Raw genomic sequence first — 45,084 nt, forward strand, 5'->3', positions numbered from 1 at the left:
TCGGAAAATGCCCCTAATGCTTCATTTTTCTCTCCGGTGAGCACACCACATACCTGCTCATAATATGCCGGAATGTTCGCATGCGGATTATTATCCCAGCTTGTTAGGACACCCCATCCGCTTTGTGATAACACTCGGTAGTCCGCATTCAGTGCTTCGGCTGTTATGGCTGTATAATTGCGTAGTGCCGTGAACAGCATGGGGACCCAGTCTGTCTCCTCCTTCGCTCCAATTGTTCCTTCTCCCGAGGTAATGCTGTCACCGATAAATTCCACCTTGTGGGGCTTATCGGTGACCGGCAGTAATTCTCCGTCAACCCTCAGGGCATGAATTTGCAACAAGCAGCGCGAGTCCGAACTCATAGGCTGGACATCCTTGACCACCCGGACATTTTTAACCATGTCAGGATTCATTCCTCTCAAAAGACAAATCCAATGCCGTCCTGCGCTCACCATCAGGCGGCTCATCGGGGCACCATTGATGACAATACTGATCCAGGACTCATACACTTGGTAATCGGCCTCCATTTCAATCCACAGCTCCGAGCCTTTGATATTTAATTCAATGCCGCTGCCTGTCCAAAACAGAGTTAGTGGTGCAAGTGTTTGCATAGTTCGACCATGAATCTTTACATGCTTAGCTTTGGTAAGTGGATATGTCTTCAATTTCTTGTTAGGTGTCATTTCCAATATCCTCCTCATGATCTCCAATTTAATGCTAGTTTCTATAATATTGTAAAATAAGTGACGGGAAATCTCAAAGTCTATTTTTAAGCAAATAAGATTTCAAGGCTTTATATGGATATTCCATGCGACCACGGACTTTAGGACGGTTTGTGATAGCCAAAAGCACCAGCAAAATCTTGAATTTGCTGGTGCTTTTTTGATATGAGAAGCAGAGGCTATCCATTAATTCGCTTTGCCGAACATTACGATATTAATTGCCTTGCCGAAGTCTATACCTACTTTGCCAGTTAGTTCTGCCGTTTTTTGCGCCAGTACGACCGCATTGACCCCGCAGGAGAATAGCGCAATATCAAAGTCATCTTTATGCGCTGCGATCCACTGGAGCGTTTTATCCATTTGTTCATATTGATGAAATGCAAGCGTGTGCGGGATATGCAGCTGATACGGCTCGGCTTCAAGGACGGGCTTCACTTCGGCGGCTGTACGGGTGACGAGCAGGATGCGCCGATTTTTAAGCATGTCCCAGAAAGCGGGTGTCTCAGCCAAATACCGGTTCAGGCAGGCATGGCAGGTCAGCGCAGGAGAGAGGCCGTAATGGTTAAAAACCTGGTCGGTCAGCTCCCGCTTCATATAGGAAGGTGCTTTGATAGATTCGTCATCATAAGGCAGGATACCAGCAATGTCGGCTTTGCGTACCGCCTCGGCCACCGCATCTCGCAATTCCGTATTCGGTAGAAACAATCCTTTTTGCCCGAGATTGGCTTTGACTGCCCAACGTTCCTGCAACACCTTTTCCATCGGCCAGACGGTATCCTGAGACAAAATCAAATTTTCACCATCCCCAATCCGAATGAACGAGAAGGGCTGCTGTTGATCCAGTGCCAACTTCAAATGATTCAGTACCTCGTCAATCTCCAGATACTTTGGCTTAGTCATATCATGCTTCCTCCCTGTCTATCCTTCTTCTTCAGCTTTTAGAATGGCGAAAAAAACTCTGTATTCTATCATATGTCGAAAGCGGCAAGGTTTTTGTATGATCGGCTATTCTTTTTGGATTCTACCTATTTATTGAAAGAGTTGATGCATTTGTACATGCCGTTTCCCCGGCGGTTTCATAACTTGTGAGGAGAAGGTTGAAAAGGAGGAAGATAAATGAATCGCAAGATTGTGATTGAAATTAATTTTAATAACTACGGGATGAATCCCAATCGGCTGACACGTGAGTGGATCAGCGAGCGGCTGGATGTATTCAGAACCTTTACGTTGCGCAGCTTGCTCAGTCAGACGAATGCGGATTTCTTGTCTGTCGTCAAGCTGGCGGGCGGATGCAGTGACATCGTGGAGGATGAATTAGCCAAGCGTGAGCCGCTTCCCGACCATATCCGCTTTGGCACGAGCATCGAAAGCAAGCGCCGCATTAATGCGTATATCGAAGCTGCGGACGAACTGCTTATTGCGCGAATTGATTCCGACGATTTGTATCATCAATCGTTTGTACAACAGTTGCATGATTACGAATTTCAGCCGGATACGGTCGCGTTGGTGAACCAGATGGGTTACCTGTGGGATGCCGTAGAAGGTCAGATGGCACCGGTATTTCACCGTTCGCCCTCCTTTTATGTGTTCCGCTATCAAGCAAATGATTTTCTGGATGATTATCGTATTGTCATTCCCGGCAAGGGCACCCATGGATATGTAACGGAGCTGCCGCATGAGGTGATTCCGCATCGCAACTACGTGAATGTCATACACGCCGCTAATACCTCGGTAAAAAAAGTGCCAGTGAAGGATCGGCTGACAGAGGATGACATGAAGGCTGTGCTGGCTGAATTTCTGGGAACGGGTACTGCCAATTTGTAACGGTCAGGAGGAGATTATATTGTTCAAAGGAAAAAAACTGCTGGTGACCGGTGGGACGGGATCTTGGGGGCAACGTCTGACGGAGGAATTGCTCAAGGAAGGGCCAGCGGAAATTCGTGTTTTTTCACGTGGTGAATTTGCACAGATTGCAATGCAGCGTCAATTCCAGTCTGATCCCCGGTTGAATTTCATTATTGGTGATATTCGGGATCTACAAGCATTGCAAGAGGCATGTCGCGGGGTGGACTATGTGTTCCATCTGGCGGCGTTGAAGCATGTACCTGTATGCGAGAGACAGCCGGAAGAGGCTTTCAAGACGAATGTACACGGTACGAAAAATGTAATTCGGGCCAGTATTGAGCAGGGAGTCACCAAGGTTATTGACGTCTCTACCGACAAGGCAGTAGACCCGGTGAATGTATATGGCATGACGAAGGCGATTGGCGAAAGACTGATGATTCGTGCCAACGATCTGAGCGAGCGCACCCGTTTTGTGTGTATTCGCGGCGGCAATGTGCTGGGTACAAGCGGAAGTGTTGTGCCGCTGTTCAAGCGCCAGATCGCGGAAGGGCAGGATTTGACGCTGACCAGTCCTGATATGACCCGTTTTTTCCTCACGCTTGGTGAGGCTATTGGCTTGCTGTTGAAGGCTTCTGTGACAGCGATTGGTGGAGAGACGCTGGTTATGAAAATGAAGGGCTGCAACATTGCCGATCTGGCGGAAGTGATGAAGGAGCAGGCGGGCCAGCCAGCCTTGAAAGTAAAAGAAATCGGCATACGCGGTGGGGAAAAGCTGCATGAGGTGCTGATTTCTCCTTATGAGGTGCCGCACACGTACCGCTATGATGATCGTTATTTTGTCATCCTCCCACAGCAGGCAAACAAGCGATTACTGAGCCAGTATGGCGGGCTGGAGCGGGTGAGCTTTGATCAATACCGCTCGGACGATGAGCTAATGGACCGCGCAGTCATTGCTAAGCTATTGCGAGGCATGGAGTAACGATGAAAGAGGTGGGTATTTTGCAACTTATAGAAAAAATAAGTAAAGGCACGGTAAAGGTTGCGGTGATCGGCCTCGGTTACGTGGGACTGCCGATGGCTGTGGAAATGGCACGAGCCGGTTACGACGTGTACGGTGTGGATTCTGATCCGGTCAAAGTAGCCAAGCTGCTTCAAGGACAATCGTACATCATAGATATTGGCGATGATGCGTTGGAGGGTCTGATCGGGCAGAGGCTGCATCCGGTTACGGATATCAAAGTGCTGGAGCATTCGGATATCGTCGTCATCTGCGTGCCTACGCCACTGACGGATGAGCATCAGCCGGATACGTCCTATATTGAAACGGCTATCGACCAGGCTATCCCCCATTTGCGTAAACAAACGCTGCTGATTTTGGAAAGTACCACGTATCCGGGAACAACGGAGGAACTGATCCGCCCGGTGATTGAACAGCGCAGGGGCTGGACGGTAGGTCAGGATTTTTACGTGTGTTTTTCACCGGAGCGCGTCGATCCGGGTAGTGTTTATTTTAACATTCGGAACACGCCCAAGGTGATTGGCGGCTGTACGCCGGATTGCCTGGCAGCAGGAGTAGCCTTTTACGGCTCCTTTCTGGAGCAAATGGTTCCGGTCAGCTCGACAACAGTCGCGGAAGCTGCGAAGCTGTTCGAGAATACGTTTCGCAGTGTCAACATCGGGATGGTCAATGAGCTCACAGCGGCCTGTGAGAAAATCGGCATCAATATATGGGAGGTGCTGGATGCGGCAGCAACGAAGCCCTTCGGCTATATGCCGTTCTATCCGGGGCCTGGCATCGGGGGTCACTGTATTCCGGTCGATCCGCTGTATTTGTCATGGAAATCCGAGCAGCATGGGTTTCCGCTGGAATTTGTGGACTTGGCAGACCGTATGAATCGGCGTATGCCGCTGTATATTGCAGAGCGCATTGAATCCCTGCTTGCCCAGGAAGGTAAAGCCGTGAACCAATCCGAGATCGTTCTGGCGGGCGTAGCCTACAAAAAAGACATTGATGATGTCCGGGAATCACCCGCCCTTGTTCTGTTTGAGCGCTTAAAGGAAATGGGTGCCTCGGTGAGCTTCACCGACCCGTATGTAAAGAGCTTTAAGCTGAACGGCAAGGTCATTCCATCTCGTGTGGCGGATACCCATCTGTGGAAAAGTGCAGATATCGTCGTGATCACGACGGATCATTCGGTGCTGGACTACCAGCAGTTGGTGGACCATGCCCCGCTGGTGTTCGATACACGCAACGCGACGGTGCATTGCACAGGCGGTCATGTCGTGATACTGGGGAATCCCGGTACTGGAGGGGGCGCCGCTGGTGGCTAACCGTGATCAGGTAAATGAGCGCTATTACGGGCAGATTAACTCGGAGGAATCTCATGAGGCTACCCGTAACAGAATCCACTGGATTTGCCGCCATGTGCAGGGTCATACCGTGCTGGATGCTGGATGTAGTCAGGGGATCACGTCCATTTTGCTCGGGCGGGAAGGTTTTGAGGTAACGGCCATTGATTTGGAAGAGGGCAGCATTTCATATGCAAAAAAAGAACTTCGTCAGGAATCTGCACCTGTTCGTGAAAGAGTTCATTTTCAGTTAAAAGATATTTCTCAATTCGAACGTCCACCCGGCGGATTTGATACGATTATTTTAGGCGAGATTTTGGAGCATTACGCACACCCTCATACATTGCTTGCACAAGCCTACCGTTTGCTTCATAAAAAAGGGACGCTCGTCCTTTCTGTACCCTACGGATACCATCCGTTTCACGATCACAAGCGGACCTACTATGCCGGGAGCCTGTCCCGTGTGCTGTTTCCTTATGTTGATGAACAAGCGCTGGAGGTGCATCACAAATATTTGTGCTTCGCAGGCCGCAAAAAATCGAAAGATATGCGCGAAGTCAATCCGGGGGCAGAGCATTTGGCCCGCTGGATGGCGCTAGACGAGGAACAATTCCGGCTGGTGGAGCAGCAACATGTTCGCAAAATGAATCAGCGCAAGGCAGCGCTCGACAAGGCGGTACAGCGAATCCGGCATATGGAGGGACGGGCATTGCCAGCGGAGAGGACTGCACGTCCTGAACAGGCAGGCAAGGCGCAGGATGAAGGGAAAGGTGCATATACTGATGGCGGGCCTATCGGGAAATAAACCGGGAATACAGCCAAAGGTAAAGGGGATGGCGTGAAGTCATGACGACGGAAATGCCCAAGACGCATAGCTGTAGCGCGGAGGGCTCCATAACTAAACCTCCCGTCACCATCAGCTTGTGTATGATTGTGAAAAACGAGGAGCAAACGCTTGCCCGCTGTCTTGATTCGGTGGCGGATCTGATGGATGAAATCATCATCGTGGACACAGGTTCCACGGATCAGACGAAGACGATTGCAGCCCGTTATACGGATCGGCTGTATACATTCGATTGGAACGACGATTTTGCCTCCGCCCGCAACGAATCGTTCGACAAGGCGACCTGTTCCTATATCTTGTGGCTGGATGCGGACGATGTACTGCTGGAGCCGGATCGGGAGCGTATGCGTTCCTTGAAGCGGCGTTTGTCTGCGGACATCGACGCGGTGGTGATGCCACTCCATCTGGCGGAAGGTGAGCAGGGTGAGCCGTTGTTTACCTCGTGCCGTATCCGTCTCGTGAAGCGGGAGCGGCTATACCGCTGGGAAGGGCGTCTGCATGAGGATCTGGTGATACCAGAAGGGCAAATCGTTCATTCCGATGTGGCTGTAACACACCGCCGCATGGAAGATCACACGCTCCGCAATCAACATATTCTTGCCCGCTGGATCAGAGAAAGCGGCAAGGTGGAGGGGCGTCTACTGTATTTTCACGCGAACGAGTGCTTTGATCGTAAGGAATATGCCGAGGCGGCAGAGGCGTTCAATCGCCTGCTGGGGGAGCCGAGTGGCTACCGGGAGGACCGCATTACCGCTTGCGTAAGGTTGGCGGAATGCTATCTTCATCTCGGGGAGCCGGAGCAACAGCTGGATAGTCTGCTGCGCTCCTTCCGATATGATGTGCCGCAAGCGGACCTGTGCTGCATGATTGGTGACTGGTTTTTCACACGAAAAGAGTGGAGCACAGCCACCTACTGGTACGAAAAAGCACTGGAGCAGCAGGGCGTATCTGGTTTGAGAGCTGTTCCCGTGCCCTGCTACTCCTGGCTGCCGCATGTACGACTTAGCCATTGCTGTGCCAATCTGGGCAAGCTGGACGCTTCATATGAGCATAACCAAAAAGCTTTGCAATACTTGCCTGAGGACCCGCATTTGTTGGATAACGAACGCAAGCTCAGGAGTGCTATTCAAAACCTTTCATCCTCAGCCCGTCCTTCAAAATAGTTCAAGCTGTTCCGGTCCGCTGTCCTCTTCCGGTGGCTTGCGGGGTGGAAAAGGCTTAGGCTCCATGCCGAGCATGTTCATGAGCTGCTTGGCGTTAGCGGCGGCATCTCCACCTGAGTTGTTGTTGAAAATAACGCACACCTCGCGGCTATGCTGCTCCAACTCCAGCAAACGGTCCTTCCATTCGGCCAGTTCACTCTCATTATACCGATACAGATAACGAACCTCTCGCCAGTTGGGCGCGGAGCTTTGATTCCAGCCGGATACATTTCGTCCGTGGAGACGTACCACCGTCAGGTTGCTGTCTGTAGCCTGCGGTACAATCGGCACGGACCCCAATCCCGCCTGCGGCTCGTCGCATACGCTGTGTATCCAGCCTTCCTCACGCATAAATGCCAGTGTTTGCTTTCGAAATTCGGGTGTGAACCAGCTTTGATTTCTGAATTCAAGTACAGATGGGACATCTCCCATCCTTTTTTTCGTGTCGCGCAGCACGGCGACGTTCTCACGTGTACAGTCGAACCAGGGTGGGTACTGGAACAGCACAGCCTTGAGCTTGCCTGCTTCGCGGAGAGGCTGTATGGATGTATGCAATGCTTCGTACATGGCATCAGTTGTTTTGAAATAAGGCTGTTTGCCTCGCGTATGCCCGGTCATGCCCTGATAGGCTTTGACGAGAAATGAAAATGAGTCAGGGGTTTCGGTCGCCCAGCGTGCCATACGATCCGTGGGCTGTACGGCATAAAAAGAACTATCCATCTCCACCACTGAAAAATGGCTTCCATAAACGCTTAATTTTTGATTGGCTTTGGTGCCGACCGGATACAGATCATTGTGATCGCCCCAACCCGTCAGTCCGATTTGAATCATAGTTGCCGCTCCTTTCCTTCATAAATACCGTCAAAAGGCGTTCCCATGATTCATTTTAATGATAAAATGGGATGAATCGCATGAAGCTGGTATGAAGTTCCTATGAATATTTAAGCTTAAATATGGTTATTGTAACATGTTGCTTAATCGTAATGTTTTTGAGTTTCCAGTTTGAAAAAGCTAATATAGTATGTAATAGAGCGAAATGAGTTCATGGAGGAGAAACAATATGGCAGAATGGTATGAGCAGAGCTTTGGGGAAGATTACTTATTAGTATACAAGCATCGCGACTTTCAGGGAGCCTATCATGAAGTACAGAAAATGATCTCTTGGCTCAAATTGCCGCAGGGAGCTAGCGTATTGGACTTGTGCTGTGGTATGGGACGCCATTCTCTTGCGCTCGCGGATGCGGGCTATAAGGTAACGGGTGTGGATTTGTCCGGTGTGCTGCTGCGTGAGGCACATGCTGCCGATCCCGAAGGACGGGTTAGCTGGCATCAGGGCGATATGAGAGAGGTGCCTCTTGAGGACAGTTTTGATGCGGTGGTGAATTTGTTTACTTCCTTTGGTTACTTTGAGGAGGATGCGGAGCAGCTTAAAGTATTAAAAGAAATTTATCGGCTGTTGAAGCCGGGCGGACGTTTTATTATAGATTATTTGAATCCTGCGTACGTAGCTGCTCATTTGGTGCCGCATTCGTCACGGGAGGATGAAGGAAATCAGATTGAGGAGCATCGGGTTATCGAGGACGGATTTGTGAAAAAACAGATTGCCATTCGTTCCATCGCTTCTGTTTCGGCTTCTGATGGCGGTGCTGCTGGTCAGGATACAACTGTAGCGGGTGAAGAGCCTGTACGTGTGTATCATGAACGCGTCAAGCTGTATCCGTATGAAAAATTCCGTGCTTTGCTGGAGGAAGCGGGACTGTCTGTAGAGCAGGTACATGGAAGCTATAATGAAGATAAATATATGGAAAATGTATCGCCCCGAATGATTTTTGTCGGCGTGCGTGCTTGATACAGAAAGGCGGTTGGGAAGTCATGAAGATGCCGGAGCTGACCCCGTGTGAACGGATCGACGGAGGCTTTCAGGTCAAAATATCCATGTCCTTTCCGCTGCGCTGGGTGAACAGCTATGTGCTGAAGGGGCAAGACGGATTTACAATCGTAGACCCCGGCCCGCGCAGTACGGATACGGAGGAAGAATGGGCGCATGTCTTCCAGGAGCTGGGGATGTCCTTTGGTGATATCTCGGACATTGTCGTGACTCATCATCACCCGGATCATTACGGCTTGGCGGGCTGGATGCAGCAGCAAAGTCAGGCTCGTGTACATATGTCAGCGCGAAGCTATAAGGAAGCGATGATGATGTGGGGCCAGCCGGATTCACAAGCGGATATCTCTATGCCGATGGAGCAGAGGCTGCCAAGCTTTTTTGTCCGTCACGGCTTTCCTGTGGAGCAGGTATCGGCCTTGGAACTGCACATGCAGCAGGCTCATCTGCAAGTGAATCCACAGCCTGATATCACCGTTATTCCTGTCGGGGAGGATGCCCGTCTGGAATGGGGTGGGCGTGGCTGGTTGCCCATTGAGACAGGGGGGCATGCGCCCGGACATGTCTCTTTGTATGAGCCGAATAGCGGCGTTATTCTGTGCGGTGATGCGGTTTTGCCAAGGATTTCGCCTAATATCAGTCTGCTGCCGGGAAGTGACCCCCAGCCCTTGCAGTCTTTTTTGAATGGTTTGCAGCGGCTTGGCGAGCTAGAGGTAGCGTGGGCATATCCGGGGCACCGTAATCCGTTTGGTTATTTTCGTGAACGGACGCAGGCGCTGCTGGAGCACCATGAAGAACGGTTGGACAAGTTCCATGAGTTGATCCAGCCAGAGGGCAGTACAGCCTATGAGCTGTGTATCGCTGTATTTAGTGACAAACTGGGGATTCATCAGCTACGGTTTGCCATGTCCGAGACACTTGCCCATCTGGTGGAACTGGAGCGACGCGGTCGGGCCTCTATAAGCGAGACGAACCCTATCGCACGCTTCTACCCGCTTCGCGGAAAGTAATGGTGGAAAGTAATAGAAGGACAACGGCATCCATGCCGGGAAAGAGGCTTTTATGAATTTGCTGCTGCTGGGGGCTACCGGACGTGTGGGACGTTTTATCCTGGAATATGCGTTAGCGGACGGTCATGCTGTTACAGCTCTTGTTCGTTCACCGGACAAGCTGGAGGATTACATATTAAGATATGGGACGCTGCTCCAGATCGTACAAGGAGATGCCACCAACGCTGAGGATATAGCGCAAGCGCTGGAGGGTGGGACGACGGCTGTCATCAGCGCGCTGAATACGGATGGAACCACGACCTTATCCGTGAATATCCGTTTGCTGATCCGGCTTATGCAGGAGCAGTCCGTTCCCCGGCTCATTACAGTGGGGACGGCAGGGATTTTACAGAGCCGGACGGAGCCGGGTTTGTATCGGTATGAATCCTCCGAGCCCCGGCGGCGCAGCACCCGTGCGGCTGAGGAACACCGCCGGGTGTACGAACTGCTGCGCGATTCGGCGCTGGACTGGACGATAGTCTGCCCGACATGGCTACCGGACGGAGCGCGGACGGGCATATACCGCGTGGAAAAGGATCTGCTGCCCGAGGGCGGTACACAAATTACGACCGCTGATACGGCCGATTTTACGTATCGTCAATTGAGTAGCAGCGATTTTCTACACACACGGGTAGGCATTGCCTATTGATGCTGTAACGATTTTAGTGTTTGACAAAGATTCAGAATTAGAATACTATGATTCTTGTTGGTAACGTTGTTTCCGAAAAGATCACGCTCAAACTCTATGTTAAAAATAGTAAGGAAGTGCATTAAAATGTCCGAGCCATCGCATCCCTATAAAACCTATTCGGAAGTGAAGCTACAGCAGCAGCAATTGCTACGTAAAAATGTCATTGATGCAGCATGTATCCTTCTTGCGGAAGAAGGGCCAGAGGCTGTGACCGTGCGACGAGTTGCCCAGAAATTAAGCTGTTCCACCAAGATTATTTACAGTATTTTCGGCAGCAAGGATGGTCTCGCCAATGAGATGTACCTGGATGGATGTCGGCTATTGGCCGAAACCTTTCAACAAGTTCCAAGCACCGATAACGTACTCGCTGATCTGGAAGCCCTAAGTTGGGCGTATTGGCAATTTGCACAGCTTCATTCAGCCTATTACAAAATGATGTTTGGCGGGGCTTTATCTGATTTTAAACCGGATGAACAGAGTCTGGAGGGCACGACTACGGCCCTATCTCGAATTCTGGAAACCGTCATACACGCTATGGAGCAGGGTGAACTGGAAGAACATGATCCGCTGCTGGTTGTCCGGATGTTTTGGTCTGCTTTACATGGAGTCATACATCTTCAGTTTGCAGGTCATTTTGAAGTAGATATGGCTCAAGGGGTGTATGCATTTACACTGAGGAATACGCTCGCAGCATTTAAAACATCCTCATGCCAATCTTAAGATATAAGGTGTACTGAGGTCGTCATAATAGGTGACTTCAGTTCATTTTGGAACAATGGTAACAATGTTTCTGAAATAAAACAACGATACTATGGAGGTTTATAATCATGTTTATGTACGCAAACAAAACAGCTCTGATCACAGGTGCATCATCCGGTATTGGCGAAGCCTTTGCCTATTCGTTGGCAGCTCAAAAATGCAATCTCATTTTGGTGGCACGTAATGAAACGAAGTTGAAGGCGTTGGCTAAAGAGCTTTCTGCTAAATACAATGTAAAGACAACAGTCATCGCACTTGATCTTTCCGCGATAGGAGCACCGCAAACATTACATCAGGAGGTTCAAAAACATCAACTAAAGGTGGATCTCTTAATTAACAACGCCGGCTTTGCCACCTATGGATACTTTGAACAGGTTTCAGGAGAACGGCAGCATGAGGAAGTCATCCTCAATGTGGCTGCTTTAGTCGATATCACACATGCATTTATGCCTGATTTATTGCGTAACCGGGATGGCGGATTAATCAATGTTTCTTCCACAGCCGCATTTCAGCCCGATCCGTATATGGCGGTGTATGGAGCAACCAAAGCATTTGTGCTTTCTTTTAGTGAAGCGCTATGGGCCGAAAATCGGAAACGGGGGCTTAAAGTTCTGGCCCTTTGTCCAGGCTCAACAGAAACGCCATTTTTTGATATTGTTGGCGCAAGTGAAGCGTCAGTTGGAATTAGGGAAACTCCCCAAACCGTTGTGAAGAACGCGCTGAGAGCATTTGAAAAGGGGCGTAGTCACATCATTTCCGGTCGCCAAAACTATTGGGTAGCTCAGGTGTCCCGGTTCTTCTCTCGTCAATCCATGCTGGGAATTGTAGAACGTACACTGCGCCCAAAAAATTAAATCAGATTGTAACCATTACGTTAGTCTACCCTATGTTCCGGGTCTGATCGCTTCTCATTCGAATCAGACCCGGCATTTCTGCTTACATAGATCAAGCGCTCAGACGCTACTCCAGCCATGTCTTGTTCTCCTCTTACCCTGCATATATCTGCTCTATTCTAACCGTCGTTATCTAACGTGTCGTTAATTAACGAGTCGTATCCTGGGCGCTTTCTTCTCCAAGCTCCTGTTCGCGCTCTGCCTGTTTGCGATGGGCGATACGACTGCTGGCCGAAGCTGCGATAGCGCCGACAATATCGTCCAGAAACGTATGGATCGGCCCCAGACTTTTATCGTTCAGTCGTTCCAGCACACCCGGTTTAAGCTTGTCGACATAACCGTAATTCGTAAATCCAATGCTGCCGTATACATTCACAATGGAAAAAGCCAAAATTTCATCCACTCCGTACAGCCCTTCATCATTTTCAATCATATCCTGCAATGGGGGAAGAAGGGCGCCTTGCTCGGCAAGTATATCCAGTTGGATGCCTGTGAGCACCGCATTTTGGACTTCGCGCTTCATCAGCACCTTTTCCACATTCTCCATACATTCTTCCATCGTTAAATTCGGATAATATTTTTTTTGTAAAAGCATGACCAGCTCTGCGATCTCTGTAATGTTTACACCACGCTTGTGCAGCCATTCGCAGGTCGCATCGGCTACTTTTTTACTGTTCAGGCTATAAGGCACTTTTTTCTTGTCCATAAAGTTGAAGTTTCCCTCCTCGTATCGTTCCTGATTTCTACTTCAATTATGACCAGTGTGTCCAGTCGGATGAAAAAGTAGTTATTTTTTACGCGAGGCTTGTATACATATTAGTACAATCTGTACAAAATTGTTAGGGAGGAACTTCATTTATGAACATAAAACATCCATTGCGCGTAACGTCTGTAGTAGGGCTGCTGTCCCTGCCGTTGTTGTTGTCCGGATGCAGTCTTTTCGGCAATGAATCGGCATCTATTGATCCCCCGCCATCCACGACGGAGCAGTCCATGATTAAGGCGGTGACAGGAAAAGCTCCCGTCAGCACCGGACAGTTGAGAGCTGTATTTTTACAGGATCATAACGGTCTACTCGCTCCGGTATCTTTGCCGATTGCTACAGGTGATGTGCAGGCGGATGCCAAGTCGGCGCTGGAAACGCTGGTTGAGGGCGGACCGTATGCCGGGTTATTGCCAGAAGGCTTTAAGGGCGTGCTGCCACAAGGTACGGAAGTGAAGAGTGTAACGGTGGACAAGAACAACAAGCTGGCAGTCGTCGAATTCAACAAATCGTTCGGCAGCTATAAGCCACAGGAAGAGCGCAAATTGATGGAGAGCTTGACCTGGACCTTGACTGACCGTCCCGATATTCAAAGCGTACAAATCTGGGTGGATGGCAAAAAGCTGAATGAAATGCCTGTTGGCGGCACACCGCTGGATCATCCGTTGACCCGCGCAGTAGGCATTAATCTGGAGGTTGGTCATGGCGTAACGCCGCTGGATTCCAGTCCGGTCACAGTATATTTTTCATCATCTTCTCCTGCCGGAGTTCAATATTATGTGCCTGTAACACGGTTGGTCAGCCCGGAAAAAGATCGTGTTCAGTCCGCGCTGCATCAGTTGATCCAGGGTCCGCAGACCAAAGATGGTTTACAGGAAGTCATGACAGGGGAGACGGCTCTGAAATCTGTGGAACGCTCCAAAGATAACGTGATTACGGTATCGCTCTCGGATGACATGTTTGCCAAGGGAGAAGCGGTGCCTGCCGAGTTTCTGGAATCGGTCGTGCTGACGGCGGCAGATAATTCAGAGGATGCGGTTAAAACTAAAATTCGAATTGAACTGAACGGTGAAAAAAGCGTGATTGGACAAAATAATCAGAATTATGGAGAACCTGTAGCCAAGCCGCAGCATATTAACGAAATTCCTCTTTAAGGGCGGCGAATCGTCCTTGGGGTGCTTTTGCCTGCACACTTTGGTAGAATAAATGTATAAGAACAGGTTGCATACGACGTAGGAGGAAAAAGCATGAGTAGATCTAACGGACGAAACGGTGATGAGCTGCGCCCAATGAAATTGACAGCAGGAGTAAATAAGTATGCGGAGGGTTCTGTTTTTATAGAGGTTGGCGAGACGAAAGTCATCTGTACGGCTACCGTGGAAGAACGCGTTCCACCCTTTATGAAGGGACAAGGAAAGGGCTGGGTAACGGCAGAGTATTCCATGCTTCCGAGGGCGACCCATACGCGTAATCAGCGAGAAGCTGCACGTGGGAAGCTGACAGGCCGGACGATGGAAATTCAACGTCTGATCGGAAGAGCGCTGCGTTCGGTTGTGAATTTGCAGGCGCTGGGTGAGCGGACAATTACGCTCGACTGTGACGTGATTCAGGCGGATGGCGGCACACGCACGACCTCAATTACCGGTTCTTTCGTAGCGCTGGCGATTGCTGTAAATAAAATTGCAGTCCAGCACAAGCTGCCTGTTTTTCCAATTACCGATTTTCTGGCATCCGTCAGCGTGGGGGTTGTTGGTGGCAAGGCGCTGCTGGATCTGAACTATGAAGAGGATTCGAAGGCCAAGGTAGACATGAACCTCGTGATGACGGGTGGCGGCAAGTATGTCGAGCTGCAAGGTACGGGTGAAGAAAGTCCGTTCGACCGTCATGAGCTGGATCAACTGCTCAGCCTGGGTGAACAAGGAATTCTGCAAATGATCGAGCGTCAAAAAGAGGTGCTCGGACCGATTGCAGACAAGATCGGAGCAGGACGTGCGGGGGCTGGCGCCTGATGCTGTTGGAGGGTCCGGTTGTTATTGTCGCTACGAAGAATAAAGGGAAAGTGCGGGAGTTCGCACATGCCTTTGCTCCGTTTGGCAAGGAAGTCAAAAGCATGTACGACTACCCCGATATTCCTGATGTCGTTGAGGATGGTAAAACCTTTGCCGAGAATGCGCTGAAAAAGGCCAAAGCGGTCGGAGATGTGCTCGGATTGCCTGTGCTGGCTGATGATTCCGGCCTGTGCGTGGATTTGCTGGACGGAGCGCCGGGCGTATACTCGGCCCGTTATGCTGGGGAAGGCGCCAGCGATCACGAAAACAATATCAAGCTGCTCGACGTTCTGGAATCGAAGCAGCTTGGTGATGATACCGGACAGCCTTTGCTAAGCCCGGCTCAATTCGTCTGTACCTTGATTCTGTATAATCCGCAGACAGGGGAGACCTTGGAATCGACCGGCTCGGTGGATGGCTGGATTACAACGGAAACCGCAGGCAGCGGGGGATTTGGCTATGACCCGTTGTTTTATTTGCCGGAGTTTGAAAAGACGATGGCCGAGCTGACGCTGGAACAAAAGCAAGCCATCAGCCATCGTGGTGTAGCATTGCGGGACTTGGCGAACAAGCTGGGGAATCCGCAGGCATAGTTTGATATAAGTAACAGGCCAGACACATAACGATCAAAAGGCTATCCGCCAGCCATGAGCTGCGGATAGCCTTTTTGACATTCACATTGTTCCGTACACAACGAACCAATCGCCGTTCTTTGCCTCGAAGCCTGCTACTTTAGCTATTGGCTAATCATTACCGAATCGCTACCTTGTAAGTGCGCAGCCAGTTATCCACTTGAGCCAAATACGCGAACAATTGAGGCCCTGACATCAGTTGACCGAACCAGGGCAGGTTGGTAGATGCCTCCGGTGAGGCCGCGATATCCCGTACTTTTTGGGCATCAATCAGCTTGAGCAGCGGGGAGGAGGAATCATCCAATAGATCCAGCGCCTGCTTTTTCACAGCAGCAAGATAAGAAGGGTTATGCGTTTTGGGATACGGGCTTTTTTTGCGATACAGCACATCATCCGGCAGTACACCCTCCAGCGCCTTGCGCAAAATACCTTTTTCACGTCCGCCCGTCATTTTAATACTCCACGGGATGTTCCATACATACTGCACCAGTCGATGGTCGCAATACGGCACCCGCACTTCCAGTCCGGCCCCCATACTCATCCGATCCTTACGGTCCAGCAGAGTAGGCATAAAGCGGGTGATGTTCAGATAGGACATGACGCGCATTTGCGCAGCTTTACCTGTTTCCCCCGGCAGCTTCGGCACTTCTCCTACCGCTTCCGAGTATCGGTCGTTCAAATACTCCAAGGGCTTGATCCAGTCCCGCACCTCGGGAGACAGCAGACTGGCTCTCATGTCGGGAGCGACTGCCCACGGGAACGTACCCGAATTGAACATTTCTTCACGATGGAACCACGGATATCCGCCAAACACTTCATCCGCCGCTTCACCGGAAATGGCTACAGTGGCTCCTTTTTTAATCTCCCGGCAAAAGAGATACAGCGACGAATCCACATCCGCCATACCGGGCAAATCCCGCGTTAGCGTGGAGTTGTTCAGCGCTGCTACGACCTCGGGCGTATCGAATTCGATCCAGTGATGGTTCGTGCTTAACTCATCGACCATCCGCTGAATCCAGGGAGCATCGGCTCCGGGCTGGAACGCATGGGCTTTAAAATGCTTGTCGTTATCCACATAATCGACCGAATACGTATGAACTTGTCCCTGTCCGGTACGCTTGTAATAATCGACAGCCAGCGCTGACAGTGCGCTTGAATCCAGACCGCCCGACAGCAAAGTGCATACCGGAACGTCTGAAATCAGTTGCCGCTCCACCGTATCCAGCAACAGCTCGCGTACCTTGAGCGCTGTTTCTTCGGTGTTATCCTCATGCGCAAAGCTTTCCAGCTTCCAGTAGGCTTGAATGCGCACACCGTCGCGGCTGTACGTTAGCGTATGTCCGGGGCGTAACTCCTTCATGGACGAATAGACGCCGTGTCCGGGGGTGCGTGCAGGACCGATGATAAAAATTTCGGCCAAGCCCTCGGCGTCGACAGCGGCTTCTACCGCAGGGTGCTGAAGCAGCGCTTTGGGTTCCGAGCCAAATACGAATACATCTCCGGTTTGGCTGTAAAATAACGGCTTCACTCCCAGCCGATCGCGTGCCAGAAACACCTGCTCTCGCTCACTATCCCAGACCGCAAACGCAAAAATGCCGTTCAGCCGATCCACACAATCCGGGCCCCACTCAATGTAGGCTTCGAGCAATACCTCTGTGTCGCATTGTGTCCGGAAAAAATGCCCTCGCTGTTGCAGCTCTTTTTTCAGCTCAGGCGCGTTATATATTTCCCCGTTATATACAATCGTATAAGTGATATCCTCAAGCTGCCGGATCATGGGTTGGGCGCCGTTTTCCGGGTCCATGACGCTCAGTCTTCTGTGTCCAAAGGCACACGGGTTGGATATCCAGGTGCCTGCAGCATCCGGTCCGCGATCGGAGAGCGTTTGCGTCATATTGAGCAGCAGCTCCGATTGATGCATTAGGTCTCCGTTCCACTGTATGAAACCAGTAATTCCGCACATGTCTGTTCATCCTCTCTTTGTCGTGTTCATCCAGTGTTGGGATGAAACAAAAACTAAATCCCCAGTTCATCAGTATATATGCCGAAAAGGAGTATAAAATGTCTGTCCGTTCCGAAAACTACAAATGGGGCAACCCGTGTATTCGCAAGGAAGGAGGAAGGCAAATGTACTACATCAAGGATGCTAAAATACGCCGCTTCACCGAACTTGACGGAGTGCGCTGCGCTGAGGTAGAGGTGCGACCCGGTGCGGCAGATGACCCGGAACTGCTGGTCTACATCACCGCCACCAACCAGCAGGATCGTCAGGAAGGTTATGACGTGGTACGCATCATTCGTAATGACGCCGATTTGGCGCTGGATTGGTACGATAATAATCTGCATTCCGCGTTTGAGGAAGTGACGGACAAGGCTTTTACCGACTCCACACACATTACGGCTGGGGAAGAACGAGAAAAGTTTAAAAGGGAATTGCTTTCCTATGGGCAGCTCAGCACGGAATTTGCCAAGGAGTTCGGCGTATGAGAATAGGATGCGCCATGCCTCGGCTTCTGTTGATTTGGGCTCCGGCGCCATCGCCGAATCAGCGTGAAAGGAGGGGGAAATCATAGACAGCAAAGCGAAGTATAAAAAAAATAAAGGCAGCAGTTATATTCATAACAATGAGTTCGCGGAAGAAGTGCTGGAGAAAAACGTAAGACACGAGGTACGAAGAAGTCCTAAACGCTTTGGTAATAAATAAATTTGTATATTGAAAATTTTTAAAGAAGCCTCCGTTTCCCGCTTAACTCGCGGAATAAAAGGAGGCTTCTTCTTCAGATTTATGCGGCTTCACGGAGCGTCATGATACCTTTGTAGATGTTGTAGACAAATACCCCGAGATAGACCACAGCGAATAGCAGCACAAACCCGATTACAGAACCTGCATGATTCGCCGTTGCAATAAAATACAATAGCGGAATCGCCGCGATAATAGGGAAAATGTGCGATAAAATAGCCTTTTTTGCATGTCCCTGAACATACTCGTCCCGTACTGCAATCCACACAATGACAGGCAACAGAAAAGGGGCGAAAAAAATACTGAAATAACAAAGTGATGACAGTAGACGTCTCACGGATTTTATACCTCCTTCGTAGCATGGCCTTTTGTACATAATACCCCGTCAGCGTCCAAATGATTCCTTTTGCAGCCTGTTTACTTGTACGATAAAAAAATGCTTTTGACAGTTAGCAAAAATATGATATAATAATCAATGCGCTGAATACATAAGGTTCCAACGAATACCATTTTGTCCCAGTAGCTCAGCTGGATAGAGCAACGGCCTTCTAAGCCGTCGGTCGGGGGTTCGAATCCCTCCTGGGACGTACAGCAAAAAGCTTCCTACATGTTAGGAAGCTTTTTGTGTTCCAGTGGGATGAGAACAGCTACAAGAGTGTAAAAGTATACCAACTATGCTATTGAACGCTAAAAGGGGCGTTTGTGAAGGCAGAAATAGGGAAGCAATAAGGGCTGCCTAGAAGCAGAAGATCATCTGTACTAGTGCAGCCACTTATATGCTGGTGTTATTTTTTTTCACATACTGTGATGCAGTTATTTAAGAAATGATCATTAACAAGGAATCTTCAATAATAGGCCTGGGTTAATGAGATCAGGATTTTTGATATGATTTATCGCTGCAAGAGTTTGCCATGTCGTGCCGTAAAACGTAGCGATCTTATGGAGATCCTGTCCTTGCAGTACAACATGATGATGACATGTTCCCCCCTTAGGTGGTCCTCCTCCCGGAATGATCAAAACTTGGCCCGGGTAAATGTTGTAAGGCGACATAATCCCGTTAGCATTGGCAATGTCCCTCCAATCAACATGATACATTTGGGCAATCAAATACAGGGACTCGCCGGGTCGAACTGTGTGACTCATAGTTGCTTCCTCCTCGAAAATGTTTTTTACAAAATCAATGTATGTTTGCCAAGGGGGAAATGTCACAATAAGTTAAAAAATTAATATGCTGAGGGAGAAGAATAAAACACTAAGAGGCCACCGTCGGACGTCCGACGCGGCCTCTTTTTTGCTTGCAGGATTCAAAAACTTCGAACTTAGAACGTGATATACCACTAAAATGGTAGAAAAAAAGCTCTGCTTTTGTTTTATACCGTTGCCTTCGCCTTATGCGCAAAAAATTGTGGCAAATGCTCTTTATGCGCTTCTAGCAATTCATCCAGCACCGTTTGGGCGATGTCACCGCTTGGTACGAGCGGATTCAGGGTGAAGGCTTGCAGAGCTGTTGCGTAGTCACCCGTTACTGCCGCTTCAATCGTCAATTCTTCCATCGCCTTCATCACTTGCAGCAAGCCACGCTGTGCAGGCGGGAATTTGCCAAAGTTTACAGGTTCAGCACCATGTGCGCGAATCACACTGGTAATTTCAATCGCGCTGTCATAAGGAACATCATCAATTGCACCATTGTTACGTGTGCTAACCACCATCAATGTGCCTTTGTTGTTATAGATGGAATTAATAATTTCACAGGCTGCATCGCTGTAGTGCGCGCCGCCGCGTTTGGATAGTTCCTCCGGTTTGTAATCCAGATTCGGGTCTTTATACAGTTCAAACAGGCTTTCTTCCAGGCGTTTGACGACTTGACCCCGAGTTCCTTCATTTTTGGCTTCCTCTAGTTCTTCCTTCAGCATGTTATCGGTCATGTAGTAATAACGATGGTATGGACAAGGCAGCATTTTCAAATGACGCACTTGATCATACAGGAAGCGCATGTTCTTAATATTTTCAACGACCTTCTCCGGTTTTGCGCCAGGCGAGTACAGTCCTTCGATTACTTGCTCTGTTAGTTCGGTGCCTGTCTTGTCGTATACCTTGTGCCAGTGCAGATGGTTAATTCCTGCAAATTTAAAGAACAGTTCTTCTTCCGGTTTGTCCAGTACAGCGGATGCACTCTTGATCGCGCCGATTGGAACATTACATAATCCGATGACTTTGTCCCACTGACCATAACGAAGTACGGCTTCGGTGACCATACCCGCAGGGTTGGTGAAATTGATAAGCCACGCATTCGGACATAGTTCTTTCATATCTTCAACAATGCTCAGGATGACAGGAATAGTGCGGAAGGCTTTGAACATTCCTCCGGCACCGTTGGTTTCCTGACCGATCATACCGTGTTTTAACGGAATACTTTCATCTTTAATCCGGGCTTCGAGCAAGCCTACCCGAAATTGAGTCGTTACAAAATCGGCATCAACCAAGGCTTCCCGGCGATCCAGCGTCAAATGCACTTCACAATCAATGCCTGCTGCCTTCACCATCCGTTTAGCCATGGCTCCCACGATCTCCAGCTTTTCGCGTCCTGCCTCAATGTCTACCAGCCACAATTCCCGAATGGGAAGCTCTGCATAACGTTTGATGAAGCCTTCCACTAATTCCGGAGTATAGCTGGAGCCGCCACCGATGGTTGCTATCTTTAAGCCTTTTTTCATGATTGTTGCCTCCTGAGTACATTTTTTTAAACCGCTTTCTCAAGCTTCTATTTCACTGTAATCTCTGTAATGCATTACAGGTCAAGCGCTTTTAAAAAACTTATTTTGGGAAGGTGACAATTATAGGATCGGGCACCACGAACATGCTAAACACGAACATGCTAAAATAGAAAGAACGAGGTGAGGACTATGGCGAATATTCATGAAATTGCAAAGCTTGCGGGTGTATCCTCGGCAACGGTGTCCCGTGTCATTAATAACCATCCGTATGTGAGTGAACCGACAAGACAGCGTGTACAGGAGGTCATAGACCGACTGGATTACGTTCCTAATTTGAATGCGATTTCTTTAAAAACAGGCATGACAAAGCTCATAGGAATTATTTCAATTTCTTTTAATGATTCATTGAATTTATTTGTGCGTGGTTTTACGATGTATGCTCAGGAGCATGGTTTTAATATAGCGCTTTTTATTACGAATGGAGATAAGGAACGGGAGCTTGAAGCACTGGAAATGTTGCGGAGAAAGCAACTGGATGCCTTGGTTTGTATGATTCGCGTCAATGAGTGGAGTGTGATCGAGCATTATACCAAATATGGTCCGATTGTGACATGGCAGCGTGTGAGCATAGAGTCAATCCCGTCTGTATTTATGGATCAGTATCAGGGCTATATGCTGGCGCTGGAGCATTTGTATGCCAGAGGATACCGGAGAATTGTAAATGTGTATGGCAATATGCGGGGGCTTAATACGAAGGAACGCATTCGGGCTTACCGTGATTTTTGTGAAAAATATGATTTGGACGCTGAGGTATTCCCGCACTTTTATAATTTGAATACCATTGAAGCCGGTGAAAATATCGCCCATTGGTGGATAGAACAAACGGACAAACCGGATGCCTTCGCTTGTTCTACAGATTATTTGGCAGCAGGACTGCTGACCGAAGCACGCAGGCTCGACGTTTCTGTGCCGGATCAATTTGCGGTGGTCGGCTTTGATAACACAGAAATTTCGCATTTGCTTGATTTAACAACGATTCATTACCCGATTGATAAACAAGCTGAGAACGCATTCATTATGATTCGCAATACCCTTGAAGGGCTGGATGAATCGTTACATCATTTGGAGTTTAAATTAGTGGAGAGAGCGACCACCTGATTTGGGGAAAGGGCTTTGAGTTGATATGCCAATATTAAGAAAAAGTATATTGACACATGCCAATATTTGGACAATAATTTGAGGTGAGATTATAAAAATTGGATTTTTTGTATGAAGGGTGGTTATGACTTGGAACATACACCTACGATTTTAGCGGAGTTGGACAATTATTTAAGGGAAAACAACTTGACTTTAGCAGAATTTGCGGAGTGCTCAGGTGTTCATCAAAGAACGCTTAATAATTGGATTCTTAAGCATCGTCCTGTTGCTATACATCAGCTTGACCGAATGACGCTGGCTATGGGATTATCAGAAGGCTCTTTTTACGAACGATACATAGAACATTACATCATCGAACGTTCCCCGGATTGGCGGCGAATTGAGCCAGTATTGTATCGCTGTGCTGAACTGGATAAGCTGGAAGCGATTAAGCATGTAGTTGGTCATATCATGGACAAGCTGCTATATTCCCCGAAGCTATTTGATGCAGCGGAAATTTTATTCGCACAAGGTCGACACGCTGCTGCGTTGTTGCTCTATGAGGGGGTTGCGGAAGGAGAGAAGTACCAGCACTCTGAACGTCTGGCCATCTGTCAGTATCGTATGTTTACAATACAGGTTGGAGACGATCAGACCCGAAATCTCAGGGCAGCTACGATATTTGAAGCTTTTGTTGAGCGCCTGGATGAAATAGACCAGCTTGATGCATTGAAGGATTTGGCAAACGTGTATAGGTCTTTGCGTAAATGGGACAAGCTGGATGAAACAGCGAGAAAAATGAAGGGGAAAGCGGAAATCCAATATACTTTGAAACATCAGCAGAAGAAGCAAAAGCGTGTGGAGCCTGATAGAAGGCTGAGTCGTCCCATGTTTGTATACATCACCTATGCCGATTTACTGTGTGCAATTGTCTGTGACGCCCAAGGCGATTATCAACAAGCTCTAGATTATACATACGCCTACGCTAATTTAGATTGGGTCAAAGAGACGGACGAGGATACCCTGCATTGGATCAAACTGTATCAACATTGGGCAGAAGGTAATACCTATGTAAACAAACTCCTGTCTGGAGATACAAGTGTGCTTCTGGATTATGTTGAATATATTTGTACTTCACCTGATAAGTCGGAAAAGGAAATGGTTGCTAAGTTGATGAACGTTTTGATTGCGGCTAACCAATACCAGATAGATGTGAATGAAATACTCCAGCGGTTTGAAACGGAGATTGATTCTTTTGCTCAACAGCGATCGTCTGCTGACATGTATACCCAACAAGTTGTGCCAGACCAGTATGCACGTTTTGGTTATGAGTTAGCTTATTACTATTTACACAAAGAAATTTATTCTGTTGGCTTTAAACATTTGATGAATGCATCGCTAAAAGCGAATATACTAAATAATGAGACATATTTTATAAACTGTATGGGATTGTTCGTTCGTTTTCAAGCCCATGCGGTTCCTGAAACCAAAGCGGAGTATTTCAATCTTATTGAAAAGGTGTGGTTAAACAATGTTAAAAAAAATGGTTCTTTTGATCAGCGCAACTAGCTTTTTGTTTATCTTAGCTATACCTGTTCAGCCGCACAGCCATAATCAGAGAATACAACTTCAAGAACAAATTGGAGGTTCTTAAACGGATAGGAACAAAAAAATCCCCGCCAACCAATTAAGGTAACGGGGATTTATTTTATTATTTACTTTTTTCTGAATATGAATATACCAATAAGTGCAACAACTATTATAGCGAGAATTCGCCATGAATGCGGTAGAAATTTAGTTAACCATAGGGCAGCAAATACTGTGGCTATTGCCAAATAGCCTAATCGTTCATTAGGTTCAAATTTCTTCCTATTGAAGAATACATTCAAATAGCCTATCGGCGGGGTTATAATGATCATTAAAATTATGACCATTGGTCTTAAATACCACTTTCTTTTCATTCTTCCTCCGTTATTCGTCGTTGTTAATCACAGTTATTAAAGGAATATAGTACCGATAGCTCTAGCGATAATATCAGCTAACCACGCTGCTACACCTATATATACTGCATAGCATGCGGGATCAGTTTGATTTTAATCCTTACTTTTTATTATCATTTACTAATTTTAGTATCGGATTAAGGAAATCTTCAAAATAGAAGCTCCCTCCTTCACTGGGAGTAGACACTTTAGTGTGGTCAAAAGATTCGAAATCTTCTGGTGTTGAAATATGATAAAGTGAGCTATTTTCCATTAATTCTCCTAAATCCTTATATTCATAATTCGGACGGGCAAGCAAAGAACTCCAGGATATTCAAGTATATATAAGTGAGTATCAGTCAATCTATACTCCATACAATACCACCTCCAAAAATTATGTTATAAAATTCATGGCTCTACAGCAAGAGTTTCATGCATCATTTTGAAAGTGCCTAACGTTACGTAGGAAGTATTAGCGTTGTTTTTAGTAATATTATGAGCGCGACAAGTGGCCTAAGGCACTGTGTGCTAAAGGTGGCGCGGGTGCTGCTGATATCTGAAATATAACTCTAAAGGACAATCGAGAAAGCCGGATCGTGGGTAGGAAAAACAATTAGATATGTATGCTGATGGAACAAAGGTGAGATTTATTGTGAAATAAGGATAAGAGACTTTACTAGTATTTGACTGGCAAAGTCTATTTTTGTCGTATTTTTACATTTTTATAATATTTCATGTAGGTATAAAGTTGCAAATCTAGTCCTCAGCATAACTATGCAACTTTGCATCTAATTGCCCTTATAGTGCAGTTATTAAAGGTTTTACACTAGTGCTTTATTACTGATTTTTCCACTCCCTTAAATTCCCCTTACTTCGACATTCATTTTATTATATTATTTTGTTTTAAATACAAATTATTGGAGGAATATATAGATGAAATGGAAATTAGCCAAAAAAACTGCTTTAAGCTCAGTGGCAACCGCCTTATTATTCTCGGTCATAACCCCTTTCGCAGCATTTGCAGAAACTTCATCAGTTAATGCTACATATGGGACTTCGCCAACAGTTGGTGCTAACACCGTAGTTCCGCCTGCTCCTTCTGTACAGCCTAATGGGGAAGTTAGCCCTCAGGGGGTTAAAGTAAAAGCAGTTCAAATTGCAATTAAGGCACTTGAAAAAGTAATTGATAATCCAGTGTCACGATGGGCTTTAGAGGGTTTGTTTGATAAGGAAACAGTTGCGGTAGTTATAAAACAAAACAGAAAAATATTTTCAGTATTAGATGAATATCTTTATGCAGTTGATATGAGTGTAAATGAAATAGCGGCAGGAGCAAAATCTGCAATTATACAAGAGTTGAGAGGAGTAGTTGATAAAGGAATAGCTGAAGGAGTGGGGCAGGTTGTAGAATGGCTCATAAAGTATGGAAGTAAAATTGTGCTTTAGTAGAGGGGGTTAAAATGAACAACTTAGATGAGAAATACCTTAAAAAACGAATAGAAATTCTTCTGGAGTGGAAATCAGTGTTATTACGTCTTGCAGAAGATGAACTGTCACCATTTGTAAAATGGTGCGCTGAAAATGAACTTAGTCAGGAAGATCAGCATTTTATAACAAATTTATGCTTGTTATTTCAAATTCATTTACATCCTGATCAGGGAGACCCTGAAGTTAAAAACATAATGAGAAATATTAAAGGTCTTTTTAATGTTGATGTTGTTGAAATAAGCTTCGAATCCTTCCAAGATTTTATTGAAAAATATCAACAAGACAAACAACTAATCCATGAATGGGACGCTAGAGAAGTGCTTGAAAAGTTAGCTGAGAGTAATAGGAGTATTGAGCTGAAAGAAAAGCTTCTTGGTTAGCTATGGCTTGGAAAGTGTTGGCTCTTAAATGAATAGGAACAAAGGAAATGATCTACCGACCCATTCAGGTTAGCGGAGGCTTCTACTATTCGTTTTTTTATGAAAAGAGATCAAACTGCAAAAGGGTTGTTATCCAAACCAAAGGAACCTTTGTCCCCACTTTAGTAGTGGAGACGGAGGTTCTTTTGCGTAGAATTTGAGGCTTCCCGGTTTATGCGAACTTTTGGAACTGCTCTTTTTTTGCTAGGAGCATCATTCATAAATCCAAAAAACGTCTTTTTATTCTAAAATATGACATATAGGAGGGGATCATACTGATGAATCAAGGTGTGACTTTACTTCGTGTCGAAAGAGCTAGGAGGAAACTGTATCAAGTCCAGAAAAAGTACGGATTTTTAACACATCCCAAAGTAATTGAACAATCAAAGAAGCTGGATGATCTGTTGAATCATTACCAAACGGGCAGATCAGATCATTAAGTTAATGGGTGTATTACATGTTGCATCATACTATGATTTCAAAAAAACCAGGCTTGGAGGTAATGAAGTTGAATCGACGAAATGCTGTAACCCCTTTTGGGTGGGAGATCAAACAAAAACTGATCGAGAAAAGAATGGATCAAAAAACGTTTTGTACTACATATCAAATTCCGGCTTCCAGATTGTCCAATCTTATTCACGGTACACGTAGGGCTACGAGATATAGAAAACAAGTATCCGAATTGCTTGGAATTGAAGAATAACGTATCTTTATCTATTTCTGGAGAAAGTCAGTTCTATCTATACGTATGAATTCACACCAGAAGGGAAATGAGTACAGGCAGTGTAGCAAGAGAAATGACGGCACTAATGACGAAAGCAGAGGCCGTTTCCGATTCCAGACTTTCAAAACGTGTAGCAATCATGGCAGCGACAGCTGAGCCTGGGAAGGAAACGAGTAATACCGCCTTCACCGTATCGGCAGACGAAAGGCCGCACAGGTAGGCAATCAGCAGCATCAATAGAGGCTGTACAATCGTTTTTAACAGCGCGATGGCAATGGCGATTATACTGAAACTGATGTTGCGCACGCCAATGGTCACACCGACCGCGAATAAAGCGGCCCCGGACGTAATATCGCCAATTTGATTGAACGATTTGTTCAGCAAATCCGGGGAGTGGAAGCCGAACAAGGTCAAAATAACACCAATAAGCGGCACCAGCGCCAGCGGTTCTCTTAAGCCGTGGAGAATGGAGTCCCAAACAAGCTTCCCGAGAGGACCATTCCGCTCTTTGCCTGAGTTCCGGCTGGCGACGGTAGCTATAATGGTAGCCGCTGGATCAAGAACGGCATTGACTACGATCCCCGTAAGTGCAATTGGAATAGCTACAGCAGAGGAACCGTAGATGGCACCTAGTACCGGAATGCCCATAAAGGCAAATGTCGGCTGGGCCGAGTTCAAAGCAAACATGGATGCATCCTTTACCGATTGCTTCACCGCAAACCGACCCACCAGCAGGAGGACGACATAAAAGCCGACAATACCAATGAACAGAGCCAGCAAGAAAGGCCATTGCTCGATAAGGGATTTCCTGTTGGTGGTCGTAATGCCGATAAATAAATGCGCGGGCAGCGCAAATTTGGTAACCAGTGAATTTAGGGCTTTCGAGGAAGAGGCATCGAAGCTTTTGTAATGGCCTGCCAACCACCCTAAAATAATGACGAAGAAAATAGGCACCAAAATGTAAAAGATATGTCCGACACTCATGGATTGTTCCTCCTGAAAGCCCTATTAATGCGGGTGGTGTATTACGTTTTCCACTGCTTTTACCTTCGCATATTCCGGCTTCCACATCGCATCCCGAACGGCTTGCTCGATATCTGAAATGCGTGCCTGAGCCACCTGATCCTGAATTGCGGCTTTTCCTACTGCAACCGCAACAGCGTATGAAACATCCCGTAATTTTCGGATGTTGGGAAGCAATGCGCCTCCGGGTTGATCGGTGTCTACCCCATTGGCAACAGCGTCTGCCGCAGCGGTAAACATGGCGGGTGTAATTCTCTTGGCTCGGACCACAATTGCGCCCAGACCAAGCCCCGGGAAAACAAAGGCATTATTCGCCTGTCCAATTTCAAATTTCGTTCCGTTATAGCTGACAGGTTCAAAGGGACTTCCGGTAGCGATCAGTGCTTTGCCATCTGTCCATCGGATCAAATCCTCCGGAACAGCTTCCGCAAGGTTCGTAGGGTTAGACATCGGCATAATAATGGGACGCTCCACATGCTTGGCCATTTCTTTGATAATCTCTTCGGTAAAGGCACCCGCTACGCCGGAGGTTCCGATTAATATCGTAGGTTTTACCTGACGAATGACCTCCAGCAGCGGTATTTTGCCGTCATCAGACTGGGTCCATGAGCTGACTTCTTCTTTTTTGCGCACATACGGCTTCTGATAATCCAATACATCTTCCATATCGTCTGTGAGCAGACCTCGATAATCAAAGGCCCAGAACGACTTGAAGGAATCCTTCTCTGCAAGGCCGTCCACGATCATGGCTAACCGGATTTGGTCGGCGTTGCCGATTCCCGCTGCTCCCGGGCCGAAGACCAGTATTCGTTGCTCACGCAGCGGAACCTTGGTGACGCCTACCGCCGAAAGAATTGCAGCCAAGGTTACGGCTCCCGTACCCTGAATGTCATCGTTAAACGTGAGAATACTTTGACCGTATTTTCCGATAATATGGCGTGCATTCACACTACCCACGTCTTCCCAATGCAAAAGCGCCTTTGGGAATTGAGCTAACGTTTTGCTGATAAAGGTATCAATAAACTGGTTGTAAGCCTCTCCGCGAACCCGTTTATGGCGGTTTCCGATATACAGCGGATCATTCAGCAGTTTTTCATTGTTCGTACCCACATCCAGCACAATCGGCAGCACCCGCCCCGGGTGAATTCCTGCCGCAGCCGTGTATACAGCCAGCTTGCCAATGGCAATATTAATGCCTCCCACGCCCCAGTCACCGATCCCCAAAATACTTTCGGAATCCGTCACTACAATCAATTCTACATCCTCACCGCTCAAGCCAGAATTATAGAATGCTTGTCCGATGCCGTTCGGATTATCAATCGACAAATAGACACCGCCAGGGCGATTATACTCATGACTATATTCCTGAATCGCGGTCCCCACCGTAGGTGTGTAGACAACGGGCAGCATCTCGCTCAAATGGTCGGTTAGCAATCGATAATATAGCACGACATTTCGATTGTGAAGATCGTTCAGGGAAGCGTTTTTGCGTAGCATGGTCGGTTGTGCCAAAAATTGCTGGTATGCCCGGACGCTCTGTTTCTCCAGAGAAAGGATGGTTGGCGGAAGAATTCCTTCAAGACCCAGTTCTTTGCGTTCCTCATCGGTAAAAGCGACCCCTTTGTTCAAAAGAGGATTGGCTAATACATCCTTTCCCCGTAGCGGGGTGGATAATGATCCGTCCCTATTTATATAAAATGCTTCCATTGAAATAACCTTCTTTCTCTTCGTATTGATGACCATTCGTGACGAAAGATGACATATTGCCCATAGTATGGACGTGTGAATCTGTTTTATTCGTCTATTTTTCTATGACAAAATAACCATAATACATTCTGATTTTGATTAAAAAGAACTATATATGAAGAATGGAATACAAGGCCTTTTGACACTTATTTTTACAGGGGAAAGTAGGTCTAAATGCTTGTTTTCTGCTAAATGTGAAATATCAATCTCAATTCGACATTATCCATATGTATCATGGCATGTCAGATATTTTGTTAAAAAAATATGAAGGATTAGTAGCCATGTTTAATCCCTATAAACAAACATTTTTAATTACTTTTCAACAAAATAGAATTACCCGGAGGAAAAGGAGATGTTTGTGTGCAGGGACCTATAGCCATTTTTAGCGATAACCACAGGGCTATTGATTATCCCAACGTGATTTATTTTTACGAGCATATACAGTGCGAGGATCAGGAGGTCACTTCAGCCTATGAGGACGCATGCTGCTGCCTGATTGATTACAGGGAGCCTGGACAGGCTGTACGGGTAGCGAATCAGATCCGTAGTCGCTTTCCGCAGATGCCGCTGTTACTGGTGACGGATGTATCGCATCCGTTCAGTGATCAGCATATGGTGCAGATTACCGGAATAGGCCGTTTGCGCCTGCTGTTTTGGCAAGCCAATGACAACGAAGAGATGCTTTCCGAAATTCAAAGCTTGCTCTATCCCGAGTATTCGGCCAAAAGCCGGCATATTGCTTTCATCTTGTCTGTATATAACGAGGAGCAGCGTTTTGTTCATGTCAAGAAGTTTGCTGAACGGCTGCAAGCTTTTATCCGCAGTCATATTGTGGAGGGCTCTATTTATCTCATTGATGATGGCAGTCATGATGGCACGAATGCCTTGATCAAAGCGCTGGAGGCGGCGACAGACCTGTCCGTGAACCGGATTAATCAGAATCTGAGTCCGCTGCTTCAAACCAGGGAACTGGGACGCAATACCCGCAAAGCAGGAACGTATCTGGAAGGGATGCGCACCATCGGCGCGGATTACTACGTATTTGTGGACGCGGACGACTCCTTTTTTATTGAGGATATTGCCAGAATGATTAATGTCGTTCGGCAGGGCTACTATGATGTGGTGATTGGAACCAAAGACATGACCGCTGAAAACCGTTCCTTATTACGATCTGTAGTCAGCTTTGGCAAACGTGTCATTTCCCGGCCGTTTTTACCGACAGGCGTGGTGGATTCCCAGACAGGGCTTAAAGTGATGAGTTCCGTTGCTGTGAAGCGGATGTTCCCGCATTTGAAGGAACAGCTTGGACTGGCGCTGGATCTGGAAATGATGTTTATTGCCAAGCGACTCCAGCTTCGTGTGCTGCAATTACCCGTCAAGTGTATTGACCGGGACGGATCGCACATCCATGTCTGGAAGGATTCGATTCGTTTTTTGCGCTCCATTATTGATATTTGGCGGCTGGATCGGCGGGTGAGATAAGAACGTGACAAACCGCTTGCGAACGTTGATGTTTCCTCTATTTAATGTGCTGCTGAACGGATTTAATTTTTTCTTCCATATTGCAGCGAGCTGGTATCTTACCGGACAAGCTTATGGTCAGGCGAATGCGCTGCTGGCCCTCTTTGCACTTTTGTCCGTTTTGGGCCTGTCCATTCAGCTATTAACAGCCAAGCTGGTCTCCAAAGGAGACAAGAAGGTTCCGCTGCGTAGCCTGCCACTCGGTTCCCTATTGCTAAAAGCACCTCTGTTGCTAACCGTGCTTGCCATGGCGATATTACTGGCGCTTCATCCGCTGCTGCGTTCGTTATTAGGCGTGGATTCCGGCCCGCTATTTATGCTGTATGCCTTGGTGGGGCTGCATATTCTCGTCAGCTCGTGCCGTGGAGATTTACAGGGCAGAGAACGTATGCTGGCGCTGAATGTGAACTATTACTTGGAGGTTTTAGGAAAGCTGGGCCTGTTCTTTATACTGGCTGCATCAGGGCTCAAGCTGGAGGCTTTACTGCTGGCAAGCTGTGGGGGGATGCTGCTGTCGCTGCTTCACGGCTGGGCTGTTTCGGTGCGGGGCTTATCCTTACGCGGACGGACTGGAGAACGTATATCTTCCGGGCTATGGAAATCACTAGGTCAGGATTTTACGGATAGTCTCATTACGAATTTATTTATTTTGTTCTGTATCTCCATTGACATGCTCTATGTGCAGCATTATTTTCCCGAACAGGCCAGCGGTTATGCGATTGCGTTGAAATACAGCCAGTTGGTCTATTACGTGTCGTACAGCTTGATAGCTGCCTTTATTCCAAAGCTCGGTGCGCAGGGGCATGACCGCCAAGCCTTGCGCAAGCTGGTTGCCGTCTATGCCGGATTAATGGCTGTTGCAGCAATCTGTGTATATGTGGGCACTACCTTTGTGTTCCCACCTTCTATTCCCGTACTATTCGGGGCTTCATACCAGTCGGCAGAAGCTTATATTCCGTTGGGAGGATGGGTGTACTGGCTGTTTTCCATCGTGCTGTTCTTTGTTCATGTGCATGTATTGGTGGGCAGACGCAAATTTATGTTCGGGCTACTGGCTGGAGCTGCGATTTTATTGGCAGCCTTTCATGTGGCGCATCAAAACCCGTCTGACTTTCTGCTATCTGAATTGATTGTTTACGGTGCCATGTCTCTCTACTTTGTGGTAGATGCCTATGTATATTTGTTCAAAATAAAGATAAGAGGGGATTCAACCCGTGAATACAATACCTGAACAGGATGGTAAAACCGTAGTTCTGTTGCTCTCCTGGCGTGACATTCGTTCGCCTAAAAGCGGAGGAGCTGAAATTTTCACCCACGAAATGCTCAAACGCTCACAGCAAGACCGTTTTCAGTTTATTCATTTTTCGCCCAGGCTCGAGGGGATGCCCGAGGAAGAAATCATAGACGGAATTACGTATATCCGAAAAGGAAACATTTATAGCGTCATTTATTATGCCATGCGCTATTATCGCCATCATCGCGAGCATATTGATTATGTGATTAATCAGGCGAACACGCACCAGTTTTTCACCCGTTTCTGGGTGGAGGCACCTAAGCGAATTTTCTTTATACATCAGCTAACAAGGGAAATATGGTTTGAAAATGCCGGATTCCCGCTGAATCATATCGGATATCGCTTGGAGCCCTGGATGCTCAAGCTTGCTCGTAAGGATCGGACAATTACCGTATCCCCGTCTACCCGTTATGATCTGCTCAAGCTGGGCTTTCACCCGGATCGTGTTCATCTGTTGCCTGAAGGCATCGAGTTTGAACACTGGCCCCGGGAGCAATTTTTAACCAAGGAGTACAATCCGACCTTTATGTACGCCGGGCGCTTTGTGAAATATAAAGGCATTGATCTGGTGGTTGAAGCTTTTGGAGGGCTCAAGAAAAAATTCCCTCAGGCTATGTTATGGATCGCTGGAAAAACCGATAAAACCTATGTGGCAGAACAATTATTGCCGATTATGAAACGGTATGGATTGACCTACGGAGAACCGGACGAACAGGGACAATCCCAAGCGGATATTACCTTTTACGGATTTGTTTCAGCAGAGCATAAGCTGGAGCTGATGAGCCGCGCCCACGCGCTCGTATTCCCTTCCCTGCGTGAAGGCTGGGGCTTGACGATTACCGAAGCAGCGGCTGTGGGGACTCCCAGCATCGTCAGTAATTCACCCGGACTGGTGGACGCGACGGATTTTGGGAAAAGCGGATACCTATGCTTCCACGGCGACGTCCGGGGATTATCTGAACAAATGGAAAGAGCAGCAAACGGCGGCGAAGACTATATGGCCATGCGTGAGCGGGCGTATCAGTATGCGCTGGGATTTCATTTTGATCATACGGCGGCTGCATTTGAGCAGTTAATGGGAGATTGGGTAAAGGAGGCGGAACAGAGTGGACAAAGTGGTCATTCTCTTCTCCACGTACAACAATGAACGGACGATAGAGCCTTGTTTGCGGAGCTGTATGTGGCAAAATTACAAGGATCTGCATATCGTGATTGCCGATGACGGCTCGGAGGACCAGACCGTGGAGACGATTCGTACGCTAGCGGCAGGGAGCCCAGTACCCGTAACGGTGTTGGAGCTTCCTCATGGAGAGCGGGGAGTCGCAAGAGTCAAGGCGGTTGAGGAAGCCGGACGTTTGGGTGCCGAATACATACTTGTATTGGATTCCGATATGATTTTAGCCGAGCATTTGATTCAGCAGAGCATCGACTTTTTTGACCATCATCAGGATATCGGCGCATTGGTCGTTCCCGAGGAGGCCTATTCGGAAGCGGCCAACTTTTTTTCCAAAGTCAAAGTCTTTGAGCGGAATGTGATTAACAACGCGGGTGAGAGCTTGGGAAAACGTTCGATTGAAGCGGCACGCTTCTGGCGAATGAGCGCTTATGAATCGACAGGCGGATTTAACGCGGAGCAGATTGCTTTTGAAGAAATACAGCCGACCCTGCGTTATATAGAGTCTGGCGGAGTTATCCGGCGGGCGGTGTTTACACGTGTATATCATGATGAAAAACAGGTCTATTTGCGTGATGTATTACGTAAAAAAGCTTACTACTTCTCGGTGATGGATCGTACGTTGTCGTCTGAGGAGGGGGGATTGCGGAAGGCGCTGGAACGGTGGTACTTTTTCCGTCCGGTGCTGTATACATGGAGCAATCTGAAAAGCTATATCCGTCACCCGTTGCTAACGGCGGGGATGTTATGGATGTATGCATGCCTGACCGTGATTGGGGCAGCCGCCGTGTTGAAGGGCGGCGCCCGTCACTCAGGCGATCTCGCTAAGGCGGATAAGGCGTAAGGATGAACGGCCCAGAGTCAGCGTATCCAGCGTATACAGGTCGGGATCGGAAGATTCCGACTCCTCATACGGTATATACAGTGAATGCGCAGTTAACTGAATGCCTGCCTGTTTAGGGTGGCGAAGAGAGCTGCCTACAGGATACAGTTCAGCGAGTGCAACATGTACTGCAGTTACGATATCTTGCTCATTCATCAGCACATAGGGTCGGTATGGAGCATTCAGAATGCTGTCTATAAATACCGACAGGGCAGGAGCGATGCTCTGGTCTGTGTTCAGATGTGTTCGATTGAGTTTGGCTTCATCAAGCGCCTCGTACAGGATCCTTTTCAGTGTGTCATCATCCAGCTCCAGTGGTTTTGTCAAAAAGCGGAAGACGCCTACTTGATTAATCGCGGATAAAATGGTCTGCGTATGCAGGTGACCTGACAAAATGATCCGCACGATATGGGGATAATCCTCCTTGATCATGCGAAGGAAGGTAATCCCGTCCAGACCAGGCATAAGCAGATCGGAAACCACGACATCAATCGGGTGCTGCTTCAGCACCTGCAAGGCTTCTTTGGTAGTATGAGCGGTATGTAAGGTGAACCTTTCTTCCGACAATGTCCGTTCAAGCAGGGACAAAACCATAGGACTGTCGTCAACAAATAGAATGTTTTGGGGTGTCATAAGAACTGCGCAACTCCAATCAGGAAGTAAGAAATGAGGAACTACATGTATAATATCAGCGTTTTGGCATTTTTGAAAGATGTCAATACAGAACGGGCGCTGCGTCTTTTTTGTGAACGATTCGACTCGGCTGAACATGCGCTCTGGGAAAAAGGAATGCGTCTGCTTCACCAGTATCATGCTGCACGACATGCAGGAGTAACCCTGACCGTCTCCAACGCACTTCAGCATATGGACGATCGTCATGATATTTACATTGTTGATCTGCGCGAGTACAGCGAAGAAGAGCTGGATCGTTTATATATTGCAAAAACCTGCGAGTTGCTGCTGCTGACGGATGGGGCAACGAAAACCGCTGCAAGGTTTGCCGCACTCCAGCGCCGGACTCCCCGGTTGTTGTGTGCACGGCTGCCGCTGGTCAGCTACGAGCTGGAGTGTCTGATGCAGGCCATTCTGGGCCGAATTGAACCGAATGGAGGGGACAGGGAAGCATGAAGCGATGGGCGTTGTTGAAACCGGGTTGGCAAAAGCTGATCCTGTACCTGCTTGTTCTGGGCGCGACCGTGCTTCTGGCGATTGCGATTCAATGGTTTATCGTTCGGGAGTTCAGTGGTCAATTGGCGGACATTCAGGACGAGCAGCTCCGGTATGAGGTGCAGGATTGGTCCAGCCGTATATCCGAGCACTACGCGGCATGGCAGGCTGAACTGAATGAGCTGGCCTCCAGCCTCGGCAGAAATATACTGAATCAGAAGACGCGTCAGTATACCGAGGGCTTTAAGCGTGAAAGCGGGGCATTTTATGTGCTGGATGAACAGTATCGTGTGATTGCCGGACGTGATAACCGTGAGATGAAAAGCGCGGTACAGCAAATTAAATTGCTGCAAAATGGCTGTGCCGTAAGCTCCTTTGTGACAGAGGATCATCAGCCTGCGCAGTATACCGTGTGCAGGATCCAAGGGGCGCAGACGGGCGGCTTTATGGTGCGTACCATTGACTCCGGTATGCTCAGCGGTATCATCAAGAGTAAACCGGTCAATCCGCACGAGACTTTATTTTATAATGATCAATTCAAGGTCGTAGCTTCCCTCAACACATCGGATATCAATCGGACAGACATTACGGGTGTAACCCGCAGGTTGCTGGAGGGCAATACGGGTGTTGTTGAAGATCAGGGAGTGAAACACGGCATAGGGTTCAGCCGCGTTGGGGAAGAGGCTCTTTACATTTCAGTTGAGGATGTTGATCGGGACACTGCCCAGCGGATCAGCTCTTTTCGCAAAAAGGTATGGCTGGTCATGGCTCTGCTATTGTTGATACTATGGGCCATTCTCGTACAGTTTCGCAAACGGATCGTGAAGGATACGCTCGTGAATAATCAGGTGCGGGACCAACGGCGGGATGAGGATATGCGACAGCAGCAGGATACGTATTACTTGCCGTTAATGCAGACGATTGAGCAACGGCTTCAGGAGCTGCAAGAGCAGACTGCCCGTCTGACAGGCGGTGATGATTTGAAGTTGCTGGGCTTTTATCATGATCTGGCGAACCGCTTTGAAGCAGCTTCCAGTCAGGGAAAGGGAGCATCCCATGAGGAATTGGAATATTTCCGTGAGTTGAATGAAAATTTCATTCAGGGACGTCTCAAACAGGAATCCTCACTGGGAGGGCTGCTGACCGGAGTCCGCACCTTACGTGATGAGCTGGAAGAGAAGATGCACGACAATAGCGGAATCAGCTTTACGGATATGAATGAGGTATTATCTGAGTCGCTGAAATGGGCGAACCGTTCGTTGAACATGAAGGATATTCAGGTCATCTTGCGGCAAGAGCCTATTCCGTCCATTGCAGCCCAAACGCCGATGCTGTACAAGACGATTCAGGGATTGCTGGAGAACTCGGTACAGGCGATGGGCCAAACGAATAAGCTATCGGAGGATCAGGAGCGGGGACGTACGGGTCTGCTGCGTTCCAAGCGCCAGACTCAAGTCCTCAAGGTTAGCTCGCGGCTGGAAGAAGGAGAAATTGTTATTACCATTGAGGATACGGGCGGCGGCATTGATGACAAGATGCGCTGGAGCTATTTCCAGCCGGACTATTCCCAAAACTCGCAGGAGCATACGTTCAGCCTGTATCATATGGATGCCTATCTAAAGACAATCAGCGGCCGCTTAAAGCTGCGTAATACGGATCAGGGCTTGCAGGCGATCGTTCGTTTAAGAAGATAACGGAGAGATAAACCGAAAGATCATCCGAAATTTCAAGAGAGGGGGGCCAGGCATGGTAAGAAAATGGATATTTCGATACCGCTATGATATGGCAGCAATCTTGCTGATGCTGGCAGCGATTGGCGTATATCTTGCGCCTATCTATGGACCGGGGCAAATCGTATTTAGTGATATTGCCTTTGGAGCCACCTCTCATCGGTATCTGGAGGAAATTATGGGAGTATGGAACGAACGGTGGTCTACCTCTACCATGTTCAATGCTCCCCGTATCCTTTATATCTTGCCCTTCTACGGACTTTCGTTGCTATTCGGGGAAAGCGGCCCGGTTTTGCTCAAGTCGTTTATCACGGGTCTGCTGTTTGTTTCCGCATTTTCGATGTATGCCTTTGCCAAGCGGCTGGTCAGTGTATATTATTCACCGAGCTTTACGAAAACCCGTATTTTTGCCATCATGATCGGCGCACTGTTTTATGCACTGAATCCGTGGGTTATTTTCCGCATTCAGCATATTTATTTGCTCTGTGGGTATAGTTTGTTTCCGTTAATGCTGCGTTTCTTTTTCAGCGCGGTTGATCCCAAATTTCAAATTCAGCAAATTAAAAACTATAATCCTCACAAGCTGTACCAGCGGAACTGGATAGACTTGTTCCTGTTGGCGGCGGTATTTACCGTCAGCGCAGCTGCGATTCATTATTTTTTCTTCGGCATGATTTATTTGGGCTTGTTCACCGTGCTCTTACTGATCAAACTGACCTGGACGCACCGCAAGGCCGGTCGCACCTATTTACAGCCGTTATACGGCAATTTTTTGCGTAAAGGGATCATTTTTGGCGTGTTCTTCGGGCTACTCAGTTTTTACTGGTTGTCCCTGTATCTCGGCAGTATGGTGATGGATGCTCAGGCATCGCAGCATAATATCAACGTCGTCGATACTTTGTCCCTGTTCAGTCGTAACAGCAGCTTATATAATGTGGGCTACTTGCTGAGCTATTGGTGGCCTATGTTTTCTTTTTCCTCACTGCCTGCGATGTTTTATGTGGGCGGGGGATTTTTACTGCTCTTGATTGGTTATGCGATGGTGACGCGCTCACACAAAAATCCGATCATTCTGATCTTTTCGCTGCTTACGCTATTATTTCTCGTCGCAGCCACCGGGACAACCTTCCCGTCCATTGCCAAGTGGTTTGTCATTCTGGTGACGAAGACACCTGTGATTGGCTCGGTTTTCCGTGATCCCAACAAGTTTATCGGGCTGATTGCCCTTAATTTCGGGGTGCTGCTGACCTTCGGCGTGATTCAGATTATGGAATGGTTCGGCTCATCGCCGCTGCAACGAGTGTATAAAAGGCTGGCACTTGTCATTGTCGTCCTGTGCCTTGGCGTGTATTTTGCTCCCTTGCGTACCCAATTCATTGAGGGGTATTACAAGCCGGTTCAAGTGCCGGAGGCTTACAGCGAAATGGCTGAAAAGCTGACCGACCCGGATCGCTTCGACAGCAAGGCATTGTATTTTCCGATTGCCGACAATATGATTCAGAGCTTTAACGGCGTAGCCACGCCTAAATGGAATAAGGGTAAGACAGCAACCGAGAAGGCAACCGGGGATTTTCAGGTGTACTCATCTCCTAAAAATACGATTTTCCATCATGAAGGCAACGACCCCGGGATTACATACTATATGAACTTTCTGGAGTATTTGCTGGACAACGGGCTAAGCTCGCGGTTAGGCTGGTTGTTCTCCACCTTTGGGGTTAATCAGTTAGTGTACCATGACGAATATGAGGGACAGGAGAAGCGGCAGGATTTTCATCTGTCTCAACTGGAAGGTCAGACGGGGCTGAAACGCACATACAAGAACGGAATTTTTTCCATATTTAATCTGGATCAGGCTCCACCTTATATGAACATATTACCGAGCAAAATAGTGACACCTTACGGTTTTAGCCGACTGGAGAGCTACAGTCATCTGCCTGGATTTGATTTTAGTCGCTTCGGGGTACTATTCAGTGCGTTGAAGCCTGAGCTAAAAACCATTCAGACGGTCAACAAGGGGGATTATGTGGAAGCGGCCTCCTTTAACGATTTGCTGTTGTCACAGCTTCCGACAGAGGATTACTTGCGCCCGTTTGATGTCATTGAAGATGGCAATGCTTTTTTAAAATGGTCCAAAACCTTTGCCTCGACCAACGATTGGTTATGGTATTTATCGTCCCAAAATATACGAAATTTCCCGTTTGATATGGAAATGGACGCCGGGATTGCTGTCACCTTTGCCAGTAAGAAGCTGGATGTGGCCCCTTATCAGATGAGCAGCATTGAAGGGAAAACAGTCGTGGATTTTGATTCCATGCTGCGGACCGAAACCTTCTTCAAACCGGATAATCCGCAGTTGTTCAGCGTAGAGGCTAATCCGCGTGAGGAATTGAATGAGGTGCCGACCCTGCACGGCGAGATTATGAAGGGAGACCCGAGTAATATATGGCAGGTCGCCAGATCCGGTTTGCTGGAAGCCAAGGAAAATAACCCGTACCAGTTTCAGATTACCGTCTCTGGACGCGGCACGAACAAAATGCATGTTAAAATGAGATTTTATGATAAGCAGATGCGTGAGCTGGGGGTTAGCTATGTTGTGGCTCCTTCGGAGGGATACAATTTTGACGGTGTGAAATTTTACGGGGAATATGTGTCCCCGCCGGGCAGCTACTGGATGCGAATGGATTTGTTAACCCTGCAACGCCCGCAGCAAAAGAATTACTGGTGGATTCATGATATCCAGTTACGTGATTTGGGACAATATAGTAAGCCTAACGCATTTACGATGCACAAAAAGCTGGAACAGTCGCAAACCTCGCATGTATATGCGAGAGTGTTTATGAATAAAGCTGGCGGGAAGCTGCAAGTTACGCTGCCGGGTGGAGTGGTCGACATCAAGACCCATGATGAAGGCTTGAATCAGTTCCAATGGGTCGACCTGGGAGAACATGCTTTTCCCAAAGGGGATACCCCGATTACAGTTAATAACCTGCAAGGCTTTAACGCGATCAATCAATTTGCGATTGTACCTGTAGACCAGCTGGATGAGCTATCTTTTCCGGTGGAGCAGGCGTTGAAGCGGGGCAAGCTCTTTTTCACCCTGGAGGCCGAGAGCGATTTTAACGCCCAAGGAAATGTGCAGTCAGAGCGTGCTCTGCCGAGGCTCAGCATGGGACGGGGAATCAGCTATCAGAAAGGTACATTAAGCAGGGATGTGGAGATCGCCAAAACTGGCACCTATTCTACAGCTATTCTGGCTGATTTACCTGCCGGGTATCATGGGGCATTGACGATGAAGTGGACGAATGAAGAGACAGGAACGGTGCTGACAAGAACGATCCATACAGGTGAGTCGTATAAGCGGTTGCCCGTTACCTCTTCGTCCGAAAAACAGGTCATTGAAACGGTGCCGAATCAGGATGGCTTTGCCAAAAAAATCATTCAAATTCCCGGTTTACTGAACGATTATGGACGTGTAGAGTTCAAAAATCTGTTTTTAACCAAAGGGAAGTATCGCTTAACGCTGGTGTTGGACAGTCAGGTACCGTCCATGAGCGGGTATGAAGATATTCATCGGATGGCTGCGCAGGAAGTGACGGTTATGCCAGAGGATAACACGAAGGAATCTTTAACCAATGATGTAGGCTGCGTGGCGGATATTCAGCCTGGCAAGACGAGTCTGTCATCAGGCGGCGAGGGGGTGTCCATTCGTTACGCACCGAGCTATTCATGTGATTGGAATATATATGCGTCGAAGAAAATGAAGGCTGAGCCGCTGCGAGAATATGCCGTACAACTGGATGCGAGGTCAAAACAAATTGGAAGTCGGCATATGAAGGTCATTTTTTTGAATAAAGCCTCCCAAATCCTCCAGACCTCTTATATTAACGAGGTGGAGGAGCGAGATAAGGAGCAATGGAATCATTATGATCAGATTGTGAAGGCTCCGGCAGGTAGCGTCTTTATGCAATTCCAGATTTTGGCACATGCGCATAAGAAGCAGTCAGGCTTATTTCAAATGAAGCATTATTCCGTCATCCCTTATCAGGCGATGATTACAGTGGATCAGCTTACGTTGTTTGAGGGGACGGATATGGAAACCTTTTTTACGGCTTCCCATGCTTCAGAAAGTATTCAGGCTTCTCGTGAAAATTCTATGGAACGCAGCTTTACGCTGTATAATCCGACGCATCAGCAGGTGCTGATTCGGGAAACCGAGTCGCCCAATCCACTGTGGGAATTCAGACTGGGAAGTGAAACCCAGCGTGCCCGTCTGTCGGTGAACGGAGTGACTACCGGATTTATAACCAGTGGCAGCGGAAGCGGCAAGGTCGTCATAATTCTGGCTTCCGCCTACCGCTTTGGCTGGATATTGTTCATACTTGGGATACTTGGTGGGGCGGCTTGTTTTCTTCCTTATTGGCGATGGAAAAAACGAAAGATTCCATAGAAGGAAGTTCCTATGATGCTATTCAGTAGCCATTAGAAGGCACGGCTACATCTCGTATTTGTACCCCCGGCCCCAGACGGTACGGATGTGCTGAGGATTTTTGGGGTCACGTTCGATTTTTTTGCGGAGACTGGAGATATGTACGTCAATCGTGCGATCGAGATAGGCACCGTCTCCGCCTTTAATCCGATCCATCAGCTCGCTGCGGGTAAAGACTTTCCCCGGATAGCAGGATAGCTCTTTTATAATGGAAAATTCGATTTGAGTCACTTCAACCTCCCGGTCATCGACCAACAGGCTGTGACGGTAATCATTCACCCAGACCCGCACTTTTTTGAGTTTTTTGGTTATGGCTTGGGACTCGGCAGGCATGTTGCGGCCAGAGCGGCGCAGTAAGGCTTTGATACGAGCGTTTAGCTCTCTCAGGTTGAATGGCTTGCATAAAAAATCATCCGCTCCGTCATCCAGTGCTTTAATTCTTATATTCAAAAGGGTATTGTTGGAGATCACCAGCACAGGAACCGTCGTATATTGACGGAGTTGGCCGATTAGTGCGCATTCGACCCTGCCGGAAAACATAAGATCGGTCACAATAATATCAGGCTTAAAACGCATAAGTGTCGGAAGTGCTTGTTTGGAATCGTAAATAAGTTCGGTATGATAACCTTCTTCCTGAAGATGAAGGGCAATCATATCTGCCAAACTTTTTTCATCTTCAATGATCAGTATTTTAATGGACATGACGGACAGCTCCTGTACAAACAGATATACAAATACATAAGTATGCATAAATTGCGATTTATGCATACTTATGTATTCGGCAAATATATGAAAAACGAATAGTGCCAGATGGCACATACTTTATTAATTTAGAGGAAGAAGGTTGCATCATTGCGAATGATTTTACTATCCGGAGGTTCCGGAAAACGTCTATGGCCTTTGTCCAATGAGAGTCGCCCCAAGCAGTTTCTTACGATTCTGCGTCATGACGAACGACCTGAAAGCATGCTGCAACGAATTTGGCGGCAGTTATCTGAAGCCAATTTGGCAGGGGAGGCCTATTTTTCAACGAGTGGAACTCAAGCTGAGCTGATCCGCGGGCAAATTGGGGTGGACGCTGTGGTAATTGAGGAGCCGATTCGACGGGATACATTTCCGGCCATTTCCTTGGCTGCGGCCTACTTACATGACCGGGCAGGTGCGTCGCGCGACGAGATTGTAGGGGTCATGCCGGTGGACGGATATGCTGGGGATGAGTTTTTCGAGCATCTGCGCAGGCTCCCATCTATATTGGAGCAATCCGGGAGTGACATCGCACTCATGGGAGCTGCTCCAACCGAGCCTTCTGACAAATACGGCTATATTGTTCCTTCGTCATCTTCCTCCGCCAATCAGCCGTATCTCAAGGTTAGCTCATTTGTGGAAAAGCCGGATCTGATCCGTTCGGAGGCGCTGATCCGGGAAGGAGCCCTATGGAATTGCGGTGTATTTGCCTTCAGGCTTGGTTTTTTATTGGACATGCTGGAGCAAAAGGGCCTATCATCGGACTATGCATCACTTTCGACAAATTATGCAGAATTGCCTAAAACCAGCTTCGATATTGCGGTAGTGGAACAGACCCGTCGGCTTTCGGTGCTTCCGTTTCATGGGGAGTGGAGGGATCTAGGAACGTGGGATTCGCTGGTGCGGGAAATGAGTTCAGAACTGAGCGGCCCGGGCTATATTTCAGAAGCTTCTCATGATTCGCATATTATCAATGAACTGGAGATTCCGGTTAGCATCTGGAATGTCCCGGACATTATTGTCGTTGCCGGGCCGGATGGCGTGCTGGTCACTGATCGACAATCATCCACAGGGATTAAGGATATGGTGGCGGAAATTGAGATTGGACCCCGTTTTGAGGAGCGCTTTTGGGGGAAGCAAACGGTATTGTCCCAGCAACAAGCGGCCAGCGGCTTACAGACAGTCACCAAACGGGTAGTCATCTCTGCTGGAAGATTCATCAGCTATCATGAACATCAGTTCCGTAAAGAGGTGTGGACTATTACGTCCGGGGTGGGAAGCGTCTGTATCGATGGAATAATGCAAATGGTCAACCCCGGTGAGGTTATCGTCGTAGAGCCGGGTACCAAGCATTATATAGGTGCTGTCGAAGGGGATTTGGAGTTCATCGAATCTCAAATGGGGCATATTGTGTCAGAAACCGATATTATCAGATACGAATTTCCCGACTCCATCTAATACTAGCTATATAAGCTTAACTAAAAAAGGTACATGAGAAACGGAGTTGGCAGAATGGTGCTGTACAATCGAAGCACGATCCGTCTGCGCAGTAGGACTCGGCTGAGTACAAAGGGCGGTATCATAAGGTAGATGGAAAGTCAGGAACCAATTTTTCTTGGAAACCTTAAATCATCTGAAATTCCTAAAAAAGGTATCCATGCGGTGAACGCGTGAATACCTTTTTCTGCATGAAAGCTTGTCCATAAGAAACGGAATAGGACGATGCTTATAAAATCAGTTTCTTGGAAATCAGCCACTCTTTTACCACATCCGTACTGAGGTCTCTTTCAGGTGTCCATTCCACTTTATCCACCAGCTTGCCATGTCTGAATTCCGCAATGGTGGGGGTATACTTTACGTTGTATTCCTCTTTAAATTTATTCCATTGAGGCTTGTCCTTATGAATTTTGTGAACATTCAAAAAAGTGATTTTGGAGCCCAGATTATACTGCTCAATCATCTTGTTAAAGTTCGGCTCAAAGCGGTTGCAGTCTCCACAGCTAGGTCTGCCTACATAGACAAACACACTTTGATCCTGCTGGATCATGGTTTTAAAACCATTAATTGTAACCGCATTCAAGTGATCGTATATTTCGGGATAATTGCTTTTACTCGCTTGAATCTCTTTGTCTTTCTGCTGAACAACCTGCTCTAGATCCTGAAATTTGAACACAGCCGAAATAGCGATAGCAATGACGAGCAGCGCAATCACGCTTAGACCGAAAATATATCCTTTTTTCACAGAAATCCTCCTTTATTTAACAATCTTATACATACCATAAATGATATTTCCATTTTTCGCTGTAATACTTGTCTCACTCTGTATAAAAAAAGAAGCTTTCCATTCGGAAAGCTTCAGATTGTCGAGAAACCCCGTCTTTTTGAGACGCGGGTTCTTTTTCTTTACATAATAATGGTCTGGTATCTGGAAAA

Annotated in this window: 41 protein-coding genes and 1 tRNA gene (1 of these 42 only partly in view); 29 read left to right on the top strand and 13 right to left on the bottom strand. The window is 47.6% G+C overall.

The annotated features are described in order from the left end of the window. Together E0698_RS04330 and E0698_RS04335 are read right to left on the bottom strand one after the other, a co-directional pair. Window positions 1-683 carry the 5' portion of an SGNH/GDSL hydrolase family protein gene (locus E0698_RS04330; RefSeq protein ID WP_192510727.1) on the bottom strand. It extends 445 nt beyond the left edge of the window, so the window shows 683 of its 1,128 coding nt (coding positions 1-683); the start codon lies at window positions 681-683; its stop codon lies beyond the left edge, outside the window. Between the two features lie 225 nt (window positions 684-908). Further along, window positions 909-1,622 carry a GT-D fold domain-containing glycosyltransferase gene (locus E0698_RS04335; RefSeq protein ID WP_192510728.1) on the bottom strand — a complete coding sequence of 238 codons (714 nt, stop codon included), beginning with the start codon at window positions 1,620-1,622 and terminating at the stop codon, window positions 909-911. Window positions 1,623-1,838: 216 nt separating this feature from the next. Here E0698_RS04335 and E0698_RS04340 point away from each other — a divergent pair, with 216 nt between their 5' ends. From E0698_RS04340 to E0698_RS04360, 5 genes are all read left to right on the top strand, one after another. Next, complete coding sequence (locus E0698_RS04340) at window positions 1,839-2,546, top strand: glycosyltransferase family A protein (protein ID WP_192510729.1); 708 nt, start codon at window positions 1,839-1,841, stop codon at window positions 2,544-2,546. 19 nt (window positions 2,547-2,565) lie between these two features. Then, window positions 2,566-3,546, top strand: a complete 981-nt coding sequence (locus E0698_RS04345; protein ID WP_192510730.1) for a polysaccharide biosynthesis protein — start codon at window positions 2,566-2,568, stop codon at window positions 3,544-3,546. A 2-nt stretch (window positions 3,547-3,548) separates the two neighbouring features. Continuing rightward, window positions 3,549-4,898: a nucleotide sugar dehydrogenase gene (locus E0698_RS04350; protein WP_192510731.1), complete on the top strand. Its 1,350-nt coding sequence runs from the start codon at window positions 3,549-3,551 to the stop codon at window positions 4,896-4,898. After that, window positions 4,891-5,721: a methyltransferase domain-containing protein gene (locus tag E0698_RS04355; RefSeq protein ID WP_192510732.1), complete on the top strand. Its 831-nt coding sequence runs from the start codon at window positions 4,891-4,893 to the stop codon at window positions 5,719-5,721. The genes E0698_RS04350 and E0698_RS04355 overlap by 8 nt, the downstream gene beginning before the upstream one ends. A gap of 89 nt (window positions 5,722-5,810) precedes the next feature. Next, complete coding sequence (locus tag E0698_RS04360) at window positions 5,811-6,923, top strand: glycosyltransferase (protein WP_192510767.1); 1,113 nt, start codon at window positions 5,811-5,813, stop codon at window positions 6,921-6,923. On the opposite strand, the gene E0698_RS04365 is transcribed toward E0698_RS04360, so the two are convergent. Then, window positions 6,915-7,793, bottom strand: a complete 879-nt coding sequence (locus E0698_RS04365) for a DUF72 domain-containing protein (RefSeq protein WP_192510733.1) — start codon at window positions 7,791-7,793, stop codon at window positions 6,915-6,917. The genes E0698_RS04360 and E0698_RS04365 overlap by 9 nt on opposite strands. Before the next feature lie 229 nt (window positions 7,794-8,022). Here E0698_RS04365 and E0698_RS04370 point away from each other — a divergent pair, with 229 nt between their 5' ends. The 5 genes from E0698_RS04370 (at window position 8,023) to E0698_RS04390 (ending at window position 12,200) form a co-directional block, all read left to right on the top strand. Further along, the gene (locus E0698_RS04370) at window positions 8,023-8,811 is read left to right on the top strand and encodes a class I SAM-dependent methyltransferase (protein WP_192510734.1); all 789 of its coding nucleotides are present in this window, start codon (window positions 8,023-8,025) and stop codon (window positions 8,809-8,811) included. A 23-nt stretch (window positions 8,812-8,834) separates the two neighbouring features. Continuing rightward, a complete protein-coding gene (locus E0698_RS04375; RefSeq protein ID WP_192510735.1) occupies window positions 8,835-9,857 on the top strand; it encodes an MBL fold metallo-hydrolase in 1,023 nt (340 codons plus the stop codon). A 52-nt stretch (window positions 9,858-9,909) separates the two neighbouring features. Next, window positions 9,910-10,545 carry an NAD(P)-dependent oxidoreductase gene (locus tag E0698_RS04380; RefSeq protein WP_192510736.1) on the top strand — a complete coding sequence of 212 codons (636 nt, stop codon included), beginning with the start codon at window positions 9,910-9,912 and terminating at the stop codon, window positions 10,543-10,545. 126 nt (window positions 10,546-10,671) lie between these two features. Continuing rightward, window positions 10,672-11,307, top strand: coding sequence for a TetR/AcrR family transcriptional regulator (locus E0698_RS04385; RefSeq protein WP_192510737.1), 636 nt, complete (start codon window positions 10,672-10,674; stop codon window positions 11,305-11,307). A 107-nt stretch (window positions 11,308-11,414) separates the two neighbouring features. Continuing rightward, window positions 11,415-12,200: an SDR family NAD(P)-dependent oxidoreductase gene (locus E0698_RS04390; protein ID WP_192510738.1), complete on the top strand. Its 786-nt coding sequence runs from the start codon at window positions 11,415-11,417 to the stop codon at window positions 12,198-12,200. Between the two features lie 187 nt (window positions 12,201-12,387). On the opposite strand, the gene E0698_RS04395 is transcribed toward E0698_RS04390, so the two are convergent. Further along, on the bottom strand, window positions 12,388-12,945 hold the full coding sequence (locus E0698_RS04395; RefSeq protein WP_192510739.1) for a phosphatidylglycerophosphatase A family protein: 558 nt from the start codon (window positions 12,943-12,945) through the stop codon (window positions 12,388-12,390). A gap of 152 nt (window positions 12,946-13,097) precedes the next feature. Between E0698_RS04395 and E0698_RS04400 the strand changes: the two genes are divergently transcribed. The 3 genes from E0698_RS04400 (at window position 13,098) to E0698_RS04410 (ending at window position 15,643) form a co-directional block, all read left to right on the top strand. Further along, window positions 13,098-14,156, top strand: a complete 1,059-nt coding sequence (locus E0698_RS04400) for a GerMN domain-containing protein (RefSeq protein ID WP_149094769.1) — start codon at window positions 13,098-13,100, stop codon at window positions 14,154-14,156. 93 nt (window positions 14,157-14,249) lie between these two features. Beyond that, window positions 14,250-15,011, top strand: coding sequence for a ribonuclease PH (gene rph / locus E0698_RS04405; RefSeq protein WP_134912982.1), 762 nt, complete (start codon window positions 14,250-14,252; stop codon window positions 15,009-15,011). After that, window positions 15,011-15,643 carry an XTP/dITP diphosphatase gene (locus tag E0698_RS04410; protein ID WP_192510740.1) on the top strand — a complete coding sequence of 211 codons (633 nt, stop codon included), beginning with the start codon at window positions 15,011-15,013 and terminating at the stop codon, window positions 15,641-15,643. The genes rph and E0698_RS04410 overlap by 1 nt, the downstream gene beginning before the upstream one ends. Window positions 15,644-15,800: 157 nt before the next feature. Here the strand turns inward: E0698_RS04410 and asnB are convergent, their stop codons facing one another. Then, window positions 15,801-17,645 (bottom strand): asparagine synthase (glutamine-hydrolyzing), encoded by a 1,845-nt coding sequence (gene asnB, locus E0698_RS04415; RefSeq protein ID WP_192510741.1) that lies wholly within the window; start codon window positions 17,643-17,645, stop codon window positions 15,801-15,803. Window positions 17,646-17,809: 164 nt separating this feature from the next. Between asnB and E0698_RS04420 the strand changes: the two genes are divergently transcribed. Then, entirely contained in the window at window positions 17,810-18,169 is a 360-nt protein-coding gene (locus E0698_RS04420) for a hypothetical protein (protein WP_025683645.1), read from the top strand. Window positions 18,170-18,465: 296 nt separating this feature from the next. Here the strand turns inward: E0698_RS04420 and E0698_RS04425 are convergent, their stop codons facing one another. Beyond that, a complete protein-coding gene (locus tag E0698_RS04425) occupies window positions 18,466-18,759 on the bottom strand; it encodes a DUF4870 domain-containing protein (RefSeq protein ID WP_192510742.1) in 294 nt (97 codons plus the stop codon). Between the two features lie 176 nt (window positions 18,760-18,935). Here E0698_RS04425 and E0698_RS04430 point away from each other — a divergent pair. Then, a tRNA-Arg gene (locus E0698_RS04430) sits at window positions 18,936-19,009 on the top strand. Window positions 19,010-19,253: 244 nt separating this feature from the next. Here E0698_RS04430 and E0698_RS04435 read toward each other — a convergent pair. Further along, window positions 19,254-19,565 carry a LysM peptidoglycan-binding domain-containing protein gene (locus E0698_RS04435; protein WP_192510743.1) on the bottom strand — a complete coding sequence of 104 codons (312 nt, stop codon included), beginning with the start codon at window positions 19,563-19,565 and terminating at the stop codon, window positions 19,254-19,256. 227 nt (window positions 19,566-19,792) lie between these two features. Then, window positions 19,793-21,136, bottom strand: a complete 1,344-nt coding sequence (locus E0698_RS04440; protein WP_149094776.1) for a 6-phospho-beta-glucosidase — start codon at window positions 21,134-21,136, stop codon at window positions 19,793-19,795. Between the two features lie 189 nt (window positions 21,137-21,325). On the opposite strand from E0698_RS04440, the gene E0698_RS04445 reads away from it, so the two are divergent. From E0698_RS04445 to E0698_RS04470, 6 genes are all read left to right on the top strand, one after another. Beyond that, window positions 21,326-22,294, top strand: a complete 969-nt coding sequence (locus tag E0698_RS04445) for a LacI family DNA-binding transcriptional regulator (protein WP_149094777.1) — start codon at window positions 21,326-21,328, stop codon at window positions 22,292-22,294. 129 nt (window positions 22,295-22,423) lie between these two features. Continuing rightward, a complete protein-coding gene (locus E0698_RS04450; protein ID WP_192510744.1) occupies window positions 22,424-23,842 on the top strand; it encodes a helix-turn-helix domain-containing protein in 1,419 nt (472 codons plus the stop codon). Window positions 23,843-25,185: 1,343 nt separating this feature from the next. Beyond that, a complete protein-coding gene (locus tag E0698_RS04455; RefSeq protein ID WP_192510745.1) occupies window positions 25,186-25,698 on the top strand; it encodes a hypothetical protein in 513 nt (170 codons plus the stop codon). A gap of 14 nt (window positions 25,699-25,712) precedes the next feature. Continuing rightward, window positions 25,713-26,120 carry a hypothetical protein gene (locus tag E0698_RS04460; RefSeq protein WP_192510746.1) on the top strand — a complete coding sequence of 136 codons (408 nt, stop codon included), beginning with the start codon at window positions 25,713-25,715 and terminating at the stop codon, window positions 26,118-26,120. A 317-nt stretch (window positions 26,121-26,437) separates the two neighbouring features. After that, entirely contained in the window at window positions 26,438-26,599 is a 162-nt protein-coding gene (locus tag E0698_RS04465; RefSeq protein WP_192510747.1) for an aspartyl-phosphate phosphatase Spo0E family protein, read from the top strand. A 68-nt stretch (window positions 26,600-26,667) separates the two neighbouring features. Further along, a complete protein-coding gene (locus E0698_RS04470) occupies window positions 26,668-26,862 on the top strand; it encodes an XRE family transcriptional regulator (protein ID WP_192510748.1) in 195 nt (64 codons plus the stop codon). A gap of 51 nt (window positions 26,863-26,913) precedes the next feature. On the opposite strand, the gene E0698_RS04475 is transcribed toward E0698_RS04470, so the two are convergent. After that, complete coding sequence (locus tag E0698_RS04475) at window positions 26,914-27,867, bottom strand: AEC family transporter (protein WP_192510749.1); 954 nt, start codon at window positions 27,865-27,867, stop codon at window positions 26,914-26,916. A 24-nt stretch (window positions 27,868-27,891) separates the two neighbouring features. Then, a complete protein-coding gene (locus E0698_RS04480; RefSeq protein WP_192510750.1) occupies window positions 27,892-29,613 on the bottom strand; it encodes an NAD-dependent malic enzyme in 1,722 nt (573 codons plus the stop codon). Window positions 29,614-30,012: 399 nt separating this feature from the next. Between E0698_RS04480 and E0698_RS04485 the strand changes: the two genes are divergently transcribed. Genes E0698_RS04485 through E0698_RS04500 form a run of 4 tightly spaced genes read left to right on the top strand, consistent with a single transcriptional unit; the run spans window position 30,013 to window position 34,485 of the window. Continuing rightward, window positions 30,013-31,134, top strand: coding sequence for a glycosyltransferase (locus E0698_RS04485; RefSeq protein WP_192510751.1), 1,122 nt, complete (start codon window positions 30,013-30,015; stop codon window positions 31,132-31,134). A gap of 4 nt (window positions 31,135-31,138) precedes the next feature. Further along, window positions 31,139-32,404, top strand: a complete 1,266-nt coding sequence (locus E0698_RS04490; RefSeq protein ID WP_192510752.1) for a transporter — start codon at window positions 31,139-31,141, stop codon at window positions 32,402-32,404. Then, on the top strand, window positions 32,388-33,614 hold the full coding sequence (locus E0698_RS04495) for a glycosyltransferase (RefSeq protein ID WP_192510753.1): 1,227 nt from the start codon (window positions 32,388-32,390) through the stop codon (window positions 33,612-33,614). The genes E0698_RS04490 and E0698_RS04495 overlap by 17 nt, the downstream gene beginning before the upstream one ends. Beyond that, window positions 33,574-34,485 carry a glycosyltransferase family A protein gene (locus tag E0698_RS04500; RefSeq protein WP_149094782.1) on the top strand — a complete coding sequence of 304 codons (912 nt, stop codon included), beginning with the start codon at window positions 33,574-33,576 and terminating at the stop codon, window positions 34,483-34,485. Before E0698_RS04495 ends, E0698_RS04500 begins: the two co-directional genes overlap by 41 nt. Here E0698_RS04500 and E0698_RS04505 read toward each other — a convergent pair. Next, window positions 34,453-35,157: a response regulator gene (locus tag E0698_RS04505; protein ID WP_192510754.1), complete on the bottom strand. Its 705-nt coding sequence runs from the start codon at window positions 35,155-35,157 to the stop codon at window positions 34,453-34,455. The genes E0698_RS04500 and E0698_RS04505 overlap by 33 nt on opposite strands. A gap of 45 nt (window positions 35,158-35,202) precedes the next feature. On the opposite strand from E0698_RS04505, the gene E0698_RS04510 reads away from it, so the two are divergent. Genes E0698_RS04510 through E0698_RS04520 form a run of 3 tightly spaced genes read left to right on the top strand, consistent with a single transcriptional unit; the run spans window position 35,203 to window position 41,868 of the window. Next, entirely contained in the window at window positions 35,203-35,652 is a 450-nt protein-coding gene (locus E0698_RS04510) for a hypothetical protein (protein WP_192510755.1), read from the top strand. Continuing rightward, window positions 35,649-37,385 carry a sensor histidine kinase gene (locus E0698_RS04515; protein ID WP_192510756.1) on the top strand — a complete coding sequence of 579 codons (1,737 nt, stop codon included), beginning with the start codon at window positions 35,649-35,651 and terminating at the stop codon, window positions 37,383-37,385. Before E0698_RS04510 ends, E0698_RS04515 begins: the two co-directional genes overlap by 4 nt. Before the next feature lie 52 nt (window positions 37,386-37,437). After that, window positions 37,438-41,868, top strand: a complete 4,431-nt coding sequence (locus E0698_RS04520; protein ID WP_192510757.1) for a hypothetical protein — start codon at window positions 37,438-37,440, stop codon at window positions 41,866-41,868. A gap of 45 nt (window positions 41,869-41,913) precedes the next feature. Here E0698_RS04520 and E0698_RS04525 read toward each other — a convergent pair whose 3' ends face one another. Continuing rightward, window positions 41,914-42,609, bottom strand: a complete 696-nt coding sequence (locus E0698_RS04525) for a response regulator transcription factor (RefSeq protein WP_192510758.1) — start codon at window positions 42,607-42,609, stop codon at window positions 41,914-41,916. A 156-nt stretch (window positions 42,610-42,765) separates the two neighbouring features. On the opposite strand from E0698_RS04525, the gene E0698_RS04530 reads away from it, so the two are divergent. After that, window positions 42,766-44,109 carry a sugar phosphate nucleotidyltransferase gene (locus tag E0698_RS04530; RefSeq protein WP_192510768.1) on the top strand — a complete coding sequence of 448 codons (1,344 nt, stop codon included), beginning with the start codon at window positions 42,766-42,768 and terminating at the stop codon, window positions 44,107-44,109. A gap of 268 nt (window positions 44,110-44,377) precedes the next feature. Here the strand turns inward: E0698_RS04530 and E0698_RS04535 are convergent, their stop codons facing one another. Further along, complete coding sequence (locus E0698_RS04535) at window positions 44,378-44,893, bottom strand: thioredoxin family protein (RefSeq protein WP_149094788.1); 516 nt, start codon at window positions 44,891-44,893, stop codon at window positions 44,378-44,380. Window positions 44,894-45,084: the final 191 nt, after the last annotated feature.

Origin of the sequence: Paenibacillus sp. 23TSA30-6, assembly GCF_014858585.1 — a bacterium.
Classification (GTDB): Bacteria; Bacillota; Bacilli; order Paenibacillales; family Paenibacillaceae; genus Paenibacillus.

Excerpts from the sequence above, each read along its gene's own strand:
- E0698_RS04460 (WP_192510746.1), top strand. The coding sequence starts at position 25,713 with ATGAACAACTTAGATGAGAAATACCTTAAAAAACGAATAGAAATTCTT.
- E0698_RS04445 (WP_149094777.1), top strand. The coding sequence starts at position 21,326 with ATGGCGAATATTCATGAAATTGCAAAGCTTGCGGGTGTATCCTCGGCA.
- E0698_RS04400 (WP_149094769.1), top strand. The coding sequence starts at position 13,098 with ATGAACATAAAACATCCATTGCGCGTAACGTCTGTAGTAGGGCTGCTG.
- E0698_RS04370 (WP_192510734.1), top strand. The coding sequence starts at position 8,023 with ATGGCAGAATGGTATGAGCAGAGCTTTGGGGAAGATTACTTATTAGTA.
- E0698_RS04380 (WP_192510736.1), top strand. The coding sequence starts at position 9,910 with ATGAATTTGCTGCTGCTGGGGGCTACCGGACGTGTGGGACGTTTTATC.
- E0698_RS04440 (WP_149094776.1), bottom strand. The coding sequence starts at position 21,136 with ATGAAAAAAGGCTTAAAGATAGCAACCATCGGTGGCGGCTCCAGCTAT.
- E0698_RS04395 (WP_192510739.1), bottom strand. The coding sequence starts at position 12,945 with ATGGACAAGAAAAAAGTGCCTTATAGCCTGAACAGTAAAAAAGTAGCC.
- E0698_RS04530 (WP_192510768.1), top strand. The coding sequence starts at position 42,766 with ATGATTTTACTATCCGGAGGTTCCGGAAAACGTCTATGGCCTTTGTCC.
- E0698_RS04340 (WP_192510729.1), top strand. The coding sequence starts at position 1,839 with ATGAATCGCAAGATTGTGATTGAAATTAATTTTAATAACTACGGGATG.
- E0698_RS04385 (WP_192510737.1), top strand. The coding sequence starts at position 10,672 with ATGTCCGAGCCATCGCATCCCTATAAAACCTATTCGGAAGTGAAGCTA.
- E0698_RS04365 (WP_192510733.1), bottom strand. The coding sequence starts at position 7,793 with ATGATTCAAATCGGACTGACGGGTTGGGGCGATCACAATGATCTGTAT.
- E0698_RS04475 (WP_192510749.1), bottom strand. The coding sequence starts at position 27,867 with ATGAGTGTCGGACATATCTTTTACATTTTGGTGCCTATTTTCTTCGTC.
- asnB (WP_192510741.1), bottom strand. The coding sequence starts at position 17,645 with ATGTGCGGAATTACTGGTTTCATACAGTGGAACGGAGACCTAATGCAT.
- rph (WP_134912982.1), top strand. The coding sequence starts at position 14,250 with ATGAGTAGATCTAACGGACGAAACGGTGATGAGCTGCGCCCAATGAAA.
- E0698_RS04455 (WP_192510745.1), top strand. The coding sequence starts at position 25,186 with ATGAAATGGAAATTAGCCAAAAAAACTGCTTTAAGCTCAGTGGCAACC.
- E0698_RS04375 (WP_192510735.1), top strand. The coding sequence starts at position 8,835 with ATGAAGATGCCGGAGCTGACCCCGTGTGAACGGATCGACGGAGGCTTT.
- E0698_RS04350 (WP_192510731.1), top strand. The coding sequence starts at position 3,549 with ATGAAAGAGGTGGGTATTTTGCAACTTATAGAAAAAATAAGTAAAGGC.
- E0698_RS04520 (WP_192510757.1), top strand. The coding sequence starts at position 37,438 with ATGGTAAGAAAATGGATATTTCGATACCGCTATGATATGGCAGCAATC.
- E0698_RS04465 (WP_192510747.1), top strand. The coding sequence starts at position 26,438 with ATGAATCAAGGTGTGACTTTACTTCGTGTCGAAAGAGCTAGGAGGAAA.
- E0698_RS04390 (WP_192510738.1), top strand. The coding sequence starts at position 11,415 with ATGTTTATGTACGCAAACAAAACAGCTCTGATCACAGGTGCATCATCC.
- E0698_RS04510 (WP_192510755.1), top strand. The coding sequence starts at position 35,203 with ATGTATAATATCAGCGTTTTGGCATTTTTGAAAGATGTCAATACAGAA.
- E0698_RS04525 (WP_192510758.1), bottom strand. The coding sequence starts at position 42,609 with ATGTCCATTAAAATACTGATCATTGAAGATGAAAAAAGTTTGGCAGAT.
- E0698_RS04515 (WP_192510756.1), top strand. The coding sequence starts at position 35,649 with ATGAAGCGATGGGCGTTGTTGAAACCGGGTTGGCAAAAGCTGATCCTG.
- E0698_RS04480 (WP_192510750.1), bottom strand. The coding sequence starts at position 29,613 with ATGGAAGCATTTTATATAAATAGGGACGGATCATTATCCACCCCGCTA.
- E0698_RS04420 (WP_025683645.1), top strand. The coding sequence starts at position 17,810 with ATGTACTACATCAAGGATGCTAAAATACGCCGCTTCACCGAACTTGAC.
- E0698_RS04435 (WP_192510743.1), bottom strand. The coding sequence starts at position 19,565 with ATGAGTCACACAGTTCGACCCGGCGAGTCCCTGTATTTGATTGCCCAA.
- E0698_RS04335 (WP_192510728.1), bottom strand. The coding sequence starts at position 1,622 with ATGACTAAGCCAAAGTATCTGGAGATTGACGAGGTACTGAATCATTTG.
- E0698_RS04410 (WP_192510740.1), top strand. The coding sequence starts at position 15,011 with ATGCTGTTGGAGGGTCCGGTTGTTATTGTCGCTACGAAGAATAAAGGG.
- E0698_RS04505 (WP_192510754.1), bottom strand. The coding sequence starts at position 35,157 with ATGACACCCCAAAACATTCTATTTGTTGACGACAGTCCTATGGTTTTG.